The organism is Bacillus sp. K2I17 (genome assembly GCF_002209985.1).
Lineage (GTDB): Bacteria > Bacillota > Bacilli > Bacillales > Bacillaceae_G > Bacillus_A > Bacillus_A wiedmannii.
In genome coordinates, this window is sequence record NZ_NJGF01000004.1 from 114,448 (window position 1) to 172,118 (window position 57,671).

A 57,671-nucleotide genomic window follows, 5' to 3' on the forward strand; every position below is an offset into this window, starting at 1 on the left:
TTAGTGTCTGTATTAAGAAATATCGCTTTCACAGGTGTGATTTGGTATTTCGGTGGTGCTTCATTAAGTGCTTCAGGCGTCATTTCTCTAGGGATACTGTATGCGTTCGTTGATTATTTAACACGATTGTTCTCGCCAATTACAAATATGGTAAATCAGCTTGCTAACTTAGAACAATCGCGTGTTGCATCAGAACGTGTTTTTGAATTGTTAGAGGAAAAAGGGGAAGCAGTAGAAGAGGAACGTATGCCTCGCTTACAAGGAAATGTAAAGTTTGATAATGTGTCGTTTTCTTATAATGGAAAAGATGAAGTGTTAAAAAATATTTCTTTTGAAGCGAAACAAGGAGAGACAGTGGCACTTGTCGGTCATACTGGATCAGGAAAAAGTTCCATTATGAATGTACTCTTCCAGTTTTATGAGTTTGAAAAAGGGAAGCTTACGATTGATGGTCACGATGTAAAAGAGATGCCGAAACAAGCAACGCGTGAACATATGGGAATCGTACTGCAAGATCCGTTTTTATTTAGCGGGACGGTCGCTTCTAATGTAAGCTTAGAGAATGAAAAAATTTCAGAAGATCGCATCGTAAAAGCATTGCGTGATGTTGGTGCTGAACGGTTTGCGAACAATATAGATGAAGAAATTACGGAGAAAGGAAGCACACTTTCAACCGGAGAACGTCAGCTTATTTCGTTTGCTAGAGCACTCGCTTTTGATCCAGCCATTTTAATTTTAGATGAAGCGACGTCTAGTATTGATACAGAAACAGAGGCGATGATCCAACAAGCGTTAGAAGTTGTGAAAAAAGGAAGAACGACATTTATTATCGCTCACCGTCTTTCAACAATTAAAAGCGCAGATCAAATTATTGTGCTTGATAGAGGAACGATTTTAGAAAAAGGCTCTCATGATGAACTAATGAAAAAGCGCGGGCGTTATTACGATATGTATAAAACGCAAATGGAAGGAAACCAGAGCGCTTAATATGTATGGAGGAGAACTTGTGATTTTCACAAGTTCTTTTTTAGTGAATCAGGGCTGTTAAATAAGAAGTATTGTTTTACCTTTTTCTTTATAAATGCTATATTAAAAAATGTTACTTATTTTTTGTATGTAGCGTTATTTTCCCCTTTTGTTTGATTATGAAGAAAAAGGATAAACTAAATAAGAACATTTTCATTGAAAAATTGTTCAAGATTGCATACAATCAATATAGTTTTTAAATTCCTATCAGAATACTTGGAGGATTACCATCATGAAAAAATTATTTTCAGTACTTGCAGTAACTACATTAGCAATCGGGATTGTAGCGGGCTGCGGTAAAGAAGAGAAAAAAGATACAGCTAATCAAGATGCGTTACAAAAGATAAAACAAAGTGGTGAACTTGTAATTGGAACAGAAGGTACATATCCACCGTTCACATTCCACGATTCAAGTAATAAATTAACTGGATTTGACGTTGAATTAGCAGAGGAAGTTGCAAAACGTTTAGGAGTAAAGCCTGTATTTAAAGAAACACAATGGGATAGCTTACTTGCTGGTTTAGATGCAAAACGTTTCGACATGGTTGCGAATGAAGTTGGTATTCGTGAAGATCGTCAAAAGAAATATGACTTCTCTAGCCCATATGTTTCATCTTCAGCGGTATTAGTTATTGCGAAGGATAAAGATAAACCTGCTACATTTGCTGATGTAAAAGGATTAAAAGCAGCACAATCTTTAACAAGTAACTATGCAGATATTGCTAAGAAAAATGGTGCGGAAATCACGAATGTAGAAGGCTTTAGCCAAGCTGCAGAATTATTAAACACTGGCCGTGTTGATTTCACAATTAATGATAAATTATCAGTGTTAAATTATTTAGAAACGAAAAAAGATGCAAAAATTAAAATTGTAGATACAGAAAAAGAAGCGTCACAGAGTGGATTCTTATTCCGTAAAGGTAGCGACAAGCTAGTACAAGAAGTAAATAAAGCGTTAGAAGATATGAAAAAAGAAGGTACGTACGATAAAATAGCGAAAAAATGGTTCGGTGAAAATGTATCTAAGTAGTGCGTTGGTTTCAGATCGATTGTCTACTTGGATAGATATTATGCAGTCTTCCTTCATGCCTATGCTGAAGGAAGCTGTATTTACGACAATTCCATTAACGCTTATTACATTTATTATCGGGATTATACTTGCGACGTTAACAGCGCTTGCACGTATTTCAGGTAGTCGTATTTTACAATGGATTGCTCGTATCTATGTATCTATCATTCGCGGAACGCCACTTCTTGTACAGTTATTTATTATTTTCTATGGTCTTCCAACTCTTAATATTGAAGTTGAGCCATATACAGCAGCAGTTATTGGATTTTCGTTAAATGTTGGTGCGTATGCATCTGAAATTATTCGTGCTTCTATCCTTTCAATCCCGAAAGGACAGTGGGAAGCAGCTTACACAATTGGGATGACATACCCGCAAGCATTAAAACGTGTTATTTTACCGCAGGCAACGCGAGTATCTATTCCGCCGCTCTCGAATACATTTATTAGTTTAGTGAAGGATACTTCATTAGCATCATTAATTTTAGTAACAGAAATGTTCCGAAAAGCGCAGGAAATTGCGGCAATGAACTATGAGTTTTTAATTGTTTATTTCGAAGCAGGTCTAATTTATTGGGCAATTTGCTTCTTATTATCTATTGTGCAACAAATATTAGAAAAACGTTCAGAACGTTACACTCTAAAATAACCCTTTCATAAAAGGAGTTTTTGTTTTTATGATTTCAATTCAACATTTACAAAAAAGTTTCGGAGATAATACCGTACTAAAGCATATAGATTTATCAGTTGAGAAGGGGGAAGTTGTTGTTATTATCGGCCCATCTGGATCTGGTAAAACGACATTCCTGCGTTGTCTCAACGTGTTAGAAACGCCGAACGCTGGTAATATTCGCATCGGTAATAAAGAGCTCGACTTCTCTCAAAAAGTATCGAAGAAAGATATTGTCAATCTTCGTACGCAAACAGGTATGGTATTCCAGCACCATAATCTATTTCCGCATTTAACAGCACTTCAAAATGTAATGGAAGGGCTCGTTACAGTGAAAAAGATGGGGAAAGAAGAAGCGAAGAAAAAAGCAAACTATTTCCTTGAAAAAGTTGGTCTTGCGGATAAAGTAGACTTATATCCGTTCCAATTATCAGGCGGACAACAACAGCGCGTTGGAATTGCTCGCGCGCTTGCGATGGAGCCGGAAGTGTTACTATTTGATGAGCCGACGTCAGCACTTGATCCTGAACTCGTTCAAGAAGTTCTGAAAGTAATGAAAGAACTTGCTAAAGAAGGCATGACGATGGTGATTGTAACGCATGAAATGCGTTTTGCGCATCAAATTGCGAACCGCGTTATTTTCATGGATGGCGGTGTCGTTGTCGAACAAGGTACACCAGAAGATGTATTTACAAATCCAAAAGAAGAACGCACGAAGAAGTTTTTACAAATGTTGCAGTAAATGAAGGAAGGTCTCAAGGCATATGCCTTGAGACCTTTTTGCCATATATATTTATTTTTGGAATCCGCCAAGGCTTTGCTCAGCCATTGCAACTAGACGTTTTGTAATTTCTCCACCAACAGAACCGTTAGCACGAGCCGTAGAATCTGCTCCTAATTGTACACCAAATTCTTGAGCGATTTCGTACTTCATTTGGTCGATTGCAGCTGTTGCTCCTGGTACTACTAATTGATTTGAAGAATTTTGGTTTGCCATAGGAATATATCCTCCTTAGAGTTATAAAAATTTTTTTGGTTGGACTAGCTGGATTTGAACCAGATTATCGCCCCGTTTGGCGCTAATCCATCGGTAATTAAGTTTGTACTCATAGTATGGATGTTACCTAGAAAGATATACGAAATAATAATTTGTAAATTTTGTAAAAAAATCTTAGTGATTTCGTAAATTATGAAATAAGAGTAATCGTTGTATTTTTTAGAAAGAAGGCTAAACTAAGAGCGATATGAAATATGTTTTTCTTTTTGTATCCCGCTATTGTGGGGCAAATCATTAACTTCTTATTTATGACTTACTAAAATTAAATCGGTAGCAACTTTATAGTTCTATTTTAAGTAGGGGGGACAGGACGCTCCGATGCACGGCTAGATGCTCTCTTCAATCTGCTTGTAAATGATAACGTATGGAGGAATCGTGATGGGAATTTGCCCGCTTTGCAACGCATTAGAATCACAAACATATTCTTGTCAAAATTGCCAAGGTATACTCCAAGATTATGGAAAAACTGTAGATTACATAGACGATTATAGTGCGTATATGGACCAAGAATTATTAAGTGCAGTAGATGGATTAACACATAATAATTCAAATGAATACTGCAATCATATTTTTTATTGCGGAGTATGTAACGTGGAAACAGAGGTTGTAGTGAAACTTGTGTAAATAGAAAACTTCCACCTTATGAATGAGGTGGAAGTTTTTGTTTTTGTATTTGTGAGTGAATCATAGGGGATGGGATATGTTCGGTGTTTGATGGAGTTCCGGATTTTATTTGAGCCATTTTTTCTTTTGCATCGCGCAAAGAATGTTCAGTTAAGTAGATGGCATATTCGTAAAATAATTGGCGCGTCAGTTCACTTTGTTCTTTTAACTTTTCATCTTGGAATACAGTTCGCCCAGGTTTAGAGTTTGCTTCAAAGAGCCATGGGTTTTCCCCTGTGTCTAAACCGATATCAAAACCAATTTCTCCAATATTTCCGGTTACTTGTTCATCGAGCGCGTAACTGATTTGTAAGGCTGTATGTTTTAATTTATTTTCAATTTGAACTTGTTTCGTTGAATCTGGAAAAAGTTCTTGCAGTAATTTCGTATCGCCACCGCTATTTACATGCGTTGTTAAGCTACCTTTGCCAGCAATTTTTGCAACGATTGCACTGACCATCCATTGGCCGAAATGGTTTTTATTTGTATGAATGCGAAAATCAACAGGTTGCCCATCGAAGCGAAGTAAGGAAATACCTTGTTGTACGATAAACTTTTTTAAATCATGTCCTTTTAACACATGGTTCAGAAGCGTTTCTAATGATTGGTACTTTCTTAGTTTATTTTCTTCATTTTCGCGATAACGACAGTAGTAGCAATTCTCTGTTTGAGAGTAAAATATTTGATGAATGTTTCTCCCGAAGCTACCGTGTATCGGTTTCATGTAAACAGATTTATACGTGCCAAGAAAGCGTTCTACTTGTTCGAAATGTTGAAAAGCTTCCGTGTTTGGTAATAAGGGAGTAATGGATTCATCTTTCATAAGAAGTTGATGCACTTCCCATTTATTGAAAAAACCTGGGTTAAACCACGGAATGGAATAGTCATGCTCTAATTTTCTTTTTGCTCTTACGATCGGTTTATAATTTTCGGCTTTCCGATTTGGTAATCGATCATAAATGACATTCGGTAAAGGGACTTTTTTCTTAATCCACTGTTCCTCTTGAAAGAAATACCCTTCAATTGTTTCGTCTGCCCAGTTTATATGTTGCACACCAAAAACAAATACAAATGGTCGCAAGGTGAATGGTGGCGTTAGTAACTCGCTGAGAGAAGTTGAACGGTTTCCTAAAGGATTAGAAGAGTCATCGTTAAAACCAGTTGTGAAAATCCCGATTAATGGTCCGAAAATAATGGTTTCATTTTGCGTGAATGCATGGATAGTAGTGGAATGAGGAAGTAAAAGTTTCTCTGCAATTTGTTTTCCGATAATGATTTCGCGAGTAAAGGAATAATGAATTTTCACCTCTTCACTTGCAACATGGCGTACGCCGAAGGAAAGAGATGCAATTGGTGGTGTAATGGAAAAAATGTAAGGTAAAGTAATACTATTTGGATGCTCATTTGAAATGTTTAATGTATATATGTGCTCTTTCAAAATGGTGTTACCTCCTTTCATTATGGTGTGAAGCGACTAAACTTTAGTGGTCCGTGATATATTTTTTCGGCTAGTGCATCACTATGACGAATGTAATGTTCGTACGGGGGAATCGTGTTGACATACATAAGCCAAATTGCCCCTTTTTGATCCATAATAGTGGAAAGCTCTAGCTCGAATAACGAAGAATAAGATTCATCTAATGTTTGAAACACTTCATTGATAATGTCATGTAAAGCGTCTTGTAATAATTGTACACCGGTACTAGATAGTACGTATTTAATTTTTGAAAATGAATGCAGCGAGGAATCATCCGTTGCCGAAAGTAAAAGTTGATTCGGAAATGAGCTTTTTTGTATAAATTGGCCGATAGCAGTCCACTTCTGTTCTTTATTTTTTTGCAAAATGGTTCGAATATGGAGCGGGTATGTTAATTGATTTGGTGGTTGCAGCATTGTATGGGTGATGTAACGTGCTGATCGTATGTTAGATTTGTACCAAGATATAAATTCATCTGTCCGTTTGATTGGAGTAGAAGTATGATAGTCATCATTTATCGTATCGATATGAAACGTTTTGTTTTTATAAGTGATCCGGTACAGACTTTCATTGGAATGTGTGTTAGTAGGCCGTATAATAATATCTTTTGTTTTTAATAACAGTTTGAAAATGTTTTGTATCGTTGCTATTTCAAATTTTGGTATATAAGGAGATAATTTTTTATTCGTGAGAAATAAATCATGAAGTTCGCTTAAGTCAATGAGTGTGTTATTTAAAAAGGTAGTGGTAGGACGGTTGTGTAATGAGTGAATAATTGATTTTGCTTTGTTGAAGTCCGTTTCCTCGTTAAAAGAAGAACGATCGTAAATATAAGAAGGAATAGGGAATATTTGCTCTTTCCATTTTCCTGTATCTGTATCATAAATAAGACCAGAGACAAGGTCCGTTTTAGGATCAATACCAAATGGCGTAAACTGGGCCACGACATTATGATAAAGCCGAGCGCGTTTAGCGATTTCGGTGTAATACATTTGCTCATAATGAGGGTGAGAAGTTAAAATACCGAGAACCAACGAAATCACTCCTTTACTAACAAAATGTTGGCATAATAGGCATAGCTATATATTGCAAATACGTTTTTATACCATTATACTTTTGTCCGTATGATGATATGCTATAGTTTTGGAGAAGCGAAAGGTTGATTGTAATGAATATATGGTTAAGTATGTTAACGACGACAGGGCTCGGAGCGATTATTGGAGGATTTACAAATCATTTAGCGATAAAAATGTTATTTCGTCCTCATCGCCCTATTTATATTGGAAAATTTCAAGTTCCATTTACACCAGGGTTAATTCCGAAGCGCCGCGATGAACTTGCTGTTCAATTAGGGAAAATGGTTGTCGAACATTTGTTAACGCCAGAAGGAATCGGAAAGAAATTAACAAATGAAGAGTTTCAAAAAGGTTTAATTCAATGGACACAAGTAGAAGTGGATAAAGTAATTACGAATGAACAGTCGTTACGACATATGTTAGAAAAATGGAATGTAGTACATGTAGAAAAAGAGGCGACCGGGAAAATCGAACATGTGATTACAGAAAAAATAGAGGCATTTTTAGCAGAGTATTATACATATACATGGGAACAGGTTTTACCTCATTCTGTTCATGAAAAAATAGAGAATACAATCCCAAATGTCTCGGCATTTATTTTAGAGCGAGGAATTAGTTTCTTTGAGAGTGAAGAAGGGAAAGCACGTCTTTCAAAAATGATTGATGATTTCTTTGCTTCTAGGGGAACGCTACTTAACTTAGTCGGAATGTTTTTAGGGAATGTAAGTGTAGTGGATCGTGTGCAGCCAGAAGTCATTAAGTTTTTAGGGCAAGATGGAACAAAGCAGCTTTTAACTGACGTACTGCAAAAAGAGTGGGAAAAGTTAAAAGGAAGAGATGTAAAAGAATTAGAAACGTTTGTAGAAAAAGAAATGATTGTAAGCTCCATATTGTCAGCGGTTAAAGTTGAAGAAACAGTGAGTAAATTTTTAAATCAATCTGTGCAGCAAGTATGTGAGCCAGTTCGAGAAACAATCAAGGAAAAGCTAGTCCCAAGTGCTGTAACGAAAGGCTTAAAGTGGGGGACAGAAAACGTAGAAAGTATATTAAACAATCTCCAACTTGCGGAAATTGTCCAGCAAGAAGTATCTACATTTTCAACGGAGAGACTAGAAGATTTAGTGCTGTCCATTACAAAAAATGAACTAAAAATGATTACGTATTTAGGTGCCTTATTAGGCGGTATGATTGGAATTGTGCAAGGATTATTACTGTTGTTCCTTAAATAATAAGGTAAGTACATAGAAATAAAAGTGAAATTTCTTCACATCTCTTGCATAGTTTGATATGGTAAGAAGAGGTGCGTATGTAAATGCACTGAAAAGGCAGTGCGCATGACAAGTGCTAGCCTTCTAAAGGAGGAAAAATAAAATGACAAAAAACATTCATGATGTTGCATATGAATTACAAAAAGCAATCGCTGAAAACGAAGATTTCCAAACATTAAAAGCAAGCTACGCAGCAGTACAAGGTGATGCAAATTCAAAGAACTTATTCGATGAGTTCCGCACAATGCAACTTGGCCTACAACAAAAAATGATGCAAGGTCAAGAAATCACTGAAGAAGATAACCAAAAAGCACAAGAAGTTGTAGCTCGCATTCAACAAGATGCTAAAATCACAAAGTTAATGGAAACTGAGCAACGTTTAAACATCGTTATCACTGACGTTAACAAAATTATCATGCAGCCACTTGAAGAATTATATAACGCGCAACAACAAGCGTAATAGTGGAAGACGCCCCTGTATAGGGGCGTCTTTTTTGTTTGTTATTTGTGGAAATACTCCGTCTTAATACTCTTTTCCTTCAAAAATGTTTCAATTTCTTTTTGTTTTCTACCATTCACTTTCTCAAAGCGTTTTGTAAAAGAAAAATCAGTTTTGAATAAGTTACCATCTTGCGCGAGTTTATCTAATTCTTGCTCTAGTTCCACTGAAAGTGCCGTAGACGCTGAAATGTAATCATGAATTTCCTTCGAAGGCTGTTTGTAATCATCAGGAATCGTATTGTTACTAATAAAATTAAGGAAATTCGCATCGTTTTGTTGCGCTAAATCTACTAGTTGTTTTAATTTCTTCCGATCGGATTCCGTGACTTCCTCGTCAGACATGGCTGACGAAAGTGGAACGATGTTTTCGTCTAACTCTCCGCTATAATTTAAATACGTTTTTATATTTTGTTTCATTTCGTCTTCGTTAATCGTTTCATTCTTTTTTGAGGAAGTGAATATAGTTTCTGGAATTTTTATCGTTACATCTTTAATAGATTGCACATCGTTTTCTTCCTTATGTTGTGCACTGTTTGAACAAGCTGATAGAAATAAAATTGTAAGTAACATGAGTAGATATAAAGTATACTTCTTCATTTTAATCTCCTTTTATATTCATTATTATCTTTGTAAAATAGCTATATTCCATTTCAAATACTTTACTAAAGTTGCGTATAGATGTTTTACTATTTGGTAACATATGACGGATATGAGTAAACCGCTGCAAAAAGCGATGAACACATTGTAAACATCGGAATAACTGATTTGATGAAACCCTTTAAAAAATCCTAACCCTATTAATAAAATAGGTGAAATGATTAATAGTGGAGTAGCAATGATAAGTGCTAGAAGAATCGGTAATAAAAAGAGTAGTACGAAAAAGGCGATAATGATAAAGGTAAAATTTAAAACACTTAAGCTCATAACAGAAAATAGTGCGGTTATCATATTTTTGAAGCTTCGTTTCTTGTCAGCATTGCTTATTGCATAGGAAACATTAAGTTCTTTCGCGATCGTTTTGGGGTTTCCTAGTTTTCTAGCAATTTCTTCTTCACATTTCCCATCTTGTTTACCACTGATAAAATGAGTTTCATACTCTGAAATAATATCTTTCTTTTCTGCATTAGGCATATTCCGCAGGGAAGAATTAAGTTGTTCCAAAAATTCATTTTTGTTCATAACAATCACTTTCCTTTATAGAATGATGGATTAAAGTTGAGAATGCTATATTTTGAAAGGGGGATACGAATTACAAAGCGTGTTCCAATTAATGGGTATTCCAATATTTACAAATATATCATTTGCTAGTGTTCTTTGCAAGGTACTGTTATGTTTTTAATACTGTGACAAGATGGAAGTTTTTTGTACATTTTTAGAGAAGTTATAAAAATATTATTTCAAGATAAATAAAGGGTTGTAAGCGCATTCCTTACTGGTTATCAAAATGATGTCAAATTCATATTGTTGGAAAAATAATGCATTTGTAATATAATAATAAATAATACTTCACCACATTAATTAACTAGGTGAAATTTAAAATCTTTATTACACACATTATGAAATAAAGGGATGATTAGTTTGAGTACAGGTGTAAAAGCAAACGACGTGAAGACAAAAACAAAAGGAGCAGATCTTGTTGTTGATTGTTTAATTAAACAAGGTGTTACACATGTTTTTGGTATTCCAGGAGCGAAGATTGACTCTGTATTTGATGTACTGCAAGAAAGAGGACCAGAGTTAATTGTTTGTCGTCATGAACAAAACGCAGCATTTATGGCAGCTGCTATTGGTAGATTAACAGGGAAACCGGGCGTATGTCTTGTAACTTCAGGACCAGGGACATCGAATTTAGCGACAGGTCTTGTTACTGCGAATGCGGAGAGTGATCCCGTTGTTGCTTTAGCAGGTGCAGTTCCACGTACGGATCGATTAAAACGTACGCATCAATCTATGGATAATGCTGCACTATTCGAACCAATCACAAAATATAGCGTAGAAGTAGAGCATCCTGATAATGTGCCAGAAGCATTATCAAATGCATTCCGAAGTGCGACTTCCACAAATCCAGGAGCTACTTTAGTAAGTCTTCCGCAAGACGTTATGACAGCGGAAACGACTGTAGAGTCTATCGGTGCGCTTTCTAAGCCACAGCTTGGAATCGCTCCCACACATGAAATTACATATGTAGTAGAAAAAATAAAATCGGCGAAATTACCAGTTATTTTACTCGGTATGAGAGCGAGCACAAATGAAGTGACGAAAGCCGTTCGTGAATTAATTGCGGATACAGAACTTCCTGTCGTTGAAACATATCAAGCAGCTGGTGCAATTTCGCGTGAGTTAGAAGATCATTTCTTCGGCCGTGTTGGATTATTCCGTAACCAACCAGGTGATATTTTACTAGAAGAAGCAGACCTTGTTATTTCGATCGGTTATGACCCAATTGAGTATGATCCGAAATTCTGGAATAAACTTGGAGACAGAACGATTATCCATCTTGATGACCATCAAGCAGATATCGACCATGATTACCAACCAGAGCGCGAATTAATTGGTGATATTGCTTTAACTGTAAATAGCATTGCAGAAAAATTACCGAAACTTGTATTAAGTTCGAAATCAGAAGCAGTGTTAGAACGATTACGTGCGAAATTATCAGAACAAGCAGAAGTTCCAAACCGTGCTTCAGAAGGTGTTACGCATCCGCTTCAAGTGATTCGTACACTTCGTTCTTTAATTAGTGACGATACAACCGTTACATGTGACATCGGTTCACATTCTATTTGGATGGCAAGATGTTTCCGTTCTTATGAACCACGTAGATTATTATTTAGTAACGGTATGCAAACGTTAGGTGTTGCACTTCCTTGGGCAATTGCCGCTACTTTAGTTGAACCGGGCAAGAAAGTTGTTTCCGTGTCAGGTGATGGTGGTTTCTTATTCTCTTCGATGGAATTAGAAACAGCGGTACGTTTAAACGCACCGATCGTACATCTTGTATGGAGAGATGGTACATATGATATGGTTGCATTCCAACAAATGATGAAATACGGTAGAACATCAGCTACAGAGTTTGGCGATGTCGATCTTGTGAAATATGCAGAAAGTTTCGGTGCAAAGGGTCTTCGTGTAAACACGCCTGATGAATTAGAAGGTGTATTAAAAGAAGCACTAGCAGCAGACGGCCCTGTCATTATTGATGTTCCAATTGACTACCGTGACAACATTAAATTAAGCGAAAAATTATTACCAAACCAATTAAACTAATGGAGGCATGATTGAGATGACTGTTGCACAATTCATTGATATTGATGCAAAAAGAACGAAAACGAGTAATGAAGTATATCAAACATCTACAATGCTTGCGCTATTAGATGGTATATATGATGGTGTAATTAGCTTTGAGGAATTGAAAGAACGTGGTGATTTCGGCATCGGCACATTTGATCAATTAGATGGTGAAATGATTGCATTCGATAACGAATTTTATCATTTACGTTCAGACGGTTCAGCAGAAAAAGTAGAACCGGAAGAAACAACACCGTTTGCGACTGTAACGTTTTTTGAAAAAGAAATGAGTTATACAGTAGAGCGTCCGATGAATCGTGAAGAAGTTGAGGCATTATTACATGAATTAATGCCAAGTAAAAACTTATTTTACGGTATTCGAATGGACGGTACGTTCCGTGAAGTAAGAACGAGAACTGTTCCAAGACAAGAAAAACCGTATACACCGCTCGTTGAAGTGACGAAATCACAACCAATCTTTTCATTTAAACATACAGAAGGTACGCTTGCTGGATTTTGGACACCAGATTACGCGCAAGGTATTGGTGTAGCTGGTTTCCACTTACATTACATTGACGATGCAAGAAGCGGAGGCGGACATGTTTTCGATTATGTTGTTGAAAACTGTACGATCCAAATTTGCCAAAAAGCTCATATGCATTTAGCACTTCCAGAAACAGCTGATTTTATGGCGGCTGAATTATCAAGAGAAAACTTAGAGGATAATATTGCGACTGCGGAAGGCTCGGAGTAAAAAGGAGAGACTGTTCCATTATGGAACAGTCTTCTTTTATTAATATTCCTTGTTGAGATCGTTTATTTCTTTGAAACAAACGGATGTCCCTCATAATAAAAACGCCACGGATAATGTACAGCTTCTTCTGCATAGTCGATGTTAATACGAGGTCCTGCTGTTATTTTATATTGTGATGATAGGTGTTCTTCTTCTGGGACGAGTTCAATATGTAATGTATCACTTTGTAAGGATACACCTCGTTCTTCTAAAGTAATTCCGAGGGCACGGCATAGTTTGCCAGGGCCGTTCGTTAAATTTTTATACTGCGCTTTTGTAATGTCGCTTTTGTTGTAGCGTGCTAGTTTTATTTCTTCGATTCCATCTACTGGCTCAAGGGCTCGAATGAGAACACCTTGCGGGGTGCCAACTGGCGCTGTAATGACGTTAAAACAATGATACATACCATAAATCAAATATACGTAAGCATGTCCCGGTGCACCAAACATGACTTCTGTACGGTCCGTTCGTCTACCTCCGTAACTATGTGCTGCTTTATCATCGGGACCTTTGTATGCTTCTACTTCTACAATGATTCCGCTTCGTTTTACTCCGTCTACAATATGTACAAGTTTCTGTCCGAGTAATTTTTTTGCGACTTCTAACGTATCGCCTTCATAAAAGGAAGGTGGTGCCTGCATTGTACTATCTCCTTTACTGAGTGTATATGTATATAGTAAACCAAATTTTCAGTAGTAATTCTAACTCGTTCTATTTGCTACATTTATTTCATAAATTATGGATAGAGTACAACAGCGAAGAGGGGGAGTGCGACATGATTTATCGCTTACTAGCTCTTAATATAGATGGGACACTACTATACAACAACGGAAAAATTGCAAAAGGATTACGAGAAACAATTGAATTTGTGAAAAGAAAAGATGTATACGTTACATTATTTACGAGCCGTAATTTTCAGTCTGCTCATAAAGTTGCAAAGGCGTTAAAATTAGATTCTATCCTAGTGACACACGGTGGTGCTTTCGTTTCAGCAACGTTAGATAAGCCGTACGTTCAAAGAAGATTATCGGAAGAGAAGACGTTTAACATTGTGCAAGTATTAGAGCACTTTGATTGTAACATCCGCATTTCTCATGAACGGTTTTCAATCGGAAATCGGGAGAGGAATACACCAAACTTAATTGCGCGTACTGTATTATCAAGTGCAGATCCGTTATTTTATCCGGTTCAGTTTGTAGACTCGTTAGGTGATGCGCTTCGTGATCATCCAGTAGCTGCACCAAAAATTGATGTGATTTTCCAAAGTAAAGGTGAAAAAGAACGAGGGTTAAATACATTACGAAAAGCATTCCAAGATATAGAGTATATTGAGTGTGATTCAAAACGAATAGAAATTTTGCCGCAAAATGTATCAAAATTACGCGGATTACAATTGCTTGGAGAGCATTTAAATATTTCGCTAAACGAAATGGTTGCGATTGGAGATAGTTTAGAAGATCTAGAAGTAATTGAAAATGTAGGGCTTGGTGTAGCGATGGGGAACTCGCCTGTAGAGTTAAAACAAGCAGCAGACTGGATTACACGTTCAAATAGTGAGAACGGTGTAGAGTATATGATTAAAGAACATTTCCGTAAGCAATTCCCGCTTCCATTTTTGAAAAATCATAAAAATACACCGAAACGATGAAAGAAAAACGTAGCTTTTGGGCTACGTTTTTCTTTCATTTTATTTTAGGAATGAAAGCGTTTCATGAAGGTGAATTGTGTCTGGAATCTATACAATTTACTTGAATCCTTTAGAAAACTGTTGTAAAGTGGGTGATGTTGCCAAAATAGTTACACCACATGAAATATTCTTCAGATTAATTTTGTTGAGCTCCATATGCAAAAAATACTTCCGCATGATAGTTTAGTTCACGTATTATCTCAAAAATGAATTGTAGTAATTTTATTAAGCAGTTGTAGAGTCTCTTGTTTTTATTTAAATGGATGATTTTAAGTTATTGTGAGTAAGGCTTGGTACATATGAAAGATGCTTTTTTGTTTGGTTTTAGGAAGTTTAAAAGGGGGAATGAATTTTTTGAGGAAATCATTTAATCAAAAAATAAAAAAATTAAGTAGTAGTTTTATAGTTGTGTTACTAGTATGTATGAATTTTTTAATCCATTTACCGTATAAAGCAGAGGCAGCTACAACAGAATTAAAAGGTTTAGGTGATGTATCTTATTACAATGCAATCATTTTTGGAGATCATAGTGCAACGAGTGCGGATATTGAGGGTGCGATGGCTGTTCAAAAAAATATGAATGCATCAAGTTATACAGTCTTAGCGGCTGCAACTGGAGCGAATAATTTAGCTGGGGCGACATGGGTAGATGAAGGATATCCGTCATTATTACTAGGCGGTCAATTTACGAAAGCGGGAACAGGACAAGTAATTATCCAAGATGGAACAGTGGCGATGACAAAAGATGGTGACCCAGAAGGTGCAATGGAATCATCATATGACCGTATCTCTTATAAAGAGCAAGCGGAGATTGATGCGAAATTTAAAGAGTTTAGAAAAGATGTTGATAGTGTAATTGAGGATGCGGGCCAATTACACACTGATAAACCAAAATCGGGTATGACCTTTGGAATCGGTGAAGATGTAAATAATCCTAATATTTATGTCTCTTCAGGATTAGAAGGGCAAGAACCATTCAATGTAAAGGATGTTTATCTTCCAAATGTAAATAACAAAGATTTTATTGTTATTCATTCAGATGCGGAAGAAGTTAATTTTGGTGGCGGTGCAATCCTGTATGATACGACAGATAAGGGCGGGTTCACATTAGTTAATACCTCTCAAGCATATGACCCTAATTCCTTTTTTACTGAGTTAGCTAGTAAAGTCATTTGGGTGTTCCCTAATGCTAAAAAGATAACAACTAAAGGATATGGTGTAGTAGGAAGTGTATTTGCGCCTAATGCAGTTGTAGAGACAAAGGGTGGCTCTATTAACGGACAAGCCTTTGTTGGTGGGTTACACCAAAGAGATGGATTTGAGGTTCATAATTTTAAATTTAACTGGCCAAAGTGGAAAAAGCCGGCAGCTGAAAAAGGAAATTTACAAATTAAAAAAGTTGATGAAAACGATGAAAACATTGTTTTAAAAGACGCAAAATTTGATGTTATAGACAAAGATAATAATGTTGTGGCTACTGTTACAACAAACGAAAAGGGTATTGCGGAAGTTAAAGATTTACCATTTGGTGATTATTTTGTAAAAGAAATTAGTGCACCAGAAGGATATATAAAAGTTGATACACCAGTAAAAGTAACAATTGATAATACAAACATAATTGAATTTGTTATGAAGAATACGAAAAAAGTAGAAAATGGTCAATTTAAATTATTGAAAAAAGATAGTGAATCTGGTCAACTTTTACCAGGTGCAAAATTTGATGTTATAGATAAAGATGGGAACGTTGTCGAAACAATTATTACAGATGGTAAAGGTGAAGCTTTATCAAAACAACTTCCAGTTGGAACATATACATTAAAAGAAGTTGAAGCACCAAAAGGTTACGAACTATCATCTAGCTTAGTTCATGTTGATGTAGCTGCTAATAAAACAGTGACTGTAGATGTGTTGAATAAAAAAACTGTTGAAAAAGCTACAGGTCAATTTGAAATCGTAAAAGTGGATGCAGAAGATAAAGCGAAAGTATTATCAGACGCAGAATTTGAAGTGTACAAAGATGGTAAAAAAGTAGAGACGTTACGAACAGATAAAACAGGTAAAGTAATCTCTCAGAAATTAGAGCCAGGAACATACACATTAAAAGAAACGAAAGCGCCACAAGGATATACATTATTAAAAGAAGAAATTGAAGTCGTTGTGGAAGCAAACAAAGTAGTACAAGTACAAGTAGAAAACGCAAAAGAACTAGGAAGCTTACAAGTAATCAAAAAGGATGCAGAGAGTGGAAAAGTTCTAGAAGGCGCAAAATTTAGACTGAAGAACGAAACTGGTCAAGTAGTTGGAGAAGCGAAAACAACGAATAAAGACGGCGTTGTGAAATTCGAAAACTTAGTGCCAGGTAAGTATACGTTAGAAGAAACGAAAGCGCCGGAAGGCTATAAAGCAGTAGAAGTAACAGTAGAAGTAAACGTAGTAGCAAATGAAGTAGTAAAACAAGAAGTTATGAATGAAAAAGTAACAGGTCAATTTGAAATTGTAAAAGTAGATGCGAATGATAAAGCGAAAGTATTATCAGGTGCAGAATTTACAGTATATAAAGATGGTAAAATGGTAGCGGAACTGAAAACAGATGAGAATGGAAAAGTGATGTCACCAAAATTACCATTAGGTGAATATACAGTGAAAGAAACGAAAGCACCAGAAGGTTACAAGCTTTCAAATAAAGAATGGAAAGTAACAATACAAAACGAGAAAGAAGTAGTAAAAGTAGAGGCAGAAAACGAAAGAATCTTAGGTTCTCTACAAATTATTAAGACGGATGATAAAGATCAAGCGAAACGTTTAGCAGGCGCAGAATTTACATTGAAAGATGTGAAAGGAAATGTTGTAAAAGAAGGAATTACAACAGATAAATCTGGAATCGTTAAAGTAGACGGACTAGTGCCTGGTGAATATACGTTAGAAGAAACAAAAGCACCAGAAGGTTATGAGTTAACAAAACAAGTAATTCATGTAACAGTTGATGGTGAAAAAGTTATTGATGTAAAAGTAACGAACAGTAAGAGCCTTGGTCAATTTGAAATCGTAAAAGTGGATGCAGAAGATAAAGCGAAAGTATTATCAGATGCAGAATTTGAAGTGTACAAAGATGGTAAAAAAGTAGAGACGTTACGAACAGATAAAACTGGTAAAGTAACCTCTAAGAAATTAGAACCAGGAACATACACATTAAAAGAAACGAAAGCACCACAAGGATATAAGTTGTTAAAAGAAGAAATTGAAGTCGTTGTGGAAGCAAACAAAGTAGTACAAGTACAAGTAGAAAATGCAAAAGAACTAGGAAGCTTACAAGTAATCAAAAAGGATGCAGAGAGTGGAAAAGTTCTAGAAGGTGCAGAATTTAAGCTAAAAAATGAAACTGGTCAAGTAGTTGGAGAGGCGAAAACAACGAATAAAGACGGCGTTGTGAAATTCGAAAACTTAGTGCCAGGAAAGTATACGTTAGAAGAAACGAAAGCGCCGGAAGGCTACAAAGCGTTAGAGGTTACAGTAGAAGTAAATGTTGTAGCTAATAAAGTAGCGAAACAAGAAGTATTGAATGAAAAAGAGACAGAAAAAGGTCCAGAAAAGCCAGGTGAAGAAACAGAAAAGCCAGGTGAAGAAACAGAAAAGCCAGGTGAAGAAACAGAGAAACCGGGTGAGGAAACAGAAAAGCCAGGTGAAGAGACAGAAAAGCCAGGTGAAGAAACAGAGAAACCAGGTGAGGGAACAGAAAAGCCAGGTGAAGAGACAGAGAAACCGGGTGGAGAAACAGAAACACCGGGTGGAGAAACAGAGAAACCAGATGAGGGAACAGAAAAGCCAGGTGAAGAAACAGAGAAACCGGGTGAGGAAACAGAAAAGCCAGGTGAAGAGACAGAGAAACCGGGTGAAGGAATGGTAAACGTAGATAAAGAACAACCTACCTCACCAGAAAAAGGACAAGGTGCGTCTCATGCACAACGCCTTCCAGCCACAGGACATGATATGAATTATCTTCCATTCGTTGGTTTTGCTCTTGTTTTATTAGGGATACGTCTTAGATTTATGATTAAAAATAGTTAATAGTTTTATAAAAGGCATAAGAGAAATGTTATCTCTTATGCCTTTTAGTTTTTTGTTTAAGCTTCAATAACCTTAAGCATTCGATTTAAAAATGCGGCTGATTCAGCACGTGTTGCTGTGCCTTTTGGTACGAATTCATTGCGCTCGTTCCCTTTTACGATGCCGTATGCGTAAACATTTTGTAATGCTTTCTTATCGTATGCTAAATTTTGGTCAGTGAATGGTAATTTCACTTCTTTTCTATAAATCCAGTTATATTCTAATGCACGGTCAATCATAATAACAGCTTCATCACGTGTTATTGTAGCAGTCGGATCAAATTTATTATTCCCACGACCATTAATGATACCTGCGCTAGCTGCACGATTAATTCCGTCTACTAAAGATGGATGTGCTTCGTTTAAGTCTGTAAATTTAGCGTTTCCAGCCGGTAATTTTAAAGCTCGCGACATTAAATTTGCAAACTCCGCTCGTGTTACGAGGCGGTTTGGCCAGTAAGAACCATTTCCATCACCGAACATGATTTTCCTAGCTGCTAATTGACGAATGTCTTGTTCATACCAACCACCTGTAATGTCATCTTTTTCATGAGGGACTTCTGGCGGTGGCATAACCTCTTTACGATGTTCATTATAGTAAGCGTTCGTGCCTTTTAAGAAAGCATCCCATTGTCCGCGTTGAATCATAAATGCAGGGCAGTTTTTTCCGCTCCAAAATTGATGCTTTTGCACGTGATCTAGAGATATGTTTAATTCGTTCATTAAATAAGCAGCTAATTTTCGGGCATTTTCTACCGCCTTCGTATAATTCCCATCACTATTCACAGCAATTTCAATTCCGATAGATTCATAGTTTCCTGTCTTATTTCCAGCATGCCAACCAACTTCATTTAATGGAAGATGTTGATAAATTTCTTTGTCATCCACTGTAAAATGCCAAGATGCTGAACGATCAGTATTTCCGCGTGCTTGGCTATCTAAGTACTTCGCATGATTTAACGCGTTAGCACCTTTACTTGTATTAGCAGTTTCATGAATTGTAATGTATTTCGGTTCCATTGCGTAGCCAGGACGAATGTTTTCATTCCCTTTTGGAACGATCATTTCTTTAAATGTAACACCATAAACGTTATTTGTAGGCAAATTAGATGGTGTTTTGAAGAAAGTTGCGCTTCTCTTTTCGATAGAACCTGTTTTTTCAAATAATGATGCTTTTGTACCTTCAAATGTAGCTGAAGGAGCATAAATCCATTTCTCAGTTCCGTTCAGTTGAATTTTAAACCAATTTCCAGCTTGTTCAGTAGGAGCTACTGTTTGTGGCTGTAATGTCGTTTCTTCTTTAAACGATTGGAAAGGGAATGAATATATTGATGTTTCGTCTTTCACAATTAGTTTTTGATTTGAAAGTTTATGAATCTCTTGTACTTCTAAACTATTATTTTCCTTATTAACCCAACCAGAACCGGATGTAGTTTGTACGTAATATGTATTACCTTTTTTCTTTGTTGCCTTTACTACTGGTTCAGCAATTTCAATATTTGTTTTGGTTTTTAAGTCGTTTGCATCGTATAGTGGAAGTTTTGTTGATAAGTGGAGAAGATATTCACCCGAGATTTCAAGGTCGTTTTCTTCGTCATGTCTATGCTGTTTTGCATGTTCTTCAATGCTTTTTAACGCTTGTTCATCAATAGACAATTCCGCAGTTTTCTCTATATTTTCTGCGAATGAATGGGTAGGTGCTATAAATGCATGTAATGCCAAAGATAGTGCTAAAATGTTGTAAAACCTTTTTTTCATAGTTATTTTTTAACACGTTATAGTATATATGTCGTGTTAACAGTCCTCCTTTAGATGTATTTTAAATTAGTAGCAAGTATTAATACGTTCTAGATTGTAACAAGAGCATATTGTAATGTCTATACAACTAGGAAAAGTTCGTGAAAAACTAATATTCAGTTTGTTTTAAATAGGATATAGAAATAAGGTAAAACCTTCTGTATTGACCTACAAACGCCCTTCAAGTAAACTAAAGAGAGTTTGCAAATGAAAAGGTGATAATGTTGTTAATTTCAATTAAAACGTTACAAGATGATCGTTTTTTACGTCCGCTGCAAAATATTGGCGGCTTATTTTTTGAAGATAGTACGATTGGATTTGAACAAGAGGAAGCAAATCTTATCGTTGATATACACATTGAAGAGAATGTGAAAGCATCTGCTCGTTTAACAGATGTTGCTACTGGAAATGTGTATGAAGAAACTTTCGCAAAAGATTTATCTGCTTTCACAGATGAAAAAGAGCGTATGAAGCAAGTGAAGCACGTTGTTTCTTATGTATATCTTTCTGTTCTTCAGCAGTTAACTGGTCTTGAACAAAGCTGGGGCATTTTAACAGGAGTTCGTCCGACAAAACTTCTTCATAAAATGCTTCAAAGTGGTATGTCAAAAGAAGAAGCACACCAAGAACTTCGTGAAAGCTATTTAATTCATGAAGAGAAAATTGAACTTCTTCAGCGTATTGTGGATTGCCAATTAGCGGTAGTTCCGGATTTATACCGTTTGAAAGAGGAAGTAAGTATTTATATCGGTATTCCATTCTGCCCAACAAAATGTGCATATTGTACATTCCCGGCGTATGCAATTAACGGACGCCAAGGCTCTGTTGATTCATTCTTAGGTGGTTTACATTATGAAGTTCGGGAAATTGGTAAGTTTTTAAAAGAAAAAGGTGTAACAGTTACGACGATTTATTACGGCGGGGGTACACCGACAAGTATTACAGCAGAAGAGATGGATATGCTGTATGAAGAAATGTATGAAGCGTTCCCAGATGTGAAAAATGTGCGTGAAGTAACAGTTGAGGCAGGTCGCCCAGATACAATTACGCCAGCAAAACTAGAAGTGTTAAATAAATGGAACATTGACCGTATTAGTATTAATCCGCAGTCATACCATCAAGAGACATTAAAAGCAATTGGGCGTCATCATACTGTAGAAGAAACAATTGAGAAGTATCACTTAGCTCGTGAAATGGGAATGAACAATATTAATATGGACTTAATTATTGGTCTTCCTGGTGAAGGGCTAGATATTTTCAAGCATACGTTAGATGAAACAGAAAAGTTAATGCCAGAATCGTTAACAGTTCATACGTTATCATTCAAACGTGCTTCTGAAATGACGCAAAACAAACGTAAATATAAAGTAGCTGGTCGCGAAGAAATTACAGCGATGATGCACGAAGCAGAAGAGTGGACGCAAAAGCATAATTACGTACCATATTACCTATATCGTCAAAAGAATATTTTAGGTAACTTAGAGAACGTTGGTTATGCAATGCCGACGCAAGAAAGTATTTATAACATTGTTATTATGGAAGAAGTTCAATCGATTATCGGACTTGGCTGTGGTGCATCAAGTAAATTTGTTCATCCGAAGACAGGCGCAATTACGCACTTCGCAAATCCGAAAGATCCAAAATCATATAACGATGGCTTCGTAAAATATACAGAAGACAAACTGAAAATTTTAGAAGAGCTATTCGTATAAGAAGAAAGAGGTTGTTCCGAGTTGGAATAGCCTCTTTTTTATATTGTTGTGAGTAAGTGGCTATAATTTCATTTATCAAGAGACCACACTGTTTGTAAAACTATGTCGATAATAATCAGAAAAATTAGTCAAATCATTAGAGGACAATGTCTACTTATAGACGAAATGATAGATTTATGAAAGAGAAAAGGGGGAAATTGTTGGCATGTACATGACGATAGGGAGAATATTTGATTTAGCTGTTGGTAAGTATCCGAATAAAGAGGCGTTAGTAGAGCCGGAAAAAAATATTCGCTGGACATATAAACAGTGGGATGAGCAAATAAATAAAACGGCGCAAGCTCTATTGAAAGAAGGGGTAAGAAAGGGAGATACTGTATCTGTTTACTTATATAATTGCCGTGAATTTGTAAACGTTTACTTAGCTTGTGCGAAAATTGGAGCGATCTTTAACCCGATTAATTTCCGCTTAAAAGCAAAAGAATTATCTTATATCCTCCAAGATGCAACCTCGAAAGTAGTAGTCTTTGAAAAAGCAGTTGAATCAACTGTTGCTATCATTGAACGAGATTTTCCAAATTCGTCTTTTTGGTACGTAGAAGACGATACACCTTCCTATGCTAGTTCTTACCATGAAAAAGTGAATGCAGCATCTTCTGACAAAGTAGATATCGAAATTGATGAAATGGATTATTGTTCTATGCTATATACGAGCGGTACGACAGGTCATCCGAAAGGCGTGCTACATCGCCATCGTGAAATGGCTGAGCATAGTATGATTTGTACGTATTTCTTAAAATATAATAGAGATAGTGCTGGGCTTGTAGTGGCGCCTTTATATCATTGCGGTGAGTTAAATGCTGGAATCATTCCGCGTATTCAAGTTGGTGGAAAGAATGTTATTTTACATCACTTTGATACGGATAGAGTATTACATACGATTCAAGAAGAGAAGATTACGACATTTTTTGCAGCACCGACGATGTGGAATATGTTACTGCAAAAAGATTTAACGCAGTACGATTTAACATCGATGAAGATTGGTATATATGGAGGAGCGGCAATGGCTCCAGCATTAGTGAAGGAATGTAAAGAACGTCTTTATATTGATCTCGTACAAATATACGGAATGACAGAAATGGGACCAGTTGTTGCGTTTCTTGTAGAAGAAGATCAAATTACGAAAGCAGGTTCAGCAGGAACACCGTGCTTTAGTCATGAAATCCGCATTGTAAAACCAAATGATGATGCACCAGCAGAACCAGATGATGTATTACCTCCTTATGAAGTAGGGGAGATTATTTTACGCGGCCCAACTATGATGGCTGGTTATCATAACCGAGAAGAAGCAAATGCAAAATCGATGTATAAAGGATGGTATCACTCTGGTGATTTAGGTTACTTCGATAAAGATGGCTATTTATTCGTCGCAGATCGTGTGGATGATATGGTAATTAGCGGAGGCGTTAATATTTATCCACGTGAAATTGAAGATTTTCTACATAGTCATCCTGGTATATTAGATGTTGCGGTGCTTGGTGAGCCAGATGAATTATGGGGAGAACGTGTTGTGGCTGTTGTTGTAAAGAAAGATGAAGCGATTACAGAAGAAGAATTGGAAATATATTGTAAAGAAAGTGATGAATTAGCAGATTATAAACGTCCACGTCACTATTTATTTGTGGATGAACTGCCTCGTAATGCGAGTGGGAAATTACAAAAATTTGTCCTGAGAGAGTCGTTGAAAGGCGCAAAACAATAGAAACCGATTTATACAAATAAGATTATCTTTTTTAATAAGGAAATAGTGTATATGTAAAAAAGCGGAGAGTATGTATCTCCGCTTTTTATTATTTTTGTAAGCATCAAGTGTACATATTAATTAGTTAAAGTTATAGCGGTACAAAAATACGTTGAAATCTTCTTCCTTTGGTCCAAAATTAACTGCTTTTTCTTGTATGCGTTGGAAGTTTTGTCTATCATAAAATTCATAGTTGCATTCGTTATCTGTATATAAATATAAAGATGTTACGTCTTCTTTTTTCATATATTGGAACAAATCGTTTAGTAAAGACTTCCCAACTCCAAGACCTCTAGATTCTTCGGATACGATGAATAATTGTATACAGCCTTGAAATTGATTTTCTTTTCCTTGAATGAGTTCTTTATATGTTTTTTGTACTTGTATAAATGCTTTTAGAAATTCTCTATTCTCTTTATTCGTTATGAATAGCTTTAGCGTGTTAAAGGCAAAGCTAACAGTGTTATGGAAGCTCTTTAAACGGTTTTTATCTTTTTCAGAATCGCCTAAAATGACACCAATCACTTTATTATCTTTTTCGGCTACTTTACTGAAGGAACTTCCTAAAATACAACTGTGTAGATAAAAGTTTAATACTGAGTTTAAAAATTTTTTATCTGTAATGAATTCATTAAATCCAAATGCTTCACCGATTAAATGTTTTATAGGCTTATAGTCTTCCTTAACAAGACTTCTATATTTTACTGTGTTCATAATTGTATACTCCCTTTATTAATGTAAATGACTTATTATAAATAGTAAGGGCTCCTCTAAGGGGAGAGTCAATGGTTGTATGCGAAAAAATATAAGGGAAGAGATGCAAATGAAAAAAATGTTTTCTATTGGAGAAGTTGCAAAAATAAAGGATATTACGATAAAAGCGCTAAGATACTATCATAAGATGGGGATTCTTATTCCAAAACATGTTGATGAATCAACGGGGTATAGATATTATTCTATAGATCAATTTATTCACATTGATATTATAAAAAGCTGTCGAGAGTTGAACACGAGCATAGTAGAGCTGCAAGAGATTTTTAAGGAACGTAATACGGATAAATTGCTACGATTTTTACAAGTGAAGAGAGAAGAAGCGGAAGAGCATATAAAGAAAATGAAAGAGGTAATGGAAACGATTGATGACTTACATGCGAAAGTAGTGAGTTCACAGGAAATATTAAAGAATGATGAAATCTCTATTGAATTTTTTGAACAACGTTATGTCGTTGTTGCGCCTTGTAAAGAAGTAGGGAGTTTACAGGAGTTACTGTATTATTCCGATTTAGAGAAAATCGTGCAAGATTATGAAGAGAAAATGGAAATGGAGATGGGGATTCTCTACAATGTAAATGCAAATTGGGATGTAGAACCGAAGTATGTTTTTAATAAAGTACGAGATGATGTACATATGGAAGAGATGCAAAATATAAAAGTATTACCGGGCGGGAAATATATAACGTTAGCGTATAGTAAAGAGAATGAAGAGGAACGTAGAAATACTATGATTAAATATATGAAAGAAAATAGTATAGAAGTAGAGAGTTTTATTGAAGTGGAGTTAGTTAGTGATATTTTTAATGCGGAGACGTATAGTTGTCAAATTCAAATTTTGATAGGGGATAGTGAGAATAAGAAGTTTTGATGCTATAAATTTAGGGGGACGATCCAAAAAGCCTACTTATTAATAAGAGAGACCATCCCTAAAAAATGGGACGGCCTCCTTAAATCGTATTACTTACGTGAAAATCCTTCTTCATCAAGGTATTCCGCAGCTTCTGGATAAGAGTTGAATGTACCGTCTAAGTTTACACCAGCGTACACGTTCCACATATCGTCCTCTGAGATAAGAGTAAGGATATGACCGTCTTCGTTCTGCCATTCTTCTTCTTTCGCAGGTTCTGCAGGAATTACGATTTCTTCTTGAGATAATAGTTCAATTGATTGCTCGATTACTGAGCGTAATTCATCTGCTGAAAATTCGCGGATGTTAACCATACCTTTATCATCCGTTTTGTAACCTTTAATACCACTTGCATATACAAATCCGTTTCCGTTTGGATGTAAGTGATAAACAACGTTCTTTTTATCTAAACGACTTTCTTCAAAGTGAAAGTTCACGCGTTTTAATGATACGTTCTTTCTTTCTAATTCAGGGAAAGATTCAATGATCGATAATTTTTCTTCAAAAGTTAGCATAGTGCCTCCAAATATATAATAAAAGATTTAATTTGTTCATTATAACATAGTTATAATAGTTTCCAAAGATGCGGCGGAAGTTTACAATTGAATGCGTTTACGTCACGATACTGTAAAAAGTGGGCTAACGAATATATTCTTTTAGGTGTACAATGGAACGTGGACTTAATGTGAAGGTGGTTATTTATATGTTTCAAAAAATAGCAAAGGAATGTTTAGCAGGTTTTACTGTTGCGATTGTTGCGTTGCCACTTGCCATTGCATTTGGTATTGCTGCAACGGGAACATCTGAGGGAGCACTAGTCGGATTGTATGGTGCGATTTTTGCAGGTTTATTTGCGGCGTTATTTGGTGGTACACCTGGGCAGGTAACGGGGCCAACTGGACCGATTACGGTTATTGCAACAGGAGTTATTGCGACGCACGGATTAGAGGCGAGTTTTATAGCCTTTATGATGGCGGGACTGTTTCAAATTTTATTTGGTGTATGTAAGCTTGGCTCTTACGTTCGATACATTCCGTATCCTGTCGTTTCAGGATTTATGAACGGTATCGCATTGATTATTATTTTAGGTGAAATAAAGCATGTGCAAAATAGTTTTCTACTCGTAGTATTAACGATTATTGTAATGATTGTTTCTGGAAAATGGATTAAGGCCATTCCGTCTAGTTTAGTTGCATTAGTCGGTGTAACGGCTTTGCTTCCTTTATTTTCTTCTGCGTTAGAAGGGCTTACAGTGAAGTTACCGATTATCGGAAACTTGTCATTAAATAAGGTGATTGAAAAAATTGGGACGATTCCAGAAGCGATGCCGACGCTTCATATTCCATCTTTAAGTGGAACAGGGATTGCAGAACTTATTTTACCAGCGCTTAGTATTGCTTTATTAGGATCGATTGACTCGTTGTTAACATCGGTCGTAATGGATAATGTGACAGGTACACGTCATAAAAGTAATAAAGAACTGGTCGGACAAGGTATCGGTAATATGATGAGCGGGTTGTTTGGCGGATTAGCAGGGGCAGGGGCGACTGTACGGTCTATCGTTAATATAAGAAGCGGTGGTAAAACGGCGCTTTCAGCAAGTATGCATAGTGTTATATTATTTATTTTCATTATGGGACTTGGATCGGTCGTACAATACATTCCGCTTGCTGTATTATCAGGTATTTTAATTTTAACTGGTATTGGAATGTTTGATTGGGAAAGCATGAAGAAAATGCATGTAGCACCAAAAGGTGATGTCATTGTTATGCTCGTAACGATGATTGTCACAGTGAAGTTCGATTTAATGATTGCTGTTGCGTTCGGTATTATTCTTTCGTTCATTATATACATGGTGAAATGTAAAGAACGTAAAGCTTCTATTGTAAAAGAAAAAGACGCGACATATAAAATTAAAGGCCCACTTTCATTTTTAACAGTGGATCGTATTTTTTATGCTTTACAAGACGTAAAGTCTCCGGTTGTTTTACGTATGAAAGATGTGCGCTATATGGATGTATCAGGCGCAATGGCGTTATTTAATTTCATTGAGCAGTCGGATAAGTCAGGAGTGAGTGTGACGCTAGAACAAGTGCCTACTCATATTGAAAAAACGTTAGTAACGCTGGCGAGTAATGAGCAGAAAGATAAATTACAGTTTGTAGAAGCTGGTGCTATGTAAGGAAATGCCCTCGTATGAGGGTGTTTTTTATTGTGTTTAATATCTTTATATCGTGATATTTTTATGTTATTGACATTTATTAATCTTAGCAGTATAGTAACATTCTAGATTAGGTATGTGCTATTATAAGAAGGTATATGAATTTTGAGATTCCTTTATATTCAGAAGGAAGAGCTGTAAGCTGGAGGGAATATTTGATGTACAAACAGTTACCACATGGAGTGAAGATCGGGATTACGCGATCAATTGTTGTTTCTTTTGAGAAGTATATGAAAGAAATTGAATGGCATGAAGAAAAATTTGATATGCAGCAATTTGTTGAACAGTGGAAACAGTATTTATACACAAAATCAACTTGGATTAATAAAGTAGACGAAGAGTTGAAAGGACATCCAGATTTCCATCAAGCATTAGCGATGAAAGTGAATGAAAAAATTAACGAGTTTATTAATGAAAAACCGACCGAAGAGCAAGTGGAGCAATTAAAGAGAAATAAAGTGAACCATGCAGATGAAATGTGCAAATTAGAAGCTGAATATCATATTGAACGTTTATTAGTAACGAAGTAAATTTTACATAAAGAATAAGCCTGTCCAAGGAGGTGTGATGACCATCTTTTTGAACAGGCTTTTTTGTACGAAAAAGAAGAAGAGAGGTAGCTTTGGAAGCAGCCTCTCTTTATTATTAGTCTTGTGGTACAAATGCTTTCCAAGAAGATAGATCCATATCTTCTTTTAATATAGATGAAGCAGGGAAGACAAATGACCACGGTTTTGTAGTGTTCGTTTTAATTTCAAGGTTCGGTAATGTGAAAGCACCTTTAACAACAACTGCACCTGCTGCATCTTCAATGTGAAGAGGAAGTTGCTCTAGTTGAATGTCGTCTTTGCAACCGTTACGAATAAGAAGCGTTGTATGTAAATCACCGTTTTCTTTTCTTGCAGCTTGCAGACCTAGGAAGTTAATTTCACCATCATTTGGAGGTGTTAAATTGTCTACGAAATTACGTAAAGCTTCTTTGCTTGCTTCAGGTAACTGAGCTTCCCAAGATGGGTCTAAATCTAATACATGCTTACTTTCAAGTTCAAACGCTAATTCCCAATCTGTTTGCGATAATTCGGCACCTGTAATTGTTTCTTGCTCAAATGTAAAGATGAATGGCATATTTACATTTGCAGGAATATCTCCTAATGCAGAAAGGTTAAATGTTTTGCGGGCACATAGTTTCTTCTCTTTATTTAGAAGGATTAATGTAACCTCTTCGAAAGAAATTGGTTTCGGGACAGTGCTACGAATAAATACAGCTACGTCATAACCATTATCACGTTTTTCAATCTCAATTCCAGATAAAGAAATTTGATATTCTTGTAAACGTGTTAGTTCTTTATGTAAAAATTGATAAATGTATTTTTGTTCTTGTGCTACTGCACCCCAGCTAGGGTGGAAGTAAAGCGTTGGTTTTACTGTTTTATTTTCAGTATTTGTTTCTTCTTGTCCGAATAATTGATTACTAGAGACAGTCGTATCTTTTCCGCTTTTCTTAGCTCTTTTTAGGAATGATAACATAATCTTTCACCTCGTTATTGTACGTTTTCAGGAACACCTAAATGTCTTGCAACATAGCGGCACATTTCTTTTTCGAAATTACCATATGTGTATAAAAAGATATCTAAGCCTTCTTTTTGATAAAGACGAGTAGGGTCTTCCTGTTGATATTGTCTTAGCCCGATGCCTTCTTTTAAGTGAGTCATTGCATCTAAGTGATTTACCCAGTTCTGATCTAGGAAATGAAGGGAAACATATCGTAGCGACTGCTGTAAATCAGTATGGCTATTTAGCTCATTTACGCGCTCTTTATAAAGAGATAATGTTTCTTTCAAAACGGATTGTAAATCTTCCGGTGAATGTACATTATTCGCTGATAGTGATGGCATGTTTTCTACTGGTAAAATTTTATTTATATTTGCTGTTAAACTAGCGAAATCCCATTCTTCTGGAAGCATACCTTCCAAAAGATATTGCTTAGAAATGGCTTCTACAGCATGATCAATCATTGGAATAATAATTTCAATCATATTTATATCTTCTTGTAACAAGTTATTACGTAATTTATAAATAACGTTACGTTGGTCATTTATTACATCATCTAACTTTAAATTGTACTCACGCATTGAGAAATGGCTACCTTCACAAATTAATTGTGTACGGTTCACGAAGTCATGAACTTTAGAAGTTAGAATAAGTCCTGTTTCATCTGACTTCAGTGATTTATTTAATTTCTCCATTTCTTCATGTGCGAAACGTTTTAACATTTCATCTTCTAAAGAAAGGAAGAACTGAGAACTACCTGGATCTCCTTGACGACCAGCACGACCTTTTAACTGATTGTCAACGCGTCTTGATTCATGGCGTTCTGTCCCGATTACATGTAATCCACCAAGTTCGTGAACACCCTCACCTAGTATAATATCAGTACCTCGTCCGGCCATATTCGTCGCAATTGTAACTTGTCCTTTTTGTCCAGCTGTTGCAATTAAATCGGCCTCTTGTTCTGCGCTTTTCGCATTCAATAATTGATATGTAATATGCGCTTCATCTAAGTAACGCGCAACGGTTTCAGATTGTAAAATAGACATTGTCCCAATTAAAATCGGGCGTCCTTGTTTATTGTGCTTTAAAACATCTTCACGTACAGCTTTATATTTAGCATCGGCTGTTACGTACACGACGTCATTTTTGTCTTCACGAATGATAGGACGGTTTGTCGGAATTGGCATAACTTCCATGTTATATACACGGTTAAATTCTTTTTCTTCCGTTTTTGCTGTACCTGTCATACCAGATAATGCTGGATACATACGGAAGAAGTTTTGAATTGTAATGGATGCTTGCGTTTGGTTTTCTTCCGTGATTTCTAAACCTTCTTTTGCTTCAAGAGCTTGGTGTAAACCGTCACTTAAAGAGCGACCATCCATAACGCGGCCCGTGAAAATATCTACAAGTAAAATTTTTTCATCATGTACAATATAGTCAACATCACATTGGAAAGCGACATGAGCTCGTAATGCTTGGATCATATAATGATATAAAGTTTGATGTTCTAAATCATATAGGTTATCGATATCAAATAAATCTTCTATTTTTGTAATACCGTCTTCTGTAAAACTAGCAGATTTCGATTCTGCATCGTACGTGTAATGAAGAGTATCCTGGAATGATTTAATAACTTTTGCACATAAATAGTGTAAATCAGTGCTGCTTGATTTCTTACCCGCGATAATAAGAGGCGTCTTCGCTTCATCAATTAAAACGCTATCAATCTCATCGATAATAGCAAAATGATAGGGACGTTGTACCTGTTCATTTTTTGAAGAGGCCATATTATCACGTAGATAGTCAAAGCCGAATTCTGTTCCAATACCATATGTAATATCAGCTTCGTAAGCAAGTTTCTTTTCGGTAGGATCGATTTGAGGAATATTCAATCCAACCGTTAAACCTAGAAATTCATGAACTTGGCCAATTAATTCTTTATCTCGTTTTGCTAAATAGTCATTTACAGTAATAACGTGAACGCCTTTTCCTTCAAGAGCACGTACGTATGTTGGAAGAGAAGAAACTAATGTTTTTCCTTCGCCAGTTGGCATCTCTGCAATATTACCTTCTAATAGTACAAGGCCACCAATTAACTGCACATCGTAGTGTCGTAATCCAAGTACACGCTTTGCTGCTTCACGTACAACAGCGAACGCCTCTACTTTTATATCATCCACTGTTTTTCCATCATGTAGCATGTTTTTAAATATAATAGTTTTATGACGTAATTCTTCATCAGATAAATCAGATAGTTTTGCTTCTAGATTATTAATGTCTTGAACAAGTTGTTCATATTTTTTTAGTTTTCTCTTTTGAGAATCTCCTAACAGCTTTTTTACCGAATTCAGCATGTTGTAAACACTCCTCTTACTGACAATAGCTACATTATAGCACATGTTTATCTGGAATAAGTAGAAGTAGTAAATTGAAGAAAAAACTGGATATAAATAAGGTGTTATTGCACATGCTATATTTGAAGGGCATAAAGAAAGAGAGTATTCAATGTATAAGAAATTTGGTATGATAGCTAAATGAGATAAAGTGAAAATTTTCAAAAAAGAGAAGAATATAGCTATCTCGTTTTATGATGTAATAAGTATTTAAATTATATATTGAAAGAAAAGAGCTAGAAGATGAATAATAAGTTTGTGAAAGGCGCTGCGATTTTAACGATTACAACGTTTCTATCGAAAGTGTTGGGAAGTTTTTTTCAAATCCCGTTACAAAATATAGCAGGAGATGAAGTGCTTGGGATTTTCCGCCTTGTTTTTCCTGTATATATGATAGCTTTAACTTTATCAGTAGCGGGAGTACCGCTAGCTATATCACAGTTAATCGCTGAACTTCATGAGAAGAATGACCAGGGCGGGATTGCCAAACTATTTACGTCAGCATCTATTATTGGAGTAATATTTGGGGTGCTTGGATTTTCGGTTATTATGATTGGATCAAGTATGTTTGCAAATATGCTTGGTGGACAAGATACGAGACTCCCATTAATTGTCACTTCGTTTGCTTTATTAATCGCACCATATATGGCGGTATATCGAGGGTATTTCCAAGGTTTTGGAGATATGATTCCTACCGGGGTGTCACAAGTGATTGAGCAGTTCATTCGTGTTTTCTTTATGTTAGCAATTGCATTCTTATTCGTATCTTGGAATAAAGATAGTGATGTTGTAACAGGCGGCGCAATGATTGGTTCTTGCCTTGGGGTAATTACGTCACTTATCTATTTGAGATTGAAGTATGTAAAAAGTATATATCGTTATAAAAGTAATACATATTCACTGCAAGACTTTAAAGAAAATGCAAAAAAGATACTTCAGGTTTCGATTCCAATTGCGATTGGAGCATTATCGATGCCGTTGTTAAATTTAGTTGATTCTGTAACGATTCCACATATGTTGCATGAATCCACTACAACGATTCAAGAACAATTTGGTATATATAGTCGTGGCTTTGCGTTTACACAATTAATTGTCGTGTTTGCAAGCGCGATGGTATTTCCGTTAATCCCGTTGTTAACTGCTGCATTAACAAAGAAAGATATAGCGTTAGCAAAACACACAATTGAACGAACAAATGAGCTTGCTCATGTTTTAACAACGCCGATAACAATCTGGCTCATGGCACTTACAGTCCCGTTAAATGTTGGGTTGTTTACAGATGCTAAAGGGAGCGGCATGTTAGCTATTTTAATTGGTAGTTCGTATTTCACATCACTTATGGTATTATCAATAGGGATTTTGCAAGGAATTAACCGTTCTAAGCAAGCGGCGTGGATAGTTGTTGGAGCGAGTTTTGTAAAAGTCATATTAAATATAGTACTCGTAAGTCAATTTGGCATAACTGGTGCGGCTTATAGTACACTGATCATATATATCATAATTTGTATCGTAAATTATATATACATTCGAAAAGAATTGGCTTATTCAATTCGCATGGGGAGATTTTTTGCTGTAATCGGAGTATCTAGTATAGTAGGTATAGGATTATATTTCACATCTACTGTAATAAATGTGGTAGATTCTAGATTTATTGCAATGATGTATAGTGGTTTAGCATTTTGTGTGGCCTTGTTCATATATGGCATATGCGCATTAAAGTTGAACTGGATATCCAAAAAGCAAATTCCATTTTTAAGTAAGTAAATTTGTCTATAAATGAGTATGGCTATGTATATGTTTGTGAAAGAAATCAATTTGAAGTTATCCAACTTTTCTTATTAAAGAGTTGATAGCAATTTGTTGAATGACAAAAAGTTGATTGCGAAATGTTGGAGGAGATTAAGAGTGCGGTTAGTTTTATCAGGATATTATGGTTTTTATAATGTTGGGGACGAAGCAATTTTGCAATCAATTATTAAAGCGCTACATGAAGAGAATCCTACTCTTGAGCTTGTTGTACTTTCGAATGACCCCGACTATACAAGAAAAATGTACGGTGTAGAGGCAGTAAATCGCTGGGATATAAGAGCAATTTATAAGGAAATAAAGAGAAGTAACGGTTTAATTAGCGGAGGGGGAAGTCTCCTTCAAGATAAAACGAGTATTAAAAGCATTTTGTACTATACAGGTATTATGCGGATTGCTCGTTTTTTGAAGAAGCCGTATTATATTTATGCGCAAGGAATTGGTCCAATTACGAAAAGACAAAATCGTTTATTAGTGAAATGGCAAGTATCCAAAGCGGCATATATATCAGTTCGTGATGAAGATTCATTTTTGTATTTAAAAGAAATGGGTATTAAGAAAGAGATCGAACTAGTTCCAGATCCAGTATTGGCATGTCAACCAGAAGGAATGAAGTCGGATTGGCTGCAAAAACATTCGATTCAAGGGAAAGTAATTGCAGTTAGTGTGAGGTATTGGGACGCGAAAGAAGATTATATGAAGAAGCTAGCAGATACGCTGAAAAAATTTAAGCGTGAAGGATACCATATTTTATTCGTACCAATGCACGGACCATTTGATCAAAATGCATCACGCGATATTATTAACTTAATGGGAGAAGAAGCTCATATGCTTCCGTATAAGCTGGATATTCATGAGAAAATTTCAATTTTGTCGGAATGTTCGCTTCTAATAGGTATGAGACTTCATGCGCTTATATTATCAGCGGTTGCTAATATTCCTATGGTCGGTATTTCATATGATCCAAAGATCGATTCATTTTTACAACAAGTAAATCAGCCGATTATCGGAAACGTAGATGGTGACTGGACGGCTGAAACTTTGTATAACGTGGCAACGAAACAACTGGAACAAAAAGAATATGTACAAGAAACATTGGAACAAAGAGTAGAAGAATTGAGAGAACAAATTTCAACAGCGTCTCGCTACATCATAAGTGACTTGAATTCAAAAGAGTTCGAAAAAAGGGGAATGTAATCTTAATTTAAGAGGACATCCTCTTTTTTTATTAGTTGAAAAATATAAAATGTCGAAAGAAAATAAATATTTGTAGAAAAATGTCGAATTGTATAAATACTTTTAAATGTATGCTCATAAAAAAGAAGTTTGAGAGATAAGATGTATGTTTGATAATCCTAACATTCTTATATAGAGAATGTTAGGATTATGCGTTTTATTTGGTAAATTATAAGAAAATAGGTTTGGTAATTTTAAAGAATGAGAATGTAATAAAAATGTCGAAGTATATAAAAATAAGCTGTCGATTAATGTCGTAATATCTTAATAGTTAAATATTGAAATTGGAAACGTTTTTCTGTTATAGTTGTAAATGGTTATAAGAAGATGGTTGAAAATGTAATTCTGACGCGTTTTTCCGTTCATTTAAAATATTCTGATTTTATAATCTGGATGTTTTAAAATAAAAGTCGAAAAAATGATCGTTCAGAATTTCGAAAATTCACTTTTTTGTCGAATTTGAGATTTTAAATTGGATGAAAAGGGTGTATGATTTCTTTACGATTCCGTAATACAGGATATTCTATTATTCTGTACAAAGAATACGTTAACCACATTTATATCTACTAGTTTCAAAAATAAATAGAATATCTATTTAAAAACTTATGGAACTAGTATTACATTCCTAAGGAGGAAATATATAAAATGGCAAAGACTAACTCTTACAAAAAAGTAATCGCTGGTACAATGACAGCAGCAATGGTAGCAGGTGTTGTTTCTCCAGTAGCAGCAGCAGGAAAATCATTCCCAGACGTTCAACCTGGTTCTTGGAGTGCAGAGTACATTGATTATTTAGTAGCAAAAAAAGCAATCGAAGGTAAGCCAGACGGAACATTCGCTCCAACTGAAGCAATTGACCGTGCTTCTGCTGCGAAAATTATGGCAATTACATTAGGTTTAGAAGTTAAAGAGGGTGCAAAACCATCTTTCAAAGATGCTCAAGATTCATGGGCTGCTAAATATATCGCAGCTGTTGAAAAAGCTGGTGTAATTCAAGGGGATGAAACTGGTAAGTTTAATCCAAACAACCAAATTAATCGTGCTTCTATGGCAACAATGATCGTAAAAGCATACAAATTAGACAGCAAAGTAAGCGGAGAATTAGAAACTAAATTCTCTGATTTAGAAAAGCACTGGGGTAAAAAAGCTGCTAACATTTTAGTTGCTTTAGGTATCACTAATGGTACTGGTAATGGTTGGGAGCCAGATAAATCTGTAACTCGTGCAGAAGCTGCTAAATTCATTGCTAAGACTGACATGCAGTTCGGACAAAAAGCAGAAGCTAAAGTTGAGTCTATTAAAGCAATCAACGCTAAAGAGATCGAAGTTAAATTCGGTACTGAAGTTAAAGATGTAACTGCTGCAAACTTTGCAGTTGTAGAAGGTTCAAAAGAACTTGATATTGAAAAAGTTGAGTTAAGCAAAGATAAAAAATCAGCAACTATTACACTAAAAAATGCACTTGTAAATAAACAAGCTTATGTTGCACATGTTAAAGATGTTAAATCTGTAGATGGAAAAGACATTCCAAAAGCATTAGAAGTAATTTTCTTTAACGATGAAGTAGCTCCAACTGTATCTACAGTATCTACTCCAGACGGAAATGTTAAAGTAGTATTCAGTGAAAAGTTAAGTGCAGATGAAGTAACTGTTGTTATTAACGGTACGAAATTCACAGCTTCTCCTGTAGACAATACAGTTACATTAACAAAAGCTGATGTTGCATCTGTAGTTAAAAACGGTGAAGCATTTAACGTAATCGTAACTGGTGCTAAAGATTTAGTTGGTAACACAATGGAAATGTACGAAGGTAAAGCTACTTATAAAGTAGAAAAAGATGTTACAGCTCCAGAAGTTAAAGAAGTTAAAGTGAAAGAACTTGCTGAAGGCGTAGCTACATTAGAAGTTACATTCTCAGAAGAACTTTCTGCAGAAGGTAAAGTAGTAGTTAAAAAAGGTAATAAAGTAGTAGAAGGTACTACAATCGCTCTTGATCAAGATACTACAAAAGCAATTGTTACAGTACCAGGAGCTCTTACAGAGAAAGAAACAGCTGCAAACATTACAGTTGAATTTGTTGGCTACAAAGATGCAGCTAACAATGTAGGTACTAAAGTAACTAAAGAAGTAAAAATTACAAAAGATGTTGTAGCTCCTAACTTCGTAAAAGTTGAAGCTAATGAAAATAAAGCAGCAACACTTACTTTCGATAAAGATGTAACTGCGCAAGAAGGAAAACTTCGTGTAATTAACTTAGATACAAGTAAAGATGTAACTAAAGAAGTAGCTGTTGCTCCAGTTGAGGATAATAAAAAAGCTATCACTTTAACATTCCCAGAAAAGGGTAACTATAAAGTTGCTGCTACAAAAGGATTTGTAAAAGATACAGCTGGTAATGAATCTGCAGCATTTACTAAAGAAGTAAAAGTTGTAGAGAAAAAAGAAGAAGGTAAAAAAGATGAAGTAGCACCAAAAGCAACTAAAGTTGAGCGTGTTGCAGATAGCAAAACTAAGTTTACAGTAACATTTGATAAAGAAGTAAAAGGTGGCCAAGGCACTGATTCAGCTTCTAATGCAAACAACTACACTTTAGCTGGTGCTAAATTACCAGAAGGTACTTTAATCGTTGTTAATGCTGATGGAAAATCAGTAACAATTGAATTACCAGAAACATTTACTTTCGAAAAATCAGAAACAGTGAAATTCACAGTAGCTAACGTTGCAAACAAAGATGGAGTAAAAATGGGTACAACAAACTTATTAGTAAATGTTGTAGATACAAAAGCTCCTGAATTCAAATCAGCTAAAATTACAAAAGTTGATGCTAAAGAAATCACTTTAACATTCTCTGAAGCTGTAAACGTTGATGCAAATGACTTTGTAATTGACCTAAACGGTGTAGTATTAACTACGACAAAAGCTGATGTAACAGCTGAAGCTTCTAAAGACGTAGTTCTTAAAGTAACAGCTCCAACAGATGTTAACTTAGCAACTGGTACAGTTACAGTAAAAGCTAAAGAACTAGAAAATAATGCTAAATATGAGTTTAAGACTACTGACAAAGCAGGAAATACACTTGCTGCTTTCAAATCAGTAACAGCAACTCGCTAATTGAAATTTATTTCAATGAAAAGAGTCCACAATATGTGGGCTCTTTTTTTATGGTTAATTTCTATATAAAACGATCTCTAAAAAATAGATTATATTTTGCAAATTAGTAGTTCGTTTTATTGAGAAATAAATCGAAAGCGTTTTCAAAAATAGAAGAATATCTCATTAATATGTAAATTATTTGTAAATTCACACCTTTTTTTGTTAAAAAAACATTCGAAAAGAAGAATAAAATGTCGAAATACAATAATTTTAGTCGAATGCAGTCTGAAAATTGTATTTATTGTAAAAAACATTTAAGTGATGAAGTGGAAATATGTGCTATAATTCCAATTGTGTATTCGATATGAAAAATATACGAAGCGCAGTGAGAGTGGTTTATAGGAAAACAGTTTGTTCATTTCTATATTTGAGTATTATTAATATACTAATAATACAATGAAAAGACTGAATTATCAGAATGTGTCGAATCTTCTTTTGAGAAAGTTCTTGATAACGAATAGTTTTGTATAGTATGATGAACTTGTTTCAAAAAATGGTATTTAAACCTTATATTTACATTTAACGGTTTGTATCATTTTATTATATGAACTACTTTTCATTATAGTATTTTTGTTTGTGCTTTTATTGTTTTATGGTTTTTCTAACTAGCTAGTTTTCAAATTTAATATGATATGAAACTAGTAGCATATTCCTGAAGGAGGAAATTTATAAAATGGCAAAGACTAACTCTTACAAAAAAGTAATCGCAGGTACAATGACAGCAGCAATGGTAGCAGGTGTTGTATCTCCAGTAGCAGCAGCAGGAAAATCATTCCCAGACGTTCCAGCTGGTCATTGGGGATTAGATTCTATCAATTACTTAGTAGATAAAGGTGCAATCGAAGGTAAGCCAGATGGTACATACGCTCCAGCTGAAGAAATTGATCGTGCTTCTGCTGCGAAAATTATGGCAATTACTTTAGGTTTAAAAGTTGAAGAGGGTGCACAACCATCTTTCAAAGATGCTAAAAATCATTGGGCTTCTAAATACATTGCAGCTGTTGAAAAAGCGGGTGTTGTTAGAGGTGATGGTAAAGAAAACTTCTCTCCAGATAAAAAGATTGACCGTGCTTCTTTCGCTTCTATGATAGTAGGTGCTTATAACTTAAAAGATAAAGTTAACGGCGAGTTAGTTACAAAATTTGAAGATTTATTAGATCATTGGGGTGAAGAAAAAGCAAACATCCTAATCAATCTTGGACTTTCTGAAGGAACAGGCGGAAATAAATGGGAGCCAAATAAATCTGTATCTCGTGCAGAAGCAGCTAAATTTATCGCAGTAGCAGATAAAAAATATGGCAAAAAAGATAATGCACAAGCATATGTAACTGATGTGAAAATTTCTGAACCAACGAAATTAACATTAACAGGTACTGGTTTAGATAAGCTTGCTGCTGAAGATGTAACTCTTGATGGAGACAAAGCTGTTGCGATTGAAGCAAGTGCTGACGGTACTTCTGCAGTTGTAACACTTGGTGGTAAAGTAGCTCCAAATAAAAATCTTACTGTAAAAGTGAAAAATCAATCATTCGTAACGAAATTCGTATACGAAGTGAAAAAATTAGCAGTAGAAAAACTTACATTTGACGATGATCGTGCTGGTCAAACAGTTGCTTTCAAATTAAACGATGAAAAAGGTAACGCTGATGTTGAGTACTTAAACTTAGCAGATCATGACGTCAAATTTGTAGCAAATAACTTAGATGGTACATCAGCAAACATCTTTGAAGGTGGAGAAGCTACTTCTACTACAGGTAAACTAGCTGTTGGCATTAAGCAAGGTGACTACAAAGTAGAAGTACAAGTTACAAAACGCGGTGGTTTAACAGTTTCTAACACTGGTATTATTACAGTGAAAAACCTTGATACACCAGCTTCTGCAATTAAAAATGTTGTATTTGCGGTAGATGCTGATAATGATGGTGCTGTAAACTATGGCAGCAAGCTTGCTGGTAAAGACTTTGCTTTAAATAGCCAAACTTTAGTTGTTGGTGAAAAAGCATCTCTTAGTAAATTAGTTGCTACAATTGCTGGAGAAGATAAAGTAGTTGATCCAGGATCAATTAGCATCAAATCTTCAAACCACGGTATTATCTCTGTAGTAAACAACTATATTACTGCTGAGGCTGCTGGTGAAGCTACACTTACTATTAAAGTAGGTGACGTAACGAAAGATGTTAAATTTAAAGTAACGACTGATTCTCGTAAATTAGTATCAGTAAAAGCTAACCCAGACAAATTACAAGTTGTTCAAAATAAAACATTACCTGTTACATTCGTAACAACTGACCAATATGGTGATCCATTTGGTGCTAACTCAGCTGCAATTAAAGAAGTTCTTCCAAAAACAGGTGTAGTTGCAGAAGGTGGATTAGATGTAGTAACAACGGATGCTGGCTCAATCGGTACAAAAACTGTATCGGTTACAGGTAACGAAGTAGGCGAAGGTACAGTTCACTTCCAAAATGCTAATGGAGCTACTTTAGGTTCATTATATGTGAATGTAACAGAAGGTAACGTTGCATTTAAAAACTTTGAACTTGTATCTAAAGTAGGTCAATACGGCCAATCACCTGATACGAAACTTGACCTAAATGTTTCTAACAAAGTTGAGTATCAATTATCTAAGTACACTTCAGATCGCGTATACTCTGATCCTGAAAACTTAGAGGGTTATGTAGTTGAGTCTAAAAACAAAGATATAGCTGATGCTAAAATTGTTGGAAATAAAGTTGTTGTAACAGGTAAAGCACCAGGTAAAGTTGATATCCACTTAACGAAAAATGGTGCAACTGCTGGTAAAGCGACAGTTGAAATCGTTCAAGAAACAATCGCTATTAAATCTGTAAACTTCAAACCAGTTCAAACAGAAAACTTCGTTGAGAAGAAAATCAACATCGGTACTGTATTAGAGCTTGAGAAGAGTAACCTTGATGATATCGTAAAAGGTATTAACTTAACGAAAGAAACACAACATAAAGTACGTGTTGTAAAATCTGGTGACGAGCAAGGTAAACTTTACTTAGATAGAAACGGCGATGCTGTATTTAACGCTGGCGATGTAAAACTTGGAGATGTAACAGTATCTCAAACAAGTGATTCTACACTTCCAAACTTCAAGGCAGACCTTTACGATACTTTAACTACTAAGTACACTGACAAAGGTACATTAGTATTCAAAGTATTAACAGATAAAAATGTTATTACAAGCGAAATCGGTTCCCAAGCTGTACACGTTAACGTTCTTAACAACCCAAATCTATAATTCAATTATAGATGAAGTGAAAAATCAGTGGGGATTCATCCCCACTGATTTTTTAATAGAAAGAAGGCTCTTGTACATTTACAAGAGCCTTCTTTCTATTTCTTAAACTTAAACATATCCCCACTCAAATTCGAATCACTATACACGAACAATACCATGTTAATATTGTTGTCTTTAATGTATTGATATACATCTTTTTCGTGATAGTGACGCAGGTCGAGGATAGATGTGTGTTTGAAGCTTTGTGCTAAGTGTGGCACGATTGCGTTTGCGAATGAGTCTTTTAGGACTAAGGCGCGTACTTCATTTGGTGCATTGTTATTTTCGGTGACGATTTCTGGATAGTCGTCCGTGTAATATCCTGCGTATGATGTTGTATCTTTTTGTTTTTCTACGCCGTATATGTCATCTAAGTTTTGATGAACAGTACCTTTCACATCTTTTGCGGTAACGCTTGTGAAGTTGAAACCGCCTTTCGGTGTGTAGTAGCACAATTTTTCCCCAGTTGCATCGATGAGTTGGTATAGTTGGTTGTTGAAGCTTCCGACTAAATGTTTATTTTGCGCACATGTACGAGTGTAGTCTTCTTTTTTTATTTCTTTTCCTTTATATATAGAAGACTGTTGCCCGATTGTGTTCATTATATATTGGTAGCCTAAGAAGGCACCGTCCATATTCCAATGATGATCTGTTTTGAAATACATGTCCTGTATTTCTTCGTTCGTATAGTTCTGTTTATAGTGTTCCATAAGTTTTATTGGCTTTACGTCAGCTGGAAGTTTTGTTAGAAAGTAATTTAAATTGTCCTGTGCATAAGTGTGAATATGAGAAGGTAATTTAAATGATAATGCATTCGTTTTTGACGGTGGTAAAGCAAAGTAAAACTCGACGTTTTGTTCTTTTAAAAACTGAGATAAGTCGTTTATAGCAGGCATGGATTGGTCAATTTCGTTATATTTTGTCGTCCACGCCGGGTTTTTTAGGAGCCATTTATCATCAGTTAAAATAATGTCGTTAATGAGAGACTTGCCCATATTAATTTGGGCAATCGTATAGTTTTTAATAAGCTCATCTCGTCCGATTAATTGATCATTTGTGTATGTTTCAAAATCTTTAAAGAAGCTACCAGTTAGGAGAGCTTCTTTCGTAAGTGCTGGTTTTTGAGCGAGCGGCCGATTTTCAACTGGTGAAATGTCTCGGTCTGTTTTGAGTAACGATAATATGCCAAATGAAAAGATAATGGTGAGAAAACCGATAAACAGGATGAGGTTCCCCAATTTTTTCATAATAACTTTTCCTTCCTACATCAGTTAAAACCTGAAATAAATAAATGGATTATATGTTGAGTTAATCAAGTACATAACCGAAATCATAAATAATGTTAGTAATAATATAGGACGTACAAATTGCGTCGTGAACATATACGTTTTTGGCGCAAGTTCTAGTATGTTTTTCATTCGTTTTAAAATTGGAGTCGCTGCGATAAAGGCAATGAGAAATACGATAATGTATTCATGTACGTATAACATTGTATTGTCATCGATGAAAGATTGTCCTCCTATGCCGAACATCGCTTTTAAATATTGGAACGAGTAAGCGAAGTTGTCAGCTCGGAAGAAGACCCAACCGATCATAACGATTAGTAATACGTATGCATGTTGCAGCGGTTTCCATAGTTTGTTTAATATTTTTTCGAATCCAGCTTTTTCAATTGAAATAATAAAGCCATAATATAAGCCCCAGGCGATAAATGTCCAGCTCGCCCCGTGCCATAAACCAGTTAATCCCCATACGATGAAGAGGTTACGATAATTCGCTAGTTTTGAAACACGGTTTCCGCCGAGCGGGATATATATGTAATCGCGGAACCAAGAACCGAGTGTAATATGCCATCTTCTCCAAAACTCTGAAATAGATTTAGAGATGTATGGGTAGTTGAAGTTTTTCGGGAAATCAAATCCGAACATTTTTCCAAGTCCGATTGCCATATCAGAGTACCCTGAGAAATCGAAATAAATTTGGAGAGTGTAGGCGATAATACCAATCCATGCCGTTCCAACACTTATTTCAGATGGTGGTAAGGCAAATATTTTATCGGCGACAAATCCTACTTGGTTGGCGATTAATATTTTTTTTGCTAGTCCGAGAACGAAAATTTGAATACCTTCTGTGAATCGTTCAAAAGAATGGATGCGCGTTTTAATTTGCTCAGCGACGATATTGTAACGAACAATTGGTCCGGCAATAAGCTGAGGGAAAATAGATATATATAGCGCTAAATTAAGTGGATTTTTTTGAACATCCCCATCTTTACGGTATATATCGATGACATAGGACATCGCTTGGAATGTATAAAATGAAATTCCGATTGGTAGTGGAATAGGTTCCACATGAATAGATAAATGCAATGATTTGTTTAAAATGTCTGTGAAAAATGAAATATATTTAAAATAAGAAAGTAATAAAATATTTCCGACCACAGCCATAACTAAAAATGTGACTTTCATATTTTTTCGTTTATCATAATGATGCACAAGTAGGCCAAAGCAGTAGTTTAATACGATGGAAAAGAGCATTAAAAGAACGAAACGCGGTTCGCCCCATGCATAGAAAATTAAACTAAATGCAAGTAATACGAAATTACGTAGCTCGGCACGCACTATAAAATAGAGAAATAATACGAGAGGTAAAAAGATAAATAAGAAAATCGAACTACTAAATACCAAAGGACTCTCCTCACTTTTTTCGAAATACATTTCGTGCAAAAAAAAACCGACATATCTATTATATATTCTTTTATATAATAGTGCCTTTAATATTTTATCATGTTAATAATTTGATTAAAATAATTATTCTATATAAGTAGTTTCTCATTTCATACATAAGAAAGGTGTGCCATTAAGTGTTTTTTTTATGGAAATTATTAATTTTGAGATAAGAGAAGTGGCATAATTAGGGGGAGAAGAATGAGTAAATTCGGATTGTATGGTAAGTTTATTGTGGAAGAACGTAATCGGGAAGAATTAACGAATATTTTGCTAGAGGCTGCGGAATCGATGAACGTATTTCATAGTTGTGAGGTATATATTGTAAGTATTTCTGATGACGAGCCGAATGCTGTATATGTTTTTGAAGTATGGAGTAATGAAGAAGCACATAAAGCATCTTTAACGTTAGAGTCTACACAAAATTTAATAAAGCGAGCAAAACCAATGATTACTGGAGCAGAAAGAATTAGCACTTTGAATGCTAGAGGCGGTAAAGGGTTGGAATAGAAAAGAAGCAGCATCCAGATGGATGCTGCTTCTTTTCTATTCTATTCTATTTCTAAATCAACAATTAAGTAAGCGAGTATCACAACAAAGAAAATGCTAACGGCTGGTGCTGTTAATACGTGTCCAGACATAAAGCCGATACCGAGCGATAAGACGAGTGTGCTAGCTAGTAGCATATGTTTTACGCTAAATAGTTTCTTGAAGTTTGTGATGATGCGAATGAATATTTTTATACCGAAATAAAGAAGTGGCAGTAAGTACATAAGGAAGCCAACAATTCCGAATGCGAAGAATAGGTCGTGGAAATCCATTTCGACTAACTTCATTTTCGTTGTATAGTTACCAGCGTACCCCATTCCAAATAGTTTTTGAGATAGTGGTGCTTCTTTATAGTATTGTTTATATACTTTTAAAAACTTGTCGCGATCACTGTAAATTAAACTTTTCATTTCAGAGTCTGTTAGTTCGCCTTGCTCATGTTCTTCTTCTGTAACTACTTTTCCTTCTTTTCGGTCTTTTTCTTCTTGTACTGATTTTTTGTATTCATATATTTGTAAATGGATGGTCATGTTTTTTGCGATAGGAGTTTGCGGTGTAAGTACGAGTAACCCTCCTAATACGACAGCAGCAACAACTGTATTTACAAGATATGTGAATCCTTTTCCTTCTTTTTTACGATGTATCATATATTCAATGAATAAGAAGAAAAGGGCGATACCAAGTGTAATAACGATGGCACCATAGCCTACTTTCGTTCCGATCATAATGCTTGCATACATTGCAACTACAGTTGGAATCCAGTAATACGCTTTTGAGAAAGAAGTTGTTTTATGAACTGAGTATAAGACAACGATTGGGAACATAATTGCAAAAATGGAACTTAAATCATTTCCAGCAAAGAACCATCCTCTTGAACCGATCTTTGAGTTCGGATAGCTTGGGAAATCTGTACCAGTTGCCATAGCCGCGATGATTGAAATACTTAAAATTAACGTTGCATATAAGAAATACGTAATGATTTTATGAAACGCGTAGTCGTTATTTTTTAATTCTTTTAGTGCGATAATATATCCAAACAGTAGTACTATTGGATATACACTTTTCAAAATAAATTTCACTTCTTCTCCAAATGAAACTGGAGATTTGACCATTAAATTATTCACAAGGCCAATTGCGAGTACAATGCCAAATAGACATAAATAAAGAATATACTTTTTCGCGCCTTGTTGTTTATGATGAAGAAGTAGATAACCTAATGCAAGAAGCATAAAGGCGAAACGGACTACGATTCCGACTGTTGCGCTCATGTGTAATACATAGATTGAAAAAGACGTTAACAAATCTAAAATTGGTTGAAACACAATGAATAGCAGTAGGAAATGCGGGAAGTAGTTATCCGTCTGTTTGAACTTAGTAACCATATGTTCCTCCATTTCTTCATTCCTTTATTTCAGAACCTCTATATAAATAGGAAGGAGAATGAATTTCTATATTTAATTTTTATATCAGACTTAAGAATACACCATTTCATTGTAATGGTAAATAGATGAAGAGAGGTGATAAACCGACTTTAATTTCTATATTTTTCAACGGAATTGTTTGTTTTATACAAGGTCATATACAAATTACGAGATTATTAGACAGAAAATTGAGAAAAAAGAAGGGTTTTTCACCACCTTTCTATAATTATATAAGTATAATCTTTATGTAGAAAAGAGGGGTATATATAATGGAAGTAACAAGTAAAACAGAATCTGTCGTTGTGAAATATGAAGGGCACGTTGCAACGGTTATGGTCAATCGCCCAGAGGTGTTAAATGCATTAGATGAGCCAACATTAAAAGAGTTATTACAAAAATTGAAAGAAGTAGCGGAGAGTTCTGCACACATTGTTGTGTTATGCGGAAGTGGTCGTGGTTTTTCTGCGGGTGGAGATATTAAATCGATGCTTTCAAGTAATGATGAAAGCAAGTTTGATGGCATTATGAATACCATTTCTGAAGTTGTTGTGACTTTATATACGATGCCGAAGCTTGTTATTAGTGCGATTCATGGACCAACTGCTGGTCTTGGGTTAAGTATTGCGTTAACAGCTGACTATGTGATGGCAGATATATCATCCATTATTGCGATGAACTTTATTGGAATCGCTTTAATTCCAGATGGTGGCGGCCATTTCTTCCTTCAAAAGCGTGTCGGTGAAAATATGACGAAGCAAATTATTTGGGAAGGAAAGAAATTATCAGCAACAGAAGCGCTTGATATCGGTTTAATTGATGAAGTAATCAGTGAGGATTTCCAAACGGCTGTGAAGCAAAAAATTAGTGAATGGTCACAAAAGCCGATCAAAGCGATGATTCAAACGAAGCAAATTTTATGTGAAGTAAATCGCTCCAATTTAGAACAAACATTGCAACTTGAAAAGCGCGGCCAATATGCGATGAGACAAACAGCGGATCATAAAGAAGGCATTGCTGCATTTTTAGAAAAACGTTTGCCTGCATTTAAAGGGGAATAAAGTGAAATTTGAATTAATAGTAGTTTTACTGCCGGTTAATTTAAGGTAAAGGGGAGAAAGTGCTAACACATTTTAGTATAATTGTGTTAGCACTTTTTTTTTAGGAGTAATATATGAAGAAAATTATTGGTGTTATCGGCATGATCGTAATAGCATATTATACTTTGCATAGTACACCATCTATGGCTGTGCGAACTGCGTTGTTTTTTGAAGGACATCCAAGCGTTGCGTTTTCTGGCGAAGTGACGAAAGAAAAAGATGTGAAAAAAGAAGCAATTCCAGCTGAGTACCAAACTCTATATGGTAAGGAAGAAGAATCAGAGCACTATTTCTTTCCTCACGTAAGGGCACATGGATCAGGAATTGATATGCTTAGTGCGTGCGTGAAGAAAAAATGGTTTTTCTATAAAGCAGAGCTCGGATGTTATTAAACATAGGAGGATGAATGATGTCAGCATATAACAAGTTAGTAAGAGATCGTGTTCCAGAGAAGATTTTAAGGTCTGGAAAAACATATACAGCACAAAAATTAACAGGACAAGCATACATACAAGCTTTAGCGAAAATTGGAACGGAAGAAATTCGTGAATTTGCTTCTATGAAAGAGCGTGAACATGCGCTAGATTCTCTTGCGGATGCACTGGAAGTGATCATTTCATTAGCGCGTGCAGAAGGTGCAACAATTGAAGATGTAGAACGTCTTCGTAAGAAAAAAGAAATAGAGCGCGGTGGATTTGAAAGAGGCATTTATTTGTTGGATGTTTCAGAAGAATAGTTTCGTAGGGAAAGCATAGCGTTAGTGAGTAACGCTATGCTTTTTTGTTGCAATTAAACTAATAATGAAGAAGATAACTGTTAATACCCAGCCAATTGTAATAGAAGTAGTAGTGTGAACTGCATAAGAAACTTGTAAACAAAATAATGATGCTAAAAACCAAATGAGTGCAATGTGTATATATTTTTTTGATATATTCATATTTTATAACTCCTTTTGTATACTAAAAAGAATTTTACCGCAATTTAGAAAATTAAGCTATATGAGTAGAGGATTTATAGTAAATTCGGTATACTAAATAATAGAGAAAATGAGGAGGGAACGACAATGGCACATCATGCGAAAGAAACGATGGAACTTATTAAGGAGCTTGTCTCTATTCCAAGTCCATCTGGAAATACAGAGAAAATCATTCGTTTTATTGAAAATTATGTAAGTGAGTGGAATGTAGAAACGAAGCGTAACAATAAAGGCGCTCTCATTTTAACGGTAAAAGGGAAAAATGATGCACAGCACCGTTTATTAACGGCACACGTTGATACGTTAGGTGCGATGGTGAAAGAAATTAAGCCTGACGGTCGTCTGAGTCTTTCTATGATTGGCGGATTTCGCTGGAACTCTGTAGAAGGAGAATATTGCGAAATTGAAACATCAAGCGGTAAGACGTATACAGGAACGATTTTAATGCATCAAACATCTGTGCATGTATATAAAGATGCAGGTGAAGCGAAACGCGATGAGAAAAATATTGAAGTTCGTATTGATGAGCGTGTATTTTCAGCTGATGAAGTACGCGAATTAGGAATTGAAGTAGGAGACTTCGTTTCATTTGACCCGCGCGTTCAAATTACAGAAAGTGGATACATAAAATCACGTCATTTAGATGACAAAGTAAGTGTTGCGATTCTATTAAAATTAATTAAGAGATTACAAGATGAAAACATAACATTACCATATACAACTCATTTCTTAATTTCTAATAATGAAGAGATTGGATACGGTGGTAACTCTAACATTCCAGAAGAAACGGTTGAATATTTAGCAGTTGATATGGGAGCGCTAGGTGATGGACAAGCATCTGACGAGTATACTGTATCTATTTGTGCAAAAGACTCTAGTGGTCCGTATCATTATGCACTGCGTAAACATTTAGTAGAGCTTGCGAAAAAGAATCATATTGAATATAAAGTAGATATTTATCCGTACTATGGATCGGATGCATCAGCTGCGATTCACGCTGGATTTGATGTGAAACATGCATTAATTGGAGCGGGTATTGATTCTTCTCATGCATTTGAGCGTACACATGAAAGTTCGATTGCTCATACAGAAGCACTTGTTTATGCATATGTATTATCAGAGATGATTGCAGAATAAGAAAAGAAATAGGCTACCTCTAGTAGCCTATTTTTTGTTTGCAGGGAAATCGACTTTATTTAACAAAAAGTAAATTAATTGTATTTTATTTTACAATATTAAGAAAGTAGGTTTACTACATAATTTGAGTATTATAAAATGATAGAGGCGCATTAATTTTTTTTGTTCGGATTTATTGAAATTTATATATTAAGATTACGCGTTATTAAAAATTGATTGTCGAGAGGAGTATTATTTTTTATGAAGTATCGTGCAGTCGCGGCGGGTATTTTAGCCGCAAGTTTATTATCGTCTCCAGTAAGTAGTTTCGCAGCAGCAAAGAAGTTTTCGGATGTTCCTACATGGGCGCAAGAATCAGTTGAATATTTAGTAGGAAAAAAAGCGCTTGATGGAAAGCCAGATGGAACGTTTTCTCCATCTGAAGCAGTAGATAGAGGATCAGCTGCAAAAATCATAGCAGTCGTTCTTGGTTTACCGATTGATCCAAAAGCAAAACCATCTTTTAAAGACGCACAGAGCCATTGGGCAGCACCGTACATTGCTGCAGTGGAAAAAGCAGGTGTAATTAATGGAGATGGTACTGGTAAATTTAATCCATTCAATAAAATGAACCGTGCATCTATGGCATCTATGTTAGTACAAGCGTACTCATTAGATAAGAAAATTATTGGAGAACTTCCAACACAGTTTAAAGATTTGGAACCTCATTGGGGTAAGAAACAAGCTAATATTTTAGTAGCCTTAGAGATTTCTAATGGTACGGGAAATGGCTGGAATCCTGAAGGAACTGTAACTCGTGCAGAAGCAGCTCAGTTCATTGCGATGGCTGATAAAAATAAAACAAATACATCAAAAAGAATGTATATGAACAGAAACTTTATTACATATCATCAACCATCATTATCATCTGGTATTACTGACGTTCAGCATAAGCCACAAATGGTTGAAGTGAAAGAGCAAAGAGCAGACGGCTGGTTGAAAATTGTAACAAGTAAAGGTGAGAAGTGGACACCTCTACAAGAAAAAACAGAAACAATTAACCAAGACTTTACTGCATATGAAACAGCTTCACATAGTTCTCAAGTGCTAGGTACATATAATGCACAAACAGTAACGATTATGGAAGAGAGTGGCAGCTGGATTCGAATCCGCGTAGGCGCTGGTTTCCAGTGGGTTGATAAAAACCAATTAAACCCAGTGAAGCAAGAGAACTTCTTAGAAGGTAAAGCGATTATTATTGATCCAGGTCATGGTGGAATTGACTCAGGTAATGTTGGTTATTACGAGAAAGAAAGTCAAACTGTATTAGATGTATCATTACGATTAAAGAAAATATTTGAGCAAAAGGCACCATTTACTGTGATGTTCACTCGTACAGATAATACACGTCCAGGAGTAGACTCAACAGATTCATTGAAAAAGCGAGTAGAGTTTGCACAGGAACATAATGGAGATATTTTTGTAAGTATCCATGCTAATGGCTCTCAATATAAAAATGGACAAGGTACAGAAACATTATATTATCAGTCAGCAAGAGCAAAAGTAACAAATCCGCATGTAGAAGACAGTAAGTTATTAGCACAAAAAATTCAAGACCGTCTTGTAGCAGCACTTGGAACAAAAGATCGTGGTATAAAACATCAAGACTTATACGTAACTAGAGAAAATACAATGCCAGCTGTATTAACAGAATTAGCATTTGTAGATAATAAAAGTGATGCAGATAAAATTGCTACACCAAAACAGAGACAAGCTGCAGCGGAAGCGATTTATCAAGGTATTTTAGATTATTACGAAGCGAAGGGTAATAACGTATCTTCTTTCCGTTAATAAATTAAAAGAGATTGCCAATAGGCAGTCTCTTTTATTTATTAACGTTTCTCTTTATTTCCGGCATGTGATATCATTTAATTTTATATGAAAAAGTATTGTAATTATAACGATATAGAGGATGATAATAGATTGAATAATCATAGTAAAACACCTGCATGTATATATACGTATGCATTTCGTGAGGAGGAGCGTGCTTTATGTTATTTGGAAATGCGCTCGTTCTTTGGAATGGAGTCTCACGTTAATATTTTGAAAAGTGATGTCAAAATTGACCCGAGTAGAAGTGCATTTATTAAAGAGCGCGTTGAGGTTATGTATGAAGGAGACGACTTAGAAAGTATTTTAAAACAAGTAGAACAAATTGATTTGGCGGGGGCGTCATTTAAAGTTATCTTCGTTAAAATTAATGACCTCGTTGGAGAGAATAAAATTGAATATGGAGAAAGACGTCTTATTGAACGAGATCTTGGCATGCATATTGAAGGAGAAGCGGATGTTCGTAATCCAGAGCGTGTATTTGGGATTGTTCCTCTTGGAGGACGCTGGTACTTCGGGCACTATGTAGAAAGTGAGCCAGTTTGGTATCATCACATAAAAAAACCGCATAGTTATTCGACATCTCTTAGCACACGTGTTGCGAGATCAGTTGCAAACATCGCTGTACCAAATCCAGATGGAGTACGAGCAATTGACCCGTGCTGCGGTATTGGAACAGTAGTAGTAGAAGCACTTTCTATGGGAATTAACATCGTTGGTAGAGATATAAATCCACTTGTAGTTCTTGGAACGAGAAAAAACATCGCACATTTCGGATTTGAAGGGACAGTAACAATAGGTCCAATTGAGGAAATTACTGAGAACTACGACGTTGCAATTATCGATATGCCGTACGACTTATTTACGCATGCAACACCAGAAGACCAGTTCTCCATTCTTTCAAGTGCGCGCCGCATTGCTAAAAAGGTAGTCGTTGTCACGATGGAAACAATGGACGACATGATTCATGAAGCAGGATTTGAAATTACAGATCGCTGTATTACAAGAAAAGGATCATTTACTAGACAAATTCTTGTTTGTGAATAAGAAAGGAAGGTCACCCGTTTGGGTGACCTTTTTTGTTTGATATTAATGTGTGATTGGTTGGTAGTGTAGATAGATGAATTAGGGGGATTTGTCGGTAAGTCGATATCCTATGTCGAATCGTCGATAAATTTAAAAAATCGTTGATATATTCCGAGAATCGCCGATATCTCTACATTAGTATATTACTGTTCTTTTAATTTCTCTTGTTGTACAAGTAATAAATTGCGTAAAACGTGTCCGCGGTAACTTTCTAGTTTTCGTCCTTCGTGATAGCGTACGCCTAATTTTTTTAGTTCGGCTACGTACCAGCCTTTTGTTCCATAATACATGGGATCACTTCCTTTTTGCTTTTGAACAGTATATGTGGCGGGGGGAGAGAATTTTCTTTTTTATTCAGCATTAGGGCAACAAAATTGAAAAAACATGTAAGGGGAATATGATATTACTTCTATTTCTAGGTTATTAAAATAGGCTTTATAGTAAGAATTTCTAAAAATATAAAGGGGGAATATGCTTTGTTTCCAGGTACTTTATATGAAACACATGTTAAAACAAGAAATTTAGAAGTAGCAAAAGAGTTTTATACGAAACTTGGATTATTTCATGCTCGCACAATTGAAGAAAGACGTGTAGCATTCTTTTGGTTTGATAAAGATAATAAGAAGGAACAAATGCTGGGCATTTGGGAGGTATCAGAAGAAGCATTTCATACAAGTCACTTTGCATTCAAGGTTAACTATGAAGAAATCATTCATGCAAGAGAATGGCTTCTTAATAAAGGAATAAACCCAAGGTCCGCTTTCGGTCTTGAACCGTCTGAGCCTATGGTTCAGACGTGGACACCTACTGCGAATCTTTACTTTTATGATCCGGACGGTAATTCTTTAGAATTTCTATGTTTACTTCCTGAAAAGAAAAACGTAAAACAAGATGTCATGCATTTAAGTGAGTGGGAAAAATTGCCGAGTGAAATATAAAGTGAAACTTTAATCAGTGGGGGTTTTGTTCATCCCCCACTGATTATTAGTTGAACCAATCGGGCTTTTACGGGCAGTTGATCCCCCACCTAACTTCTTTGCTTTCGCTGAATTTTGAGGTGGGGGTCTTACTGCCCGTTAAATGCGGGATAAATTTGATTTTGGCTCCAATCCCGCGAAATAATTTAAGAAGGAACCATAACTTTGCTCAAGTAGTGACGTTATGGCTTTTTTGTTTTGTGCGGGCTAAGAATCACTCACTGTCTACTGTATAAAAAAATAGACAGTAGTGTATGCTTTTTTACACAATGTATACAAATTTATACCCTATGCGTTGGCATGATATTTGCAATAAAAAGAGTATCAACATATAGGGGAGAGATAGAAATAAAGGTTAGTAAAGTGTACACGACAATTGATGCTCACGTAGCTGGGGAACCGCTTCGAATTATTACAGGCGGTGTGCCAGAAATAAAAGGAGAAACGCAGCTAGAAAGACGCGCGTACTGTATGGAGCATTTGGATCATCTTTGAGAGGTTCTTATGTATGAACCGAGAGGACATCACGGTATGTACGGTTGTATCATTACTCCACCTGCAAGTGCTCACGCTGATTTTGGTGTATTATTTATGCACAATGAAGGCTGGAGTACGATGTGTGGTCATGGCATTATTGCTGTTATTACAGTCGGAATTGAAACTGGTATGTTTGAAGTGACAGGTGAGAAACAAAAGTTCATTATTGATAGCCCTGCCGGGGAAGTGATTGCGTATGCAACATATAACGGGAGCGAAGTAGAGTCTGTATCATTTGAAAACGTTCCTTCATTTGTATATAAGAAAGATGTTCCTATTAAAATAGATAACTATGAATTTCAAGTAGATATCGCGTTTGGCGGAGCCTTTTATGCGGTAGTAGATAGTAAAGAATTTGGTTTGAAAGTCGATTTCAAAGACTTAGCTGCTATTCAAGCGTGGGGCAGTAAAATTAAGCACTACATCGAGAGCAAAATGGAAGTAAAACATCCACTTGAAGAAGGGTTAAAAGGAATATACGGCGTTATTTTCTCAGATGGACCGAAAGGGGAAGGCGCAACTTTACGAAATGTAACAATCTTCGCTGATGGGCAAGTAGACCGTTCTCCTTGCGGCACAGGAACTTCCGCAAGAATCGCAACTCTTTTTGAAAAAGATGCTTTACAAAAGGGAGAAATTTTCGTCCATGAATGCATTACTGACGGGAAATTCGAGGGGGAAGTATTGTCGGTAACAGCGGTACATACATATGAAGCTGTCGTTCCGAAAGTAACGGGGTATGCATTTATTACAGGATTTCATCAGTTCGTTATAGACCCGAGAGATGATTTGAATCGGGGATTTTTGTTAGGATAAGAGGAGGAGGTGGAAAGATATGCTAGTCATAAGCGCGAACGAACAACGAAACTTAGTAAATATGAACGAAGTCATTGAATACGCGGCGCTTGCTTTAAAAGAATTTTCCGCAGAAAGAACGATCACACCAATTCGCGGCTCATTACCATTTGCGAACGAGAAAAATACGGCATTAATTATGCCTTCAGTAGCGGAAGGACTTGAGGCACTTGGTTTAAAAGTAGTAACAGTAGTCCCCGAGAACAAAAAGATAGGAAAGAAAACGATAAACGGGATTGTTATGCTATCAGACTTTCAAACGGGAGAACCGCTCGCACTTTTAGAAGGATCCTACTTAACGATGATTCGAACAGGGGCTCTATCAGGAGTAGCGACAAAACATTTAGCTCGTCATAACGCAAAAACTTTATGCATTATCGGGACAGGAGAACAGGCGAAGGGAATTGCTGAATCTGTATTTGCGGTAAGAGATATCGAAAAAGTCATTTTATACAATCGAACAGAAGAAAAAGCATATGCATTCTTGCAATATATAAAAGAGCGATTCAATAAACCTGCATATGTTCACACAAATGCAAATGAAGCAATAAGCGAAGCAGACATCATCGTCACAACTACGAACGCATCCACACCAGTCTTCTCAGAAAAACTACAAAAAGGCGTCCACGTAAACGCCGTCGGCTCATTCAGGCCAAGCATGCAAGAACTACCATCCCACGCCATCGCGGGCGCAAACAAAGTAGTAGTCGAATCAAAAGAAGCAGCATTAGAAGAAACGGGTGATCTTCAAGTTCCGATACAAGAAGGTTTATTTGAAGCGAGCGACATCTACGCTGAACTTGGACAAATCATTAGTGGAGAAAAACCTGGTAGAGAGAGCGATGAAGAGATTACTATTTTTAAATCGGTTGGTTTGGCGGTAGTGGATATTGTCGTTGCGAAGTATTTGTATGAGAAAGCGGTGGAGCACGGAGTGGGGAATAGGATTGAGTTTTGAGGGAGACTGCCTTTTGGTGGTCTTTTATTTTGGGGATAAGTTCCTTTATTTGGCGACTTATATATTTTTGTACATGAAAGTGTGTTGAGATTGTGGTGTTCTTTTTGTTTATGATGCGTGTATGCATTTCAAATGTGATGTGTAAGGATTGCAGATAACGGATATTGTACTGTGAATGGCAGCTGGGGTACTAAATATTGGACACAACTTAGTGAGAAGTATAGGGAGTAGTGTTATTGATGTAAGAGGTAATATAAATATAAGGGATGCTAAGCAAGCTCTATTTATGGATAGAAATATGTTTAATGTATTAGCAACAGGTGTTTTTGAGTGTTGTTTTAATGTGTTTTATGCTTTTTTATGTGAATATGAAAAATTTACAGGGTACCAGTCTCCGAAGTTTGAGGTTGCTTCTGCAGCTTCTATTTTAGAGAACACTAAGAAATATATTTTAGAAAAGGTTAGTCCCTCACTCCACTCCAGCTAAAAACCTCACACCCGAAAACAAAGGGGAACTCAATTGTTCAAACTCATATAAAGTTTCAATATTGTCTAAGCATCCCTTAAAATATACAATTGATCATCTATTTTTCTTTACATAATCTCCAGATACAGTCCATATCAACTATAGATTCTTGTCTTATGCTAAATGTAATCAAAAAGCAAGTAGATAAAGATAATGACTAAAACATTAACTCTAGATACTTTTTTGATGAATATTACAAATAAACAGGAGGTAATGAAAAATGATTAAAACATTATTAGCAGGAGCACTTTTAAGTACAGGATTGGTAGCGGGAGGTGCAGTAGGTGCAGATGATGCGAAAATGGACAATTTAAAGTCAAATGAAGATAGTTCAAATCAAGTAATTACACAAAGTGTAGATGGAACAACGTCTTTCTCACAAAACTTTGATTTGCCTAAAGATGCAGTGCCAGCAACTCCTAAAGGAGACGCAAAAACTGTTGAAAGAACAGAAGGTACAGGTTCTCAAGAAGGAAAAATGGTACCAACAAAAGAAGGTACAGATTCTCAATCTGGATTTGAAATGGGAGCCCCTGAAAAACTAGAACATGCAAAAACTGTTGAAAGAACAGAGGGTACAGACTCTCAAGAAGGAAAAATGGTACCAGCAAAAGAAGGAAATTAAATAATATATAGTTATAACGAAGAGCATCCAAAAAGTGGTGCTCTTTTTATATTATAGGAATTAACTAGTTCTACTGAATATAGAACAGTAGGAGGAATTGAGACTAGAACACGGGGCCTATCTCTTCAAATCATGGTGTGTAGGGCAATAGTTTTGGTGGTAACGTTACAATACAAACATTTTATTAGAGATTTTCTAAATTTACATACACTCTAGATAGACTACATATCAACTTCAGATACTTGTTTTATGATACAAGTAATCAAACAAAAGGAGGGCAATACAAAATGATTACAACAGTATTAACAGGGCACTCTTTTAAGTACAGGAGATTATTAACAGGTGGAGCAAATGTTGAAGATGTACAGACAGATAAGCATATTCCATATGAACAAAATGAATTGTAGCAAATTCTAGAAAAGTACGATTTAAAGAAGTTTGAGTTATAAAAAGAAAATAGATAAATATAGTGAAATAGATAAATTAACAAGAGAAAAGTACTTTGTGTATATCACAGGTGATTTTTATTTTCATTTGGATATAGGACTTGAATCAAACTTTTATACTAAAATATATACGGCAAAAAGGAGGGAGTATATTGCACAAAATTATTTATGGAATATTAATTTTAATGTATACTTTGTATTCATTTTTTGTAAGTGACGGAAGTGAAGTAAGGTTTATTATGCTGTTAACTATAGTACTTATCTTTTCTGTGGTTTTAGAAAAAGGAAATGCAAACAAAACGACTGATTAAAGGTCTTTTTGTTTGCATTTTTTAGTTGGCTATTAAAGTCCAGATGTTTTAGGGATAGCACCAAATCGCCATCAAGCTTAAAGAATGATTTATCCCCAAACAATAAAAATGAGCTTTTTATTACAAGTTAGCACCAAATTTCGTTTTTGGGACACTATTAAATTTTTAGTTGATGAAAACACCCGCCTAAAATAGAAAACTTTTAACATATTATCATTTATTCCGTAGCTTTTAAGGTATTT

The 57,671-nt window shown here is 35.6% G+C and carries 47 protein-coding genes and 2 pseudogenes (2 of these 49 only partly in view); 32 read left to right on the forward strand and 17 right to left on the reverse strand.

All coding sequences use genetic code 11. From position 1 onward, the window contains the following. The 4 genes from CER22_RS07280 to CER22_RS07300 form a co-directional block, all read left to right on the forward strand. Positions 1-987, forward strand: partial view of an ABC transporter ATP-binding protein gene (locus CER22_RS07280; RefSeq protein ID WP_088608454.1) — the final stretch only. Its footprint begins 1,014 nt before the window's first position; the window shows 987 of its 2,001 coding nt (coding positions 1,015-2,001); the start codon falls outside the window, past its left edge; the stop codon is at positions 985-987. A 271-nt stretch (positions 988-1,258) separates the two neighbouring features. Then, complete coding sequence (locus CER22_RS07290; protein ID WP_088608455.1) at positions 1,259-2,056, forward strand: amino acid ABC transporter substrate-binding protein; 798 nt, start codon at positions 1,259-1,261, stop codon at positions 2,054-2,056. Then, positions 2,043-2,741: an amino acid ABC transporter permease gene (locus CER22_RS07295; RefSeq protein WP_033657688.1), complete on the forward strand. Its 699-nt coding sequence runs from the start codon at positions 2,043-2,045 to the stop codon at positions 2,739-2,741. The genes CER22_RS07290 and CER22_RS07295 overlap by 14 nt, the downstream gene beginning before the upstream one ends. A gap of 28 nt (positions 2,742-2,769) precedes the next feature. Continuing rightward, complete coding sequence (locus tag CER22_RS07300; RefSeq protein WP_000623593.1) at positions 2,770-3,504, forward strand: amino acid ABC transporter ATP-binding protein; 735 nt, start codon at positions 2,770-2,772, stop codon at positions 3,502-3,504. A 51-nt stretch (positions 3,505-3,555) separates the two neighbouring features. On the opposite strand, the gene sasP is transcribed toward CER22_RS07300, so the two are convergent. Beyond that, positions 3,556-3,759, reverse strand: a complete 204-nt coding sequence (gene sasP, locus CER22_RS07305) for a small acid-soluble spore protein, SasP family (RefSeq protein WP_000013339.1) — start codon at positions 3,757-3,759, stop codon at positions 3,556-3,558. Between the two features lie 438 nt (positions 3,760-4,197). On the opposite strand from sasP, the gene CER22_RS07310 reads away from it, so the two are divergent. Continuing rightward, positions 4,198-4,443 carry a hypothetical protein gene (locus tag CER22_RS07310; protein ID WP_046956678.1) on the forward strand — a complete coding sequence of 82 codons (246 nt, stop codon included), beginning with the start codon at positions 4,198-4,200 and terminating at the stop codon, positions 4,441-4,443. 16 nt (positions 4,444-4,459) lie between these two features. Here the strand turns inward: CER22_RS07310 and CER22_RS07315 are convergent, their stop codons facing one another. Together CER22_RS07315 and CER22_RS07320 are read right to left on the reverse strand one after the other, a co-directional pair. Continuing rightward, positions 4,460-5,920 carry a YheC/YheD family endospore coat-associated protein gene (locus CER22_RS07315; protein WP_088608456.1) on the reverse strand — a complete coding sequence of 487 codons (1,461 nt, stop codon included), beginning with the start codon at positions 5,918-5,920 and terminating at the stop codon, positions 4,460-4,462. A 20-nt stretch (positions 5,921-5,940) separates the two neighbouring features. After that, entirely contained in the window at positions 5,941-6,993 is a 1,053-nt protein-coding gene (locus CER22_RS07320; RefSeq protein ID WP_088608457.1) for a YheC/YheD family protein, read from the reverse strand. A gap of 134 nt (positions 6,994-7,127) precedes the next feature. Between CER22_RS07320 and CER22_RS07325 the strand changes: the two genes are divergently transcribed. Then, positions 7,128-8,264, forward strand: a complete 1,137-nt coding sequence (locus tag CER22_RS07325; RefSeq protein ID WP_142293437.1) for a DUF445 domain-containing protein — start codon at positions 7,128-7,130, stop codon at positions 8,262-8,264. Between the two features lie 142 nt (positions 8,265-8,406). Continuing rightward, a complete protein-coding gene (locus tag CER22_RS07330) occupies positions 8,407-8,763 on the forward strand; it encodes a YlbF/YmcA family competence regulator (RefSeq protein ID WP_048545636.1) in 357 nt (118 codons plus the stop codon). 41 nt (positions 8,764-8,804) lie between these two features. On the opposite strand, the gene CER22_RS07335 is transcribed toward CER22_RS07330, so the two are convergent. After that, a complete protein-coding gene (locus CER22_RS07335; protein WP_088608459.1) occupies positions 8,805-9,401 on the reverse strand; it encodes an NDxxF motif lipoprotein in 597 nt (198 codons plus the stop codon). A 24-nt stretch (positions 9,402-9,425) separates the two neighbouring features. After that, the gene (locus CER22_RS07340; RefSeq protein ID WP_088608460.1) at positions 9,426-9,983 is read right to left on the reverse strand and encodes an HAAS signaling domain-containing protein; all 558 of its coding nucleotides are present in this window, start codon (positions 9,981-9,983) and stop codon (positions 9,426-9,428) included. A 399-nt stretch (positions 9,984-10,382) separates the two neighbouring features. Here CER22_RS07340 and alsS point away from each other — a divergent pair, with 399 nt between their 5' ends. Beyond that, entirely contained in the window at positions 10,383-12,071 is a 1,689-nt protein-coding gene (alsS, locus tag CER22_RS07345) for an acetolactate synthase AlsS (protein WP_087985754.1), read from the forward strand. Between the two features lie 16 nt (positions 12,072-12,087). After that, complete coding sequence (alsD, locus tag CER22_RS07350) at positions 12,088-12,846, forward strand: alpha-acetolactate decarboxylase (protein WP_088608461.1); 759 nt, start codon at positions 12,088-12,090, stop codon at positions 12,844-12,846. Between the two features lie 62 nt (positions 12,847-12,908). On the opposite strand, the gene CER22_RS07355 is transcribed toward alsD, so the two are convergent. Continuing rightward, positions 12,909-13,526, reverse strand: a complete 618-nt coding sequence (locus tag CER22_RS07355) for a DNA-3-methyladenine glycosylase (protein WP_088608462.1) — start codon at positions 13,524-13,526, stop codon at positions 12,909-12,911. Between the two features lie 134 nt (positions 13,527-13,660). On the opposite strand from CER22_RS07355, the gene CER22_RS07360 reads away from it, so the two are divergent. Next, complete coding sequence (locus tag CER22_RS07360; RefSeq protein WP_088062118.1) at positions 13,661-14,533, forward strand: Cof-type HAD-IIB family hydrolase; 873 nt, start codon at positions 13,661-13,663, stop codon at positions 14,531-14,533. A 393-nt stretch (positions 14,534-14,926) separates the two neighbouring features. Continuing rightward, positions 14,927-18,637 (forward strand): MSCRAMM family protein, encoded by a 3,711-nt coding sequence (locus CER22_RS07365; protein ID WP_142293438.1) that lies wholly within the window; start codon positions 14,927-14,929, stop codon positions 18,635-18,637. A gap of 56 nt (positions 18,638-18,693) precedes the next feature. Here the strand turns inward: CER22_RS07365 and CER22_RS32450 are convergent, their stop codons facing one another. Further along, positions 18,694-20,433, reverse strand: coding sequence for an S-layer homology domain-containing protein (locus CER22_RS32450; RefSeq protein WP_142293439.1), 1,740 nt, complete (start codon positions 20,431-20,433; stop codon positions 18,694-18,696). A 260-nt stretch (positions 20,434-20,693) separates the two neighbouring features. Here CER22_RS32450 and CER22_RS07380 point away from each other — a divergent pair, with 260 nt between their 5' ends. Both CER22_RS07380 and CER22_RS07385 read left to right on the forward strand, forming a co-directional pair. Beyond that, the gene (locus tag CER22_RS07380; RefSeq protein ID WP_002007015.1) at positions 20,694-22,184 is read left to right on the forward strand and encodes a coproporphyrinogen III oxidase; all 1,491 of its coding nucleotides are present in this window, start codon (positions 20,694-20,696) and stop codon (positions 22,182-22,184) included. 205 nt (positions 22,185-22,389) lie between these two features. Continuing rightward, the gene (locus CER22_RS07385; RefSeq protein ID WP_088608463.1) at positions 22,390-23,946 is read left to right on the forward strand and encodes a fatty acid--CoA ligase; all 1,557 of its coding nucleotides are present in this window, start codon (positions 22,390-22,392) and stop codon (positions 23,944-23,946) included. A gap of 120 nt (positions 23,947-24,066) precedes the next feature. Here the strand turns inward: CER22_RS07385 and CER22_RS07390 are convergent, their stop codons facing one another. Continuing rightward, complete coding sequence (locus CER22_RS07390) at positions 24,067-24,699, reverse strand: GNAT family N-acetyltransferase (RefSeq protein WP_088608464.1); 633 nt, start codon at positions 24,697-24,699, stop codon at positions 24,067-24,069. 79 nt (positions 24,700-24,778) lie between these two features. Here CER22_RS07390 and CER22_RS07395 point away from each other — a divergent pair, with 79 nt between their 5' ends. Next, entirely contained in the window at positions 24,779-25,627 is an 849-nt protein-coding gene (locus CER22_RS07395) for a MerR family transcriptional regulator (RefSeq protein WP_088608465.1), read from the forward strand. An 89-nt stretch (positions 25,628-25,716) separates the two neighbouring features. On the opposite strand, the gene CER22_RS07400 is transcribed toward CER22_RS07395, so the two are convergent. Beyond that, complete coding sequence (locus tag CER22_RS07400; RefSeq protein ID WP_000955011.1) at positions 25,717-26,181, reverse strand: hypothetical protein; 465 nt, start codon at positions 26,179-26,181, stop codon at positions 25,717-25,719. 152 nt (positions 26,182-26,333) lie between these two features. Between CER22_RS07400 and CER22_RS07405 the strand changes: the two genes are divergently transcribed. Then, entirely contained in the window at positions 26,334-27,848 is a 1,515-nt protein-coding gene (locus CER22_RS07405; protein WP_141542750.1) for a SulP family inorganic anion transporter, read from the forward strand. Positions 27,849-28,045: 197 nt separating this feature from the next. Further along, positions 28,046-28,417: a hypothetical protein gene (locus CER22_RS07410; RefSeq protein ID WP_087985747.1), complete on the forward strand. Its 372-nt coding sequence runs from the start codon at positions 28,046-28,048 to the stop codon at positions 28,415-28,417. A gap of 115 nt (positions 28,418-28,532) precedes the next feature. Here CER22_RS07410 and CER22_RS07415 read toward each other — a convergent pair whose 3' ends face one another. Both CER22_RS07415 and secA2 read right to left on the reverse strand, forming a co-directional pair. Further along, positions 28,533-29,414: an accessory Sec system S-layer assembly protein gene (locus tag CER22_RS07415; protein ID WP_088062128.1), complete on the reverse strand. Its 882-nt coding sequence runs from the start codon at positions 29,412-29,414 to the stop codon at positions 28,533-28,535. A gap of 14 nt (positions 29,415-29,428) precedes the next feature. Further along, positions 29,429-31,795, reverse strand: a complete 2,367-nt coding sequence (gene secA2 / locus CER22_RS07420) for an accessory Sec system translocase SecA2 (RefSeq protein WP_088608467.1) — start codon at positions 31,793-31,795, stop codon at positions 29,429-29,431. A gap of 282 nt (positions 31,796-32,077) precedes the next feature. Between secA2 and CER22_RS07425 the strand changes: the two genes are divergently transcribed. From CER22_RS07425 to CER22_RS07440, 4 genes are all read left to right on the forward strand, one after another. Further along, on the forward strand, positions 32,078-33,598 hold the full coding sequence (locus CER22_RS07425; RefSeq protein ID WP_087985744.1) for a putative polysaccharide biosynthesis protein: 1,521 nt from the start codon (positions 32,078-32,080) through the stop codon (positions 33,596-33,598). Positions 33,599-33,739: 141 nt separating this feature from the next. Next, positions 33,740-34,837 carry a polysaccharide pyruvyl transferase CsaB gene (gene csaB / locus CER22_RS07430; protein WP_088062132.1) on the forward strand — a complete coding sequence of 366 codons (1,098 nt, stop codon included), beginning with the start codon at positions 33,740-33,742 and terminating at the stop codon, positions 34,835-34,837. A 684-nt stretch (positions 34,838-35,521) separates the two neighbouring features. Continuing rightward, complete coding sequence (locus CER22_RS07435) at positions 35,522-37,987, forward strand: S-layer homology domain-containing protein (RefSeq protein ID WP_088608468.1); 2,466 nt, start codon at positions 35,522-35,524, stop codon at positions 37,985-37,987. 715 nt (positions 37,988-38,702) lie between these two features. Next, the gene (locus CER22_RS07440) at positions 38,703-41,294 is read left to right on the forward strand and encodes an S-layer homology domain-containing protein (RefSeq protein WP_088062136.1); all 2,592 of its coding nucleotides are present in this window, start codon (positions 38,703-38,705) and stop codon (positions 41,292-41,294) included. A 95-nt stretch (positions 41,295-41,389) separates the two neighbouring features. Here CER22_RS07440 and patB1 read toward each other — a convergent pair whose 3' ends face one another. Together patB1 and CER22_RS07450 are read right to left on the reverse strand one after the other, a co-directional pair. Beyond that, complete coding sequence (gene patB1, locus CER22_RS07445) at positions 41,390-42,580, reverse strand: secondary cell wall polysaccharide O-acetyltransferase PatB1 (protein ID WP_087985740.1); 1,191 nt, start codon at positions 42,578-42,580, stop codon at positions 41,390-41,392. 24 nt (positions 42,581-42,604) lie between these two features. Further along, positions 42,605-44,020 carry an MBOAT family O-acyltransferase gene (locus tag CER22_RS07450; protein WP_088608469.1) on the reverse strand — a complete coding sequence of 472 codons (1,416 nt, stop codon included), beginning with the start codon at positions 44,018-44,020 and terminating at the stop codon, positions 42,605-42,607. Between the two features lie 240 nt (positions 44,021-44,260). Between CER22_RS07450 and CER22_RS07455 the strand changes: the two genes are divergently transcribed. Beyond that, positions 44,261-44,569: a putative quinol monooxygenase gene (locus tag CER22_RS07455; RefSeq protein WP_142293440.1), complete on the forward strand. Its 309-nt coding sequence runs from the start codon at positions 44,261-44,263 to the stop codon at positions 44,567-44,569. Positions 44,570-44,610: 41 nt separating this feature from the next. Here the strand turns inward: CER22_RS07455 and CER22_RS07460 are convergent, their stop codons facing one another. Beyond that, positions 44,611-45,990, reverse strand: a complete 1,380-nt coding sequence (locus tag CER22_RS07460; RefSeq protein WP_088608470.1) for an O-antigen ligase family protein — start codon at positions 45,988-45,990, stop codon at positions 44,611-44,613. A gap of 308 nt (positions 45,991-46,298) precedes the next feature. Here CER22_RS07460 and CER22_RS07465 point away from each other — a divergent pair, with 308 nt between their 5' ends. The 3 genes from CER22_RS07465 (at position 46,299) to CER22_RS07475 (ending at position 47,862) form a co-directional block, all read left to right on the forward strand. Next, positions 46,299-47,087, forward strand: a complete 789-nt coding sequence (locus CER22_RS07465; RefSeq protein ID WP_088608471.1) for an enoyl-CoA hydratase — start codon at positions 46,299-46,301, stop codon at positions 47,085-47,087. Positions 47,088-47,200: 113 nt separating this feature from the next. Then, positions 47,201-47,518, forward strand: a complete 318-nt coding sequence (locus CER22_RS07470) for a hypothetical protein (RefSeq protein WP_087985737.1) — start codon at positions 47,201-47,203, stop codon at positions 47,516-47,518. A gap of 17 nt (positions 47,519-47,535) precedes the next feature. Further along, positions 47,536-47,862, forward strand: a complete 327-nt coding sequence (locus CER22_RS07475; RefSeq protein WP_087985736.1) for a nucleoside triphosphate pyrophosphohydrolase — start codon at positions 47,536-47,538, stop codon at positions 47,860-47,862. A gap of 21 nt (positions 47,863-47,883) precedes the next feature. Here the strand turns inward: CER22_RS07475 and CER22_RS07480 are convergent, their stop codons facing one another. Next, positions 47,884-48,063 (reverse strand): hypothetical protein, encoded by a 180-nt coding sequence (locus CER22_RS07480; RefSeq protein WP_087985735.1) that lies wholly within the window; start codon positions 48,061-48,063, stop codon positions 47,884-47,886. A 126-nt stretch (positions 48,064-48,189) separates the two neighbouring features. On the opposite strand from CER22_RS07480, the gene CER22_RS07485 reads away from it, so the two are divergent. The 3 genes from CER22_RS07485 (at position 48,190) to CER22_RS07495 (ending at position 52,155) form a co-directional block, all read left to right on the forward strand. After that, positions 48,190-49,239 carry a M42 family metallopeptidase gene (locus CER22_RS07485; protein ID WP_088062146.1) on the forward strand — a complete coding sequence of 350 codons (1,050 nt, stop codon included), beginning with the start codon at positions 48,190-48,192 and terminating at the stop codon, positions 49,237-49,239. Positions 49,240-49,479: 240 nt separating this feature from the next. Next, positions 49,480-51,069, forward strand: coding sequence for an N-acetylmuramoyl-L-alanine amidase (locus tag CER22_RS07490; RefSeq protein ID WP_088608472.1), 1,590 nt, complete (start codon positions 49,480-49,482; stop codon positions 51,067-51,069). A gap of 132 nt (positions 51,070-51,201) precedes the next feature. After that, positions 51,202-52,155 carry a TRM11 family SAM-dependent methyltransferase gene (locus CER22_RS07495; protein WP_088062149.1) on the forward strand — a complete coding sequence of 318 codons (954 nt, stop codon included), beginning with the start codon at positions 51,202-51,204 and terminating at the stop codon, positions 52,153-52,155. A gap of 182 nt (positions 52,156-52,337) precedes the next feature. Here CER22_RS07495 and CER22_RS07500 read toward each other — a convergent pair. Continuing rightward, positions 52,338-52,538 (reverse strand): annotated as a pseudogene (locus tag CER22_RS07500) (YflJ family protein); the annotation flags it as partial. Between the two features lie 132 nt (positions 52,539-52,670). On the opposite strand from CER22_RS07500, the gene CER22_RS07505 reads away from it, so the two are divergent. The 5 genes and pseudogenes from CER22_RS07505 (at position 52,671) to CER22_RS32975 (ending at position 57,429) form a co-directional block, all read left to right on the forward strand. Next, a complete protein-coding gene (locus tag CER22_RS07505) occupies positions 52,671-53,132 on the forward strand; it encodes a VOC family protein (RefSeq protein WP_088062151.1) in 462 nt (153 codons plus the stop codon). A 387-nt stretch (positions 53,133-53,519) separates the two neighbouring features. Next, a pseudogene (locus CER22_RS07510) lies at positions 53,520-54,524 on the forward strand (proline racemase family protein). Positions 54,525-54,543: 19 nt separating this feature from the next. Next, positions 54,544-55,521 (forward strand): ornithine cyclodeaminase family protein, encoded by a 978-nt coding sequence (locus tag CER22_RS07515; protein WP_088608473.1) that lies wholly within the window; start codon positions 54,544-54,546, stop codon positions 55,519-55,521. 746 nt (positions 55,522-56,267) lie between these two features. Further along, a complete protein-coding gene (locus CER22_RS07525; RefSeq protein WP_088608474.1) occupies positions 56,268-56,672 on the forward strand; it encodes an alpha-ketoglutarate permease in 405 nt (134 codons plus the stop codon). A gap of 598 nt (positions 56,673-57,270) precedes the next feature. Beyond that, positions 57,271-57,429, forward strand: a complete 159-nt coding sequence (locus CER22_RS32975; RefSeq protein ID WP_002159080.1) for a hypothetical protein — start codon at positions 57,271-57,273, stop codon at positions 57,427-57,429. A gap of 217 nt (positions 57,430-57,646) precedes the next feature. Here CER22_RS32975 and blaIII read toward each other — a convergent pair whose 3' ends face one another. Then, positions 57,647-57,671: the 3' end of a class A beta-lactamase BlaIII gene (gene blaIII / locus CER22_RS07530; RefSeq protein WP_088608475.1), read on the reverse strand. The gene runs 923 nt beyond the window's last position; 25 of the gene's 948 nt are visible here — the last part of the coding sequence; the start codon falls outside the window, past its right edge; its stop codon occupies positions 57,647-57,649.

Coding starts and splice junctions, on each gene's coding strand:
- CER22_RS07325 (WP_142293437.1), top strand. CDS start 7,128: ATGAATATATGGTTAAGTATGTTAACGACGACAGGGCTCGGAGCGATT.
- CER22_RS07385 (WP_088608463.1), top strand. CDS start 22,390: ATGTACATGACGATAGGGAGAATATTTGATTTAGCTGTTGGTAAGTAT.
- CER22_RS07425 (WP_087985744.1), top strand. CDS start 32,078: ATGAATAATAAGTTTGTGAAAGGCGCTGCGATTTTAACGATTACAACG.
- CER22_RS07525 (WP_088608474.1), top strand. CDS start 56,268: ATGATTAAAACATTATTAGCAGGAGCACTTTTAAGTACAGGATTGGTA.
- CER22_RS07355 (WP_088608462.1), bottom strand. CDS start 13,526: ATGCAGGCACCACCTTCCTTTTATGAAGGCGATACGTTAGAAGTCGCA.
- CER22_RS07485 (WP_088062146.1), top strand. CDS start 48,190: ATGGCACATCATGCGAAAGAAACGATGGAACTTATTAAGGAGCTTGTC.
- alsD (WP_088608461.1), top strand. CDS start 12,088: ATGACTGTTGCACAATTCATTGATATTGATGCAAAAAGAACGAAAACG.
- CER22_RS07395 (WP_088608465.1), top strand. CDS start 24,779: ATGCGAAAAAATATAAGGGAAGAGATGCAAATGAAAAAAATGTTTTCT.
- CER22_RS07440 (WP_088062136.1), top strand. CDS start 38,703: ATGGCAAAGACTAACTCTTACAAAAAAGTAATCGCAGGTACAATGACA.
- CER22_RS07405 (WP_141542750.1), top strand. CDS start 26,334: ATGGAACGTGGACTTAATGTGAAGGTGGTTATTTATATGTTTCAAAAA.
- CER22_RS07415 (WP_088062128.1), bottom strand. CDS start 29,414: ATGTTATCATTCCTAAAAAGAGCTAAGAAAAGCGGAAAAGATACGACT.
- CER22_RS07470 (WP_087985737.1), top strand. CDS start 47,201: ATGAAGAAAATTATTGGTGTTATCGGCATGATCGTAATAGCATATTAT.
- CER22_RS07460 (WP_088608470.1), bottom strand. CDS start 45,990: ATGGTTACTAAGTTCAAACAGACGGATAACTACTTCCCGCATTTCCTA.
- CER22_RS07475 (WP_087985736.1), top strand. CDS start 47,536: ATGTCAGCATATAACAAGTTAGTAAGAGATCGTGTTCCAGAGAAGATT.
- CER22_RS07360 (WP_088062118.1), top strand. CDS start 13,661: ATGATTTATCGCTTACTAGCTCTTAATATAGATGGGACACTACTATAC.
- CER22_RS07340 (WP_088608460.1), bottom strand. CDS start 9,983: ATGAACAAAAATGAATTTTTGGAACAACTTAATTCTTCCCTGCGGAAT.
- CER22_RS07290 (WP_088608455.1), top strand. CDS start 1,259: ATGAAAAAATTATTTTCAGTACTTGCAGTAACTACATTAGCAATCGGG.
- CER22_RS07410 (WP_087985747.1), top strand. CDS start 28,046: ATGTACAAACAGTTACCACATGGAGTGAAGATCGGGATTACGCGATCA.
- CER22_RS07390 (WP_088608464.1), bottom strand. CDS start 24,699: ATGAACACAGTAAAATATAGAAGTCTTGTTAAGGAAGACTATAAGCCT.
- CER22_RS07300 (WP_000623593.1), top strand. CDS start 2,770: ATGATTTCAATTCAACATTTACAAAAAAGTTTCGGAGATAATACCGTA.
- CER22_RS07480 (WP_087985735.1), bottom strand. CDS start 48,063: ATGAATATATCAAAAAAATATATACACATTGCACTCATTTGGTTTTTA.
- CER22_RS07295 (WP_033657688.1), top strand. CDS start 2,043: ATGTATCTAAGTAGTGCGTTGGTTTCAGATCGATTGTCTACTTGGATA.
- patB1 (WP_087985740.1), bottom strand. CDS start 42,580: ATGAAAAAATTGGGGAACCTCATCCTGTTTATCGGTTTTCTCACCATT.
- sasP (WP_000013339.1), bottom strand. CDS start 3,759: ATGGCAAACCAAAATTCTTCAAATCAATTAGTAGTACCAGGAGCAACA.
- CER22_RS07515 (WP_088608473.1), top strand. CDS start 54,544: ATGCTAGTCATAAGCGCGAACGAACAACGAAACTTAGTAAATATGAAC.
- CER22_RS07400 (WP_000955011.1), bottom strand. CDS start 26,181: ATGCTAACTTTTGAAGAAAAATTATCGATCATTGAATCTTTCCCTGAA.
- CER22_RS07310 (WP_046956678.1), top strand. CDS start 4,198: ATGGGAATTTGCCCGCTTTGCAACGCATTAGAATCACAAACATATTCT.
- CER22_RS07435 (WP_088608468.1), top strand. CDS start 35,522: ATGGCAAAGACTAACTCTTACAAAAAAGTAATCGCTGGTACAATGACA.
- CER22_RS07380 (WP_002007015.1), top strand. CDS start 20,694: ATGTTGTTAATTTCAATTAAAACGTTACAAGATGATCGTTTTTTACGT.
- CER22_RS07330 (WP_048545636.1), top strand. CDS start 8,407: ATGACAAAAAACATTCATGATGTTGCATATGAATTACAAAAAGCAATC.
- CER22_RS32450 (WP_142293439.1), bottom strand. CDS start 20,433: ATGAAAAAAAGGTTTTACAACATTTTAGCACTATCTTTGGCATTACAT.
- CER22_RS07455 (WP_142293440.1), top strand. CDS start 44,261: ATGAGTAAATTCGGATTGTATGGTAAGTTTATTGTGGAAGAACGTAAT.
- CER22_RS07465 (WP_088608471.1), top strand. CDS start 46,299: ATGGAAGTAACAAGTAAAACAGAATCTGTCGTTGTGAAATATGAAGGG.
- CER22_RS07490 (WP_088608472.1), top strand. CDS start 49,480: ATGAAGTATCGTGCAGTCGCGGCGGGTATTTTAGCCGCAAGTTTATTA.
- secA2 (WP_088608467.1), bottom strand. CDS start 31,795: ATGCTGAATTCGGTAAAAAAGCTGTTAGGAGATTCTCAAAAGAGAAAA.
- CER22_RS07335 (WP_088608459.1), bottom strand. CDS start 9,401: ATGAAGAAGTATACTTTATATCTACTCATGTTACTTACAATTTTATTT.